General features: G+C 62.8%; 60 protein-coding genes and 1 tRNA gene (1 of these 61 cut by a window edge). 39 read left to right on the plus strand and 22 right to left on the minus strand.

Going from position 1 to position 55,039, the window contains the following annotated elements:
* The 3 genes from C9427_RS34070 to C9427_RS34075 all read left to right on the plus strand — a co-directional run.
* Window positions 1-637: hypothetical protein (locus tag C9427_RS34070; RefSeq protein ID WP_167434332.1), on the plus strand; the 637-nt coding region annotated here is incomplete at its 5' end.
* A 67-nt stretch (window positions 638-704) separates the two neighbouring features.
* Window positions 705-941 carry a hypothetical protein gene (locus tag C9427_RS12500; RefSeq protein ID WP_146172533.1) on the plus strand — a complete coding sequence of 79 codons (237 nt, stop codon included), beginning with the start codon at window positions 705-707 and terminating at the stop codon, window positions 939-941.
* Between the two features lie 411 nt (window positions 942-1,352).
* Entirely contained in the window at window positions 1,353-1,523 is a 171-nt protein-coding gene (locus C9427_RS34075; protein WP_167434333.1) for a hypothetical protein, read from the plus strand.
* Between the two features lie 196 nt (window positions 1,524-1,719).
* Here C9427_RS34075 and C9427_RS12510 read toward each other — a convergent pair whose 3' ends face one another.
* Complete coding sequence (locus tag C9427_RS12510; RefSeq protein WP_107649482.1) at window positions 1,720-1,962, minus strand: hypothetical protein; 243 nt, start codon at window positions 1,960-1,962, stop codon at window positions 1,720-1,722.
* A 46-nt stretch (window positions 1,963-2,008) separates the two neighbouring features.
* Here C9427_RS12510 and C9427_RS35230 point away from each other — a divergent pair, with 46 nt between their 5' ends.
* On the plus strand, window positions 2,009-2,134 hold the full coding sequence (locus C9427_RS35230; protein WP_280954152.1) for a hypothetical protein: 126 nt from the start codon (window positions 2,009-2,011) through the stop codon (window positions 2,132-2,134).
* A gap of 262 nt (window positions 2,135-2,396) precedes the next feature.
* On the opposite strand, the gene C9427_RS35235 is transcribed toward C9427_RS35230, so the two are convergent.
* Window positions 2,397-2,660 carry a helix-turn-helix domain-containing protein gene (locus tag C9427_RS35235; RefSeq protein WP_107649648.1) on the minus strand — a complete coding sequence of 88 codons (264 nt, stop codon included), beginning with the start codon at window positions 2,658-2,660 and terminating at the stop codon, window positions 2,397-2,399.
* 474 nt (window positions 2,661-3,134) lie between these two features.
* A tRNA-Ser gene (locus C9427_RS12525) sits at window positions 3,135-3,224 on the minus strand.
* A 405-nt stretch (window positions 3,225-3,629) separates the two neighbouring features.
* On the opposite strand from C9427_RS12525, the gene C9427_RS12530 reads away from it, so the two are divergent.
* From C9427_RS12530 to C9427_RS12540, 3 genes are all read left to right on the plus strand, one after another.
* Complete coding sequence (locus C9427_RS12530) at window positions 3,630-3,953, plus strand: hypothetical protein (RefSeq protein ID WP_107649484.1); 324 nt, start codon at window positions 3,630-3,632, stop codon at window positions 3,951-3,953.
* A 67-nt stretch (window positions 3,954-4,020) separates the two neighbouring features.
* Window positions 4,021-4,686 (plus strand): peptide-methionine (S)-S-oxide reductase MsrA, encoded by a 666-nt coding sequence (msrA, locus tag C9427_RS12535; RefSeq protein ID WP_107649485.1) that lies wholly within the window; start codon window positions 4,021-4,023, stop codon window positions 4,684-4,686.
* 282 nt (window positions 4,687-4,968) lie between these two features.
* The gene (locus C9427_RS12540) at window positions 4,969-5,958 is read left to right on the plus strand and encodes a BMP family lipoprotein (RefSeq protein ID WP_107649486.1); all 990 of its coding nucleotides are present in this window, start codon (window positions 4,969-4,971) and stop codon (window positions 5,956-5,958) included.
* An 84-nt stretch (window positions 5,959-6,042) separates the two neighbouring features.
* Here the strand turns inward: C9427_RS12540 and C9427_RS12545 are convergent, their stop codons facing one another.
* Together C9427_RS12545 and C9427_RS12550 are read right to left on the minus strand one after the other, a co-directional pair.
* Window positions 6,043-6,234 carry a hypothetical protein gene (locus tag C9427_RS12545; RefSeq protein WP_107649487.1) on the minus strand — a complete coding sequence of 64 codons (192 nt, stop codon included), beginning with the start codon at window positions 6,232-6,234 and terminating at the stop codon, window positions 6,043-6,045.
* Between the two features lie 16 nt (window positions 6,235-6,250).
* Window positions 6,251-6,457, minus strand: a complete 207-nt coding sequence (locus C9427_RS12550) for a SlyX family protein (RefSeq protein ID WP_208636366.1) — start codon at window positions 6,455-6,457, stop codon at window positions 6,251-6,253.
* Window positions 6,458-6,644: 187 nt separating this feature from the next.
* Here C9427_RS12550 and C9427_RS12555 point away from each other — a divergent pair, with 187 nt between their 5' ends.
* The 6 genes from C9427_RS12555 (at window position 6,645) to deoA (ending at window position 12,902) form a co-directional block, all read left to right on the plus strand.
* Entirely contained in the window at window positions 6,645-8,177 is a 1,533-nt protein-coding gene (locus tag C9427_RS12555) for an ABC transporter ATP-binding protein (protein ID WP_107649489.1), read from the plus strand.
* Window positions 8,174-9,313, plus strand: coding sequence for an ABC transporter permease (locus tag C9427_RS12560; protein WP_107649490.1), 1,140 nt, complete (start codon window positions 8,174-8,176; stop codon window positions 9,311-9,313). The genes C9427_RS12555 and C9427_RS12560 overlap by 4 nt, the downstream gene beginning before the upstream one ends.
* Before the next feature lies 1 nt (window position 9,314).
* Entirely contained in the window at window positions 9,315-10,286 is a 972-nt protein-coding gene (locus C9427_RS12565; protein ID WP_107649491.1) for an ABC transporter permease, read from the plus strand.
* Window positions 10,287-10,367: 81 nt separating this feature from the next.
* A complete protein-coding gene (gene cdd, locus C9427_RS12570; protein ID WP_107649492.1) occupies window positions 10,368-10,760 on the plus strand; it encodes a cytidine deaminase in 393 nt (130 codons plus the stop codon).
* 13 nt (window positions 10,761-10,773) lie between these two features.
* Window positions 10,774-11,583 carry a purine-nucleoside phosphorylase gene (locus C9427_RS12575; protein ID WP_107649493.1) on the plus strand — a complete coding sequence of 270 codons (810 nt, stop codon included), beginning with the start codon at window positions 10,774-10,776 and terminating at the stop codon, window positions 11,581-11,583.
* Window positions 11,583-12,902 (plus strand): thymidine phosphorylase, encoded by a 1,320-nt coding sequence (deoA, locus tag C9427_RS12580; RefSeq protein ID WP_107649494.1) that lies wholly within the window; start codon window positions 11,583-11,585, stop codon window positions 12,900-12,902. The genes C9427_RS12575 and deoA overlap by 1 nt, the downstream gene beginning before the upstream one ends.
* A gap of 22 nt (window positions 12,903-12,924) precedes the next feature.
* Here deoA and C9427_RS12585 read toward each other — a convergent pair whose 3' ends face one another.
* The 3 genes from C9427_RS12585 to C9427_RS12595 form a co-directional block, all read right to left on the minus strand.
* On the minus strand, window positions 12,925-13,488 hold the full coding sequence (locus C9427_RS12585) for a TIGR02281 family clan AA aspartic protease (protein WP_107649495.1): 564 nt from the start codon (window positions 13,486-13,488) through the stop codon (window positions 12,925-12,927).
* Between the two features lie 140 nt (window positions 13,489-13,628).
* On the minus strand, window positions 13,629-14,258 hold the full coding sequence (gene upp / locus C9427_RS12590) for a uracil phosphoribosyltransferase (RefSeq protein WP_097573010.1): 630 nt from the start codon (window positions 14,256-14,258) through the stop codon (window positions 13,629-13,631).
* Between the two features lie 107 nt (window positions 14,259-14,365).
* Window positions 14,366-15,340: an adenosine deaminase gene (locus C9427_RS12595; protein WP_107649496.1), complete on the minus strand. Its 975-nt coding sequence runs from the start codon at window positions 15,338-15,340 to the stop codon at window positions 14,366-14,368.
* A 135-nt stretch (window positions 15,341-15,475) separates the two neighbouring features.
* On the opposite strand from C9427_RS12595, the gene ubiE reads away from it, so the two are divergent.
* The 6 genes from ubiE (at window position 15,476) to coaBC (ending at window position 20,034) form a co-directional block, all read left to right on the plus strand.
* Window positions 15,476-16,252, plus strand: a complete 777-nt coding sequence (gene ubiE, locus C9427_RS12600) for a bifunctional demethylmenaquinone methyltransferase/2-methoxy-6-polyprenyl-1,4-benzoquinol methylase UbiE (RefSeq protein WP_107649497.1) — start codon at window positions 15,476-15,478, stop codon at window positions 16,250-16,252.
* Window positions 16,253-16,265: 13 nt separating this feature from the next.
* A complete protein-coding gene (ubiB, locus tag C9427_RS12605) occupies window positions 16,266-17,840 on the plus strand; it encodes a 2-polyprenylphenol 6-hydroxylase (RefSeq protein WP_107649498.1) in 1,575 nt (524 codons plus the stop codon).
* A 74-nt stretch (window positions 17,841-17,914) separates the two neighbouring features.
* Entirely contained in the window at window positions 17,915-18,124 is a 210-nt protein-coding gene (locus tag C9427_RS12610) for a FitA-like ribbon-helix-helix domain-containing protein (RefSeq protein WP_107649499.1), read from the plus strand.
* A gap of 2 nt (window positions 18,125-18,126) precedes the next feature.
* A complete protein-coding gene (locus tag C9427_RS12615; RefSeq protein WP_107649500.1) occupies window positions 18,127-18,375 on the plus strand; it encodes a FitA-like ribbon-helix-helix domain-containing protein in 249 nt (82 codons plus the stop codon).
* Between the two features lie 2 nt (window positions 18,376-18,377).
* Window positions 18,378-18,779 (plus strand): type II toxin-antitoxin system VapC family toxin, encoded by a 402-nt coding sequence (locus C9427_RS12620; RefSeq protein ID WP_107649501.1) that lies wholly within the window; start codon window positions 18,378-18,380, stop codon window positions 18,777-18,779.
* A 22-nt stretch (window positions 18,780-18,801) separates the two neighbouring features.
* Complete coding sequence (coaBC, locus tag C9427_RS12625) at window positions 18,802-20,034, plus strand: bifunctional phosphopantothenoylcysteine decarboxylase/phosphopantothenate--cysteine ligase CoaBC (protein WP_107649649.1); 1,233 nt, start codon at window positions 18,802-18,804, stop codon at window positions 20,032-20,034.
* A 5-nt stretch (window positions 20,035-20,039) separates the two neighbouring features.
* Here coaBC and C9427_RS12630 read toward each other — a convergent pair whose 3' ends face one another.
* From C9427_RS12630 to C9427_RS12660, 7 genes are all read right to left on the minus strand, one after another.
* Entirely contained in the window at window positions 20,040-21,473 is a 1,434-nt protein-coding gene (locus C9427_RS12630; protein WP_107649502.1) for an MFS transporter, read from the minus strand.
* Window positions 21,474-21,608: 135 nt separating this feature from the next.
* Window positions 21,609-22,091, minus strand: a complete 483-nt coding sequence (locus C9427_RS12635) for a DUF992 domain-containing protein (protein WP_107649503.1) — start codon at window positions 22,089-22,091, stop codon at window positions 21,609-21,611.
* Between the two features lie 78 nt (window positions 22,092-22,169).
* The gene (locus tag C9427_RS12640; protein ID WP_107649504.1) at window positions 22,170-22,643 is read right to left on the minus strand and encodes a DUF992 domain-containing protein; all 474 of its coding nucleotides are present in this window, start codon (window positions 22,641-22,643) and stop codon (window positions 22,170-22,172) included.
* Between the two features lie 259 nt (window positions 22,644-22,902).
* Window positions 22,903-23,748 (minus strand): tetratricopeptide repeat protein, encoded by an 846-nt coding sequence (locus tag C9427_RS12645; RefSeq protein WP_097572981.1) that lies wholly within the window; start codon window positions 23,746-23,748, stop codon window positions 22,903-22,905.
* A gap of 157 nt (window positions 23,749-23,905) precedes the next feature.
* Window positions 23,906-24,169 (minus strand): 30S ribosomal protein S21, encoded by a 264-nt coding sequence (gene rpsU, locus C9427_RS12650; protein ID WP_008874389.1) that lies wholly within the window; start codon window positions 24,167-24,169, stop codon window positions 23,906-23,908.
* A 183-nt stretch (window positions 24,170-24,352) separates the two neighbouring features.
* The gene (locus tag C9427_RS12655) at window positions 24,353-24,739 is read right to left on the minus strand and encodes an SET domain-containing protein (RefSeq protein ID WP_107649505.1); all 387 of its coding nucleotides are present in this window, start codon (window positions 24,737-24,739) and stop codon (window positions 24,353-24,355) included.
* A 106-nt stretch (window positions 24,740-24,845) separates the two neighbouring features.
* Window positions 24,846-25,604 carry an SDR family oxidoreductase gene (locus C9427_RS12660; RefSeq protein WP_107649650.1) on the minus strand — a complete coding sequence of 253 codons (759 nt, stop codon included), beginning with the start codon at window positions 25,602-25,604 and terminating at the stop codon, window positions 24,846-24,848.
* A 265-nt stretch (window positions 25,605-25,869) separates the two neighbouring features.
* On the opposite strand from C9427_RS12660, the gene C9427_RS12665 reads away from it, so the two are divergent.
* The 6 genes from C9427_RS12665 to C9427_RS12690 all read left to right on the plus strand — a co-directional run bounded on the left by C9427_RS12665 (window position 25,870) and on the right by C9427_RS12690 (window position 31,725).
* Window positions 25,870-27,123, plus strand: a complete 1,254-nt coding sequence (locus tag C9427_RS12665) for a sarcosine oxidase subunit beta (protein WP_107649506.1) — start codon at window positions 25,870-25,872, stop codon at window positions 27,121-27,123.
* On the plus strand, window positions 27,123-27,545 hold the full coding sequence (locus tag C9427_RS12670) for a hypothetical protein (RefSeq protein ID WP_107649507.1): 423 nt from the start codon (window positions 27,123-27,125) through the stop codon (window positions 27,543-27,545). Before C9427_RS12665 ends, C9427_RS12670 begins: the two co-directional genes overlap by 1 nt.
* An 8-nt stretch (window positions 27,546-27,553) precedes the next feature.
* Window positions 27,554-27,850, plus strand: a complete 297-nt coding sequence (locus tag C9427_RS12675) for a sarcosine oxidase subunit delta (RefSeq protein ID WP_107649508.1) — start codon at window positions 27,554-27,556, stop codon at window positions 27,848-27,850.
* Window positions 27,847-30,840 (plus strand): sarcosine oxidase subunit alpha, encoded by a 2,994-nt coding sequence (locus C9427_RS12680; protein WP_107649509.1) that lies wholly within the window; start codon window positions 27,847-27,849, stop codon window positions 30,838-30,840. Before C9427_RS12675 ends, C9427_RS12680 begins: the two co-directional genes overlap by 4 nt.
* Window positions 30,833-31,414 carry a sarcosine oxidase subunit gamma gene (locus C9427_RS12685; protein WP_107649510.1) on the plus strand — a complete coding sequence of 194 codons (582 nt, stop codon included), beginning with the start codon at window positions 30,833-30,835 and terminating at the stop codon, window positions 31,412-31,414. Before C9427_RS12680 ends, C9427_RS12685 begins: the two co-directional genes overlap by 8 nt.
* An 89-nt stretch (window positions 31,415-31,503) precedes the next feature.
* Window positions 31,504-31,725, plus strand: a complete 222-nt coding sequence (locus C9427_RS12690; protein ID WP_107649511.1) for a hypothetical protein — start codon at window positions 31,504-31,506, stop codon at window positions 31,723-31,725.
* 113 nt (window positions 31,726-31,838) lie between these two features.
* Here the strand turns inward: C9427_RS12690 and C9427_RS12695 are convergent, their stop codons facing one another.
* The 4 genes from C9427_RS12695 to C9427_RS12710 form a co-directional block, all read right to left on the minus strand.
* The gene (locus C9427_RS12695; RefSeq protein WP_107649512.1) at window positions 31,839-32,090 is read right to left on the minus strand and encodes a DUF680 domain-containing protein; all 252 of its coding nucleotides are present in this window, start codon (window positions 32,088-32,090) and stop codon (window positions 31,839-31,841) included.
* Between the two features lie 167 nt (window positions 32,091-32,257).
* Entirely contained in the window at window positions 32,258-32,902 is a 645-nt protein-coding gene (locus tag C9427_RS12700; protein ID WP_107649513.1) for a TetR/AcrR family transcriptional regulator, read from the minus strand.
* Between the two features lie 155 nt (window positions 32,903-33,057).
* The gene (locus tag C9427_RS12705; protein ID WP_280954153.1) at window positions 33,058-33,552 is read right to left on the minus strand and encodes a MaoC family dehydratase; all 495 of its coding nucleotides are present in this window, start codon (window positions 33,550-33,552) and stop codon (window positions 33,058-33,060) included.
* A 19-nt stretch (window positions 33,553-33,571) separates the two neighbouring features.
* The gene (locus C9427_RS12710; RefSeq protein ID WP_107649514.1) at window positions 33,572-34,387 is read right to left on the minus strand and encodes an SDR family oxidoreductase; all 816 of its coding nucleotides are present in this window, start codon (window positions 34,385-34,387) and stop codon (window positions 33,572-33,574) included.
* A 121-nt stretch (window positions 34,388-34,508) separates the two neighbouring features.
* Here C9427_RS12710 and C9427_RS12715 point away from each other — a divergent pair, with 121 nt between their 5' ends.
* Window positions 34,509-35,546: a zinc-binding dehydrogenase gene (locus tag C9427_RS12715; RefSeq protein WP_107649515.1), complete on the plus strand. Its 1,038-nt coding sequence runs from the start codon at window positions 34,509-34,511 to the stop codon at window positions 35,544-35,546.
* A gap of 145 nt (window positions 35,547-35,691) precedes the next feature.
* Here C9427_RS12715 and C9427_RS12720 read toward each other — a convergent pair whose 3' ends face one another.
* The 3 genes from C9427_RS12720 to C9427_RS12730 form a co-directional block, all read right to left on the minus strand.
* Window positions 35,692-38,823: an efflux RND transporter permease subunit gene (locus tag C9427_RS12720; protein ID WP_107649516.1), complete on the minus strand. Its 3,132-nt coding sequence runs from the start codon at window positions 38,821-38,823 to the stop codon at window positions 35,692-35,694.
* Entirely contained in the window at window positions 38,820-39,983 is a 1,164-nt protein-coding gene (locus C9427_RS12725; protein ID WP_107649517.1) for an efflux RND transporter periplasmic adaptor subunit, read from the minus strand. Before C9427_RS12725 ends, C9427_RS12720 begins: the two co-directional genes overlap by 4 nt.
* A 184-nt stretch (window positions 39,984-40,167) precedes the next feature.
* The gene (locus C9427_RS12730) at window positions 40,168-40,995 is read right to left on the minus strand and encodes a MurR/RpiR family transcriptional regulator (protein WP_107649518.1); all 828 of its coding nucleotides are present in this window, start codon (window positions 40,993-40,995) and stop codon (window positions 40,168-40,170) included.
* 136 nt (window positions 40,996-41,131) lie between these two features.
* On the opposite strand from C9427_RS12730, the gene C9427_RS12735 reads away from it, so the two are divergent.
* From C9427_RS12735 to C9427_RS12795, 13 genes are all read left to right on the plus strand, one after another.
* Window positions 41,132-41,950 (plus strand): N-formylglutamate amidohydrolase, encoded by an 819-nt coding sequence (locus tag C9427_RS12735; protein WP_107649519.1) that lies wholly within the window; start codon window positions 41,132-41,134, stop codon window positions 41,948-41,950.
* A 19-nt stretch (window positions 41,951-41,969) separates the two neighbouring features.
* Entirely contained in the window at window positions 41,970-43,532 is a 1,563-nt protein-coding gene (locus tag C9427_RS12740; RefSeq protein WP_107649520.1) for an amino acid permease, read from the plus strand.
* 86 nt (window positions 43,533-43,618) lie between these two features.
* Window positions 43,619-44,989 carry a glutamine synthetase family protein gene (locus C9427_RS12745; RefSeq protein ID WP_107649521.1) on the plus strand — a complete coding sequence of 457 codons (1,371 nt, stop codon included), beginning with the start codon at window positions 43,619-43,621 and terminating at the stop codon, window positions 44,987-44,989.
* 91 nt (window positions 44,990-45,080) lie between these two features.
* Window positions 45,081-46,469 (plus strand): aldehyde dehydrogenase family protein, encoded by a 1,389-nt coding sequence (locus C9427_RS12750; RefSeq protein ID WP_107649522.1) that lies wholly within the window; start codon window positions 45,081-45,083, stop codon window positions 46,467-46,469.
* A gap of 15 nt (window positions 46,470-46,484) precedes the next feature.
* A complete protein-coding gene (locus C9427_RS12755; protein WP_107649523.1) occupies window positions 46,485-47,657 on the plus strand; it encodes an iron-containing alcohol dehydrogenase in 1,173 nt (390 codons plus the stop codon).
* Window positions 47,658-47,898: 241 nt separating this feature from the next.
* Window positions 47,899-49,005: an ABC transporter substrate-binding protein gene (locus C9427_RS12760; protein ID WP_107649524.1), complete on the plus strand. Its 1,107-nt coding sequence runs from the start codon at window positions 47,899-47,901 to the stop codon at window positions 49,003-49,005.
* Window positions 49,006-49,069: 64 nt separating this feature from the next.
* Window positions 49,070-49,984: an ABC transporter permease gene (locus C9427_RS12765; protein WP_107649525.1), complete on the plus strand. Its 915-nt coding sequence runs from the start codon at window positions 49,070-49,072 to the stop codon at window positions 49,982-49,984.
* A complete protein-coding gene (locus C9427_RS12770) occupies window positions 49,981-50,772 on the plus strand; it encodes an ABC transporter permease (RefSeq protein ID WP_107649526.1) in 792 nt (263 codons plus the stop codon). The genes C9427_RS12765 and C9427_RS12770 overlap by 4 nt, the downstream gene beginning before the upstream one ends.
* An 11-nt stretch (window positions 50,773-50,783) precedes the next feature.
* The gene (locus C9427_RS12775) at window positions 50,784-51,848 is read left to right on the plus strand and encodes an ABC transporter ATP-binding protein (protein WP_107649527.1); all 1,065 of its coding nucleotides are present in this window, start codon (window positions 50,784-50,786) and stop codon (window positions 51,846-51,848) included.
* 396 nt (window positions 51,849-52,244) lie between these two features.
* Window positions 52,245-53,120, plus strand: coding sequence for a class I SAM-dependent methyltransferase (locus C9427_RS12780; RefSeq protein WP_245437067.1), 876 nt, complete (start codon window positions 52,245-52,247; stop codon window positions 53,118-53,120).
* A complete protein-coding gene (locus tag C9427_RS12785; protein ID WP_107649528.1) occupies window positions 53,110-53,892 on the plus strand; it encodes a methyltransferase domain-containing protein in 783 nt (260 codons plus the stop codon). Before C9427_RS12780 ends, C9427_RS12785 begins: the two co-directional genes overlap by 11 nt.
* Before the next feature lie 27 nt (window positions 53,893-53,919).
* The gene (locus C9427_RS12790; protein ID WP_107649529.1) at window positions 53,920-54,870 is read left to right on the plus strand and encodes an NAD-dependent epimerase/dehydratase family protein; all 951 of its coding nucleotides are present in this window, start codon (window positions 53,920-53,922) and stop codon (window positions 54,868-54,870) included.
* A gap of 17 nt (window positions 54,871-54,887) precedes the next feature.
* Window positions 54,888-55,039 carry the beginning of a glycosyltransferase family 4 protein gene (locus C9427_RS12795; protein ID WP_107649530.1) on the plus strand. It continues 1,021 nt past the right edge of the window, so the window shows 152 of its 1,173 coding nt (coding positions 1-152); the start codon lies at window positions 54,888-54,890; its stop codon lies off the right edge, out of view.

A 55,039-nucleotide genomic window follows, 5' to 3' on the forward strand; every position in this document is an offset into this window, starting at 1 on the left:
GATCCGGTTGGCGGGTACGACCAGCGCGGTTGTCCGCGGCAACACATTCCGCATGCGAGAACTGGCGAGCAACCTTGAATATGCGTTTTCGTTCGCAGCCGACGCCGATAGCGGCACGACCTACGATGGCGGCTCGCACAACATTGGCGACAACTCTTTCGAGTCCTGGTACCGCCACAGCATCAGCGGCACCAATGATGCGCCGTCGCTTATTGGACCGGAACGGGTGCCAGCTTCTCTAGTGTCTAACGGCTTCAACGCATCCGACGTCTGCGCTACATCGCGTTATGAGTACGCGTCGGACGACGAACCGCGAGTGCGAAAAGTAAGGCAAGGCGCATCGAACTACCGGCAAGCCGGGGCGGGATCCTTTGCCCCTGTCACGATAGATCTTACGTCGCTTGGCACGCTTGCCGCGGGCGCTACTACGTCGTTGCAGACGTCGGCAGTTACCGGCCTTGTTGCTGCCGATAGCGTGATTCTGGAGCGACTGACGTCGGCGCTATCCGGCAATCCCGATATCGCAATTAGCTTCCGTACGGCGGTCGGCGAGGTTCAGTATACGATCAAGAACAACGGCGCTTCGGGCTTTGACTTCACTGCCTCTGGCGGTCAGCAGATCCGGTTCCGGTTTTAGGACGACGCGCCATAATTAGGGCTGAATATATTCCTAGCATGCTCTCCTCATTCCAATGGAGGGCAGGATGCCGCGTTACCATCGCCACGCCGAGATTTCGACCTATTACCTCGAGCGGGTTGAACGGCAGGCCTCGCTGCTGACGTTTGAGCTGCGGAGTGCGCAGCTATCGCTAAAACCGTTTTGCGCGCATTGGGACGCGATTGACCAATTGCACCGGGATCTGAACAGGGCGCTCAACGTGTTGAACGGTCGGCCTGCTGATTATGAAAGGCCGCATGGGGCGCCGATGAGTGGCGGGTAGTAGTCACTCGGTCGTGTCGAACGAGGTTAAAAAAGTCTGAAGAAAATCCAACATCTCGCAGCGTTTTAGTGTAATCAGTATTCCGGGGTTGGGGATTGGGGAATGCCAAAGTACTTTGTCGAAGAAATAGATGGCAGCACTGTTTGCACGTCTCGTGACATTATAGCGCCGTCGCCATTTAGAGCCGCTACCAAATCAACTGGCCGCTTGGTGACGATATGGTCAGGCGAATTTTCTAGCGTGCGCGTCACTGAAGTCGGGATGGCTGATCGATCGTTCAGCTACGCTTATCGTGACGTTTCGGCTCCGAAGTCCTTGGTAGGAAATCTAATACGCTTCCCTACGGCTGGATAGCGCCAGCGGAACCATTCTTTGGCGCACCCGTTGCGTTCGCGGAAGGGACATCCACTCATGGTTGACAATGTAGGCAAGGCGCCGGAAACAGCGACCGGCCTTGCCATGCGCCGTCTGGTCAGCGAAACCGGCATCACCGAAGCACAGGCTCGCGAGCTTATCGGCTTTCTTGGGCCGTACAACTGGTCCTCGCTCATGCGAGAAGCCCGAATGCTGAAGAAGCCCTAGAGCCGCGCGATCTTATCGAGATGCAGGCGTAGGCGCTGGCCTTCGTCCCTATGGCTGGCAGCGCCCCACAGGACGTGTGACGGGCAACACATCCACTATCAACTTCGCCGGGGCGTCTATGCCTTTAGCCGCCTTGTGCAGCGCAATTGTCGCGGCTGCTAGGTGATCTTCTCGCGTGCCGTTGTCATTGGCGAGATCAGCGGGAACTGGCGGCTTCATCGGCCGAGTATGCGCCCAATCTAGCATTCTGGCTACGTCGCACGATCCATTCCACCAAGTCAGGATCGACCGTCTCAACCCCGGTAAGATCGCGGATCATCTGCGCCGCGTATTCGCGCCACTCATCCTCGGGAATATTATCTTCAAAGACGGAATTTTTGAAGGCACTGCGCAGTACGTCGCAATCGAAAGCCGATATCGAAACAGCCAGCTTGTCCATGGTGCAACCTCCCATCCAAGGGCCGGAAACAAAATGGTGATTGAGAATGATAATTCCGTCCTGTGGCAAATTCAATATAGGGATCAACGCCCAAAAAATGGGTCAGGCGCGGCTGAAAGAGATCGGCAAGACCGGCCAGATCGAGGAAATTATCCCGAAGGTGAAGCGCTAGTGCCCATCCCGGCTATGCGGACAGTGAGAGCGTCCAACCCGTTGTCGTAAATTCGGCTCAGGACGCCTTTGGCAGCCTCTGCTCGCTGTGGTGTGCAACGGAGGAGATCACCTCCTCCTAGCCTAGCCGGCTGGTTAGCTATGCGGTCCCAAACTCCCCACGTTCCGCCAGCCTCAATATGACAGTAAAATCTGTGTTGGTGATTTTCCATAATGAGGAACTCGCCAACCGCGATTCCGCTGCACGGTATCACGGGAGGTAGTTAACCGGCCTGCCGCAGCCTCACACCTGGCCCGCCGTCGACCGTCTCGCCATCGGCAAGGAATGATATCCCGGCTGACTCCAATGCCTGCCTGACTGCGATAACGTTGTTCACATAGCCAGACGCATGACCTGTCGACGCTTCCATTCTCCGAAGTGTAGGGGCTGAGATGCTAGCCTGCTCGGCAAGCTCTGTCTGACTCAGACCAAGCAGTGCCCTTGCCGCTGCTATCTGCCTACCGGTAAGTTGATTAATATCGTGCATGTTGATTAATATCGCTTGACTCTGTTCGGTTGTCAACGCACGGTATGCACGTGATCGAATCCGATCAAGGCAGCAACACCAAAAGGGGGTAAGCCAAAATGGATGTATCCACAGTATCGAAGGCACGACCGACGTTTAGGAAAGGTGATTTTGTATGGTCGGATAAGATTGCGGAGAAGAGCAAACACGGCCTTGGCTTTGGGCACATTGTTCACGTCGATCGAAGGTACACCCTTGTCCAGCCCCAAACAGTCGGCTCTCACGTTCTGGTGCTGCATAAGAAGGATATGCGGCCGGCCGAGGTGCGGACCCATTTCGGACACACCAAAAAAGTCTGCCGAAACGTGATCGACGGCTACATCCCCGCCTGATCGCACAGCACCGCAAAACGACAAGAGCCCGCCTCGCGCGGGCTTTATCTTGGTTATGGCAACAGGATAATTCGGCCAAAAAACTCAATGAATTCAAGCATGATGGCGGAGAGAGCGGGATTCGAACCCGCGTTACGGTCTCCCGTAAACACACTTTCCAGGCGTGCGCCTTCAACCACTCGGCCACCTCTCCGTCTTGGCATGTCGCACCGGCCGGTTTCGCCGCGCGGGTTGGGGGACATGCAACTCCCCTTGAAATCCGGCCCGGAATGTCCGCACCGCGGGCGCCGTCAACCAGCGGCGTGCCCTTGGCGCCCAAGCCGTCAAAGCAACAGGCGCGGGGCTCATCTAGTCGATCCGGCGTCGAATGCCAAGCCATAACGGCGCTCTATTCGCTTTGCCGGGCAAAGGTGGTTTTGCCGCGCTGCCGAGGTCGCGCCCGCGATGTGTCGCTCCATGAACGCTGATTGACCAGAAGCTTCAATTTCGCGTGTCGCGATTGCGAACAAGGGGCGCGCGCACTATCTCTTAGCCCGAAACAGACAAATCTGGCCGAAACAGACAAGTCTGGCAAAGTCCCTGGGGAGGGAAGGTCTGGATGCTGCGCTTTCTTTTCCGTCTCGCGGCGATGGCGGCGCTTTCGGTTTCCGTCATCATGGCAGTGCTCGACACGACACGGTCGGTGGCGGCCTCCGCGCTGGTGCTGACCCCGCTCAATACCAGCTGGCTCGCCGTCTCGCCCGATACGCGAAGCGCCTTCGAAAGCTTCGTCCGCGACAAGGCCGGGTCGCTGCTGTGGGACGGCGTCATCGCCTTTGTGCTCAACCAGCCAGGTTTTGCGGTGTTCGCGGTGCTTGCGCTCATTCTCTACATGATCGGCTACAGGCGGGAGCGGCCGAATGGGCGGTTTGCCCCGACATGAACGTTGATGACCTTCTGGCGTCCCTAAACGAAGAGAAATCCCAAATCAGAGAAAGGGAGACTGCTTAATGTTTTTTCTCAGCGACGTGCTGAACAAGAAGCTCAATCTGCCGAAGGCTGCCGAAGCGTTGCCGGGTCGCGCCAAGGCGATCCCGACGGCATCCAGGCACTTTGTCTCGAAAAGGCCGCTCAAGGGGCCTTATCCCGAGGGGCTGGAGACGGCGCTGTTCGGGCTGGGCTGCTTCTGGGGCGCCGAGCGCCTGTTCTGGCAGGTCGAGGGCGTATGGGTCACGGCGGTCGGCTATGCCGGCGGCGTCACCCCCAACCCCAGCTATCAGGAAACCTGCACCGGCCTCACCGGCCATGCCGAAGTCGTGCTGGTCGTTTACGACCCGAAGATCGTTTCCTATGCGGAACTGCTGAAGCTGTTCTGGGAGAGCCATGACCCGACGCAAGGCATGCGCCAGGGCAACGATGTAGGCACCACCTATCGTTCGGCGATCTACACTTTTGGCGACGCGCAATACCAGGCGGCGATCGCCTCGCGCGACGCCTACGAGGCTTCGCTGCATGGCGCAAATCACGGCAAGATCACCACCGAGATTGCGGCAGCACCCGAATTCTACTTCGCCGAGGAAGACCATCAGCAATATCTGGCGAAGAACCCCTATGGTTATTGCAATCTGCAAGGCACCGGCGTCGCCTGCGCCATTCCGGCTTCCGTCTCCGCCTGAGTTGACGAGCAAACTTTTGCTTGGATGCATGTCGTTATCCCAAAACCGCAGCGCAGTTTTGGGATAACGACATGCATTTGGTGAAACGAACAAGCGGTGGCGCCGATGCGCGGCGCCACGCTTTTCCAAAAGGTCAAAATTCCACGTGAATTTTGTTTCGGGCCGTGCCAGATTGGCCCCAAGCGGGAGGAAGACACTCCTGCCTGATGCCGCATGCGTGCCGGAGAACCGGGCAGGCAGACGGTGCGTAACGGAAAAAATAACCGACAGGGTGTGGATCACATGAAACGTATCGTTCTCGGCCTCCTGGCCGCAGCTGCAATGGTTCTTCCGGCCTTCGCCGCGGACATCCAGCCCGCGATTCTCTATGATCTGGGCGGCAAGTTCGACAAGTCGTTCAACGAAGCGTCCTACAATGGCGCCGAAAAGTTCAAGACCGAGACCGGCATCCCCTATGTGGAATTCGAGGTCTCCAACGCCACCCAGCGCGAGCAGGCGCTGCGCCGCTTCGCCGAGGATGGCCGCAATCCGATCGTCATGGCGGGCTTTTCCTGGTCGGATGCGCTGGACAAGATCGCCACCGAGTTTCCCGACACCAAATTCGCCATCATCGACATGGTCGTCGACAAGCCCAATGTCCGCTCCCTCGTCTACAAGGAGCAGGAAGGGTCCTACCTCGTCGGCGTGATGGCGGCGATGGCCTCCAAGTCGAAGAAGGTTGGCTTCATCGGCGGCATGGACATTCCGCTGATCCGCAGGTTCGGCTGCGGCTTTGTCGGCGGCGCCAAGGCGGCCGGTGCTACCGAAGTCCTCCAGAACATGACCGGCGACACGCCGGCGGCATGGAACGATCCGGCCAAGGGCGGCGAAATCGCCAAGACGCAGATCGACCAGGGTGCCGACGTGGTCTATGCGGCAGCGGGCGGCACCGGTGTCGGCGTGCTGCAGGCAGCGGCAGACGCCGGCAAGCTCGGCATCGGCGTCGATTCCAACCAGAACGGCCTGCAGCCGGGCAAGGTGCTGACCTCGATGGTCAAGCGCGTCGACGTTGCCGTCTACAACACCTTCATGGACGCCAAGAACGACAAGTTCACCGCCGGCATCAACGATCTCGGCCTCAAGGAAGGCGGCGTCGACTACGCCATGGACGACAACAACAAGGCGCTGGTCGACGACGCGATGAAGGCAGCGGTCGAGAAGGCCAAGGCCGACATCATCGCCGGCACCGTCAAAGTGCACGACTACATGTCGGACAACGCCTGCCCCTATTGATCGCGCCACTGCAGATATGATCGAAGCCGCCGGGTGAAAACCCGGCGGTTTTGCTTTATGGCAGCCTTCGAATATTGCTGCCTGTCAGGGCAGTGCCTCCGACCATACCCCCGCCAGATAGCCCAGCGCCAAGGCTGCAATCAGCCCCATGGCGACGACAAATCCACGCCGGCCGCCGAGTGCATGCAGGCCGATGCCATGGGGCGGCTGCCGCAAGCTGTCGATCGGCGGCGGTTTTGCCTTGTCGTGGGCGATGCGGCCGTTTTCGTCGGTCATGGCCGTTGTTGCCCCTCTACCAATGCGGCGGCTTGGTCACCGGCACGTCGGGGGCAGCCTGTTCCTCAAGCGCCAGGAAGCGGTTGGTCAACGCATCGAGTTTGCGCTGCATGCGCTCAATCACCTTCCATTGCTCGGCGATCTGGCCGGACAGTTCCTCGATGGTCTTCTCTTGCTCGGCGGCGCGGATTTCCAGCGTCGTCAGCCGGTCGGCGGGCATGATCATGTGAAAATCCTCAGGGTCTTGTGCCGTGCTACATTAGCGAATGTGAAGGCCGTGGCCACGTTCGAAATTGACAAGCGCGCAGGGATTTGTCGAGAGTGGTGCCGTTCCGGCCAATTGGCACGGGCGGGGCGTCATGCTAGGCGTTTTGACCAAGCGATAAAAAAATAACAGTGGGACTGGCTGCATGGCGCAAGCCGCAATCGAGCTGATCGGCATCAACAAGAGTTTTGGCGCCGTTCGCGCCAACCGCGACATCAACCTGGAGATCGCGCGCGGCACCATCCACGGCATTGTCGGCGAGAACGGCGCCGGCAAGTCGACGCTGATGTCGATCCTCTATGGCTTTTACCAGGCCGACAGCGGTGAGATCCGCGTCGGTGGCAAGCCTGCCTCGATCAAGACGCCCAACGATGCCATCGGGCTCGGCATCGGCATGGTGCATCAGCATTTTATGCTCGTCGACAATTTCTCGGTGCTGGAAAACGTCATCCTCGGCGCCGAAAGCGATGCGCTCTTGAAGAAGAGCATTGCCAAGGCGCGCTCCGAACTGGAGCGGCTCGAGCGCGAATATGGGCTTGAGGTCGATCCAGACGCGATCATCGAGGAGTTGCCGGTCGGCCTGCAGCAGCGCGTCGAGATACTGAAGGCACTCTATCGCGGCGCCGAAATCCTGATCCTCGACGAGCCTACGGGCGTGCTGACGCCGGCCGAGGCCGACCATCTGTTCCGCATCCTCAAGCAGTTGAAGGAGCAGGGCAAGACGGTGGTGCTGATCACCCACAAGCTGCGCGAGATCATGGCGATCACCGACAAGGTCTCGGTCATGCGCCAGGGCACGATGGTGGCGACCAGGGTGACAAAGGAGACCACGGTCGGGGAGCTGGCCGAGCTGATGGTCGGGCGGCGCGTTCTGCTCAGGGTCGAGAAGGGCGAGGCGGAGGCCGGCGCCGTCAAGCTCGCGGTCAAGAACCTGACGGTGAAGGACCAGCGCGGCGTCACCATGGTCGACGATATCTCCTTCGACCTGCGTGCCGGCGAGATCGTCGGTATCGCGGGTGTGGCCGGCAACGGTCAGTCCGAACTGCTCGAGGCGATCTCCGGCATCAGGCGCGCCGTCTCCGGTTCCGTCATGCTCGATGGCAAGCCGATCGACCTCACCGGGGCCGCCGATCCCGGCGAGCTGCGCGACCGCGGGCTCGCCCATGTGCCGGAGGACCGCCATCATGTCGGCCTGGTGCTGGCCTTCGAGGAGAACGAGAATTCGATCCTCGGCTATCACGACGACGAGCGCTATCTCCGGGGGCCTTTCCTCGATATCGACGCCATCCGCAACGATGCCAAGGACAAGATCACCAAATACGACATCCGCCCGGCGGACTGCCGGCTCAAAACCGCCAATTTCTCCGGCGGCAACCAGCAGAAGATCGTGCTGGCGCGGGAGATGGAACAGGATCCGGGCGTGCTGATCGTCGGCCAGCCGACGCGCGGCGTCGATGTCGGCGCCATTGAATTCATCCACAAGCGCCTGATCGCCATGCGTGACCAGGGCAAGGCGGTGCTGGTGGTCTCGGTCGAGCTCGACGAGATACGTTCGCTGTCCGACCGCATCCTGGTGATGTTTGCCGGCCGTATCGTCGGCGAGCGCGGCCCCGAGGCAACAGAAGGCGAACTCGGCCTGCTGATGGCTGGCGTCGAGCAGCGGGAGGCGGCGGAATGAGCACGCCTTACGCCAAGCTGCCGGCCTGGGCCGATTACGGATTGATCCCGGTGATCAATCTCGCTGTCGCCTTCATTGTCGCCGGTTTCGTCGTCATGCTGGTCGGCGAGAACCCGTTCCGCGCGGCCGTCATCCTGGTCGAAGGCGCCTTCGGCAGAGGATCGGGAATCGCGTTCACGCTTTTCTACGCCACCACCTTCATCTTCAGCGGGCTTTCGGTGGCGGTCGCGGCGCATTGCGGCCTGTTCAACATCGGTGGCGAGGGGCAGGGCTATATTGCCGGCCTCGGCATCGGCATCGTCTGCTTGGCGTTCGACAGCGTGCTGCCGTGGTGGCTCACCTTTCCAATCGCCATCGTCGCCTCGGCGGCGATGGGCGCGCTGTGGGCGCTGATCCCGGCCTATCTGCAGGCCAAGCGCGGCTCGCACATCGTCATCACCACCATCATGTTCAATTTCATCGCCGCCAGCGTCATGGTCTATGCGCTGGTCGGGTTCCTGAAACCGCCCAGTTCGATGGCGCCGCAGACGCGAACCTTTCTCGACGGCGCGCAATTGCCGAAACTCAACTGGGTGATCGAGCTGTTCGGCGCCAAGATCCGCTCGGCGCCGCTCAACATCTGCTTCCTGCTGGCGCTGGTGATGGCGTTCCTGGTCTGGCTGCTGATCTGGCGCACCAGGCTCGGCTATGAGATGCGCACCTATGGCCACAGTCCGAAAGCGGCGCGCTATGCCGGCATTTCGGAAACCCGCATCATCATCATCGCCATGATGATCTCGGGCGCGCTGGCCGGCATGATGGCGCTCAACCCGACGATGGGCGACCAGCACAATGTCGCACTCGATTTCGTCTCGGGCGCCGGCTTCGTCGGCATCGCGGTGGCGCTGATGGGGCGCCTGCATCCGGTCGGCATCGTGCTCGCTGCGATCCTGTTCGGCATGCTCTACCAGGGCGGCGCCGAGCTCGCCTTCGAGATGCCGGCGATTTCCCGCGACATGATCGTCATCATCCAGGGTCTGGTCATCCTGTTTGCGGGCGCGCTCGAACACATGTTCCGCCCTTATGTCCAGGCGCTGTTTGCCTCGTTCAGTCCGCGATCGGTCGGCATCGAAGCGGCCAAGGGGAAGGGTGCCTGAGATGGATCTGTTCAACGCCATCATCCAGGTACTGGATTCGACCATCCGCCTGTCGGTGCCGCTGCTGCTGGCCTGCCTCGCCGGCCTCTATTCGGAGCGCGCCGGCGTCTTCGATATCGGGCTCGAGGGCAAGATGCTGGTCGGCGCCTTCGCCGGCGCTGCGGCCGCCTCGGTCTTCCACTCGGCCTTAATCGGCCTCGGCATGGCCATCCTGATCTCGGTCGCCTTCGCCATGATCCACGGCTTTGCCTCGATCACCCATCGCGGCAATCAGATCGTCTCCGGCGTGGCAATCAATTTCATCGCCGCCGGCTCCACCATCATGCTCGGCCAGGCCTGGTTCAGCCAAGGCGGTCGCACGCCGGCGCTGGCGCCTGGCGAGCGCTTCGAGGCGATCAACTGGCCCGGCGCCGAGGCACTGAGGGCTGTACCGATCCTCGGACCGATCTATGCGGAACTGATCTCCGGCCACTCCATACTGGTCTATCTCGCCTTCCTGATAGTGCCGTTCACATGGTGGGTGCTGTTTCGCACCCGCTTCGGCCTCAGGTTGCGCGCGGTCGGCGAGAACCCGGCGGCCGTCGACACCGCAGGCATTTCCGTCGCCTGGTTGCGCTACCGGGCGCTGATCTGCACCGGCGTGCTGACCGGCATCGCCGGCGCTTATCTGTCCATGGTGCAGAATGGCGGCTTCGTGAAGGACATGACCGCCGGCAAGGGCTATATCGCGCTTGCGGCGCTGATCTTCGCCAAGTGGAAGCCGGTCAACGCCATGTTCGCCTGCCTGTTGTTCGGTTTCCTCGACGCGCTGTCGATCCGCCTGCAGGGCACGCCGCTGCCTGTCATAGGCAAGGTGCCGGTGCAGTTCATGCAGGCGCTGCCCTATGTGCTGACCGTGATCCTGCTCGCCGGCTTCATCGGCAAGGCGATCCCGCCACGCGCCGGCGGCGTGCCCTATGTCAAGGAACGCTGAACTGATCCTGAAAATGCGGATAGGCATCGCGGGGAAAGGAAGCGCCGGGATTTGAACAAGATCATCGGAGAGAAGAATTGAATGTCGCATGATCTGTTCGAAGCGGCCAAGGCTGCCATGGCCAAGGCCTATGCGCCCTATTCGAAGTTCCCGGTGGGGGCGGCACTGCGCACCGAGGACGGCCGTGTCTTTACCGGCGCCAATGTCGAGATCGCGTCCTATCCGGAAGGCTGGTGCGCCGAGACCACCGCGCTCGGCCATTACATCATGGGCGGCGGCGGCAAGATCACCGAGATCGCCGTGGTTGCCGAGCGCACGGCCAAATGTTCGCCCTGCGGCGGCTGCCGCCAGCGGCTGGCCGAATTCTGCCAGCCCGAAACCAAACTTTATCTCTGCGACAATAGCGGTGTGGTCGAGGCCGTGACGATGGGCGAGATGCTGCCCTACGGCTTCAAGGGCGACGTCTTGAAATGAAGAACTGGATGAAATGACGGAAAAAGCACTCGATCATCTCGTCGAAAGGCTGGACGGGCTGGCGCCGACAACAGCGCTGGTGCTCGGTTCGGGCCTCGGCGGGCTTGTCGATCAGGTCGAGGGTGCCGTGCGCATTTCCTACGCCGACTTGCCGGGCTTTCCCAGGAGCGGCGTCAGCGGCCATGCCGGCGAGGTCGTGGCGGGGCTGTTCGCCGGAACGCCGGTGCTGATGCTGTCCGGCCGCGCACATTATTACGAGCATGGCAATGCGGCCGCGATGCGCCCGGCGCTCGAGGTGCTTTCCGGCATCGGTATATCGAAGCTGATCCTCACCAACGCCGCTGGCTCGGTCGATCCGGCGATGGGGCCGGGTTCGGTGATGCTGATCACCGACCACATCAATTTCTCGGGCTCCAATCCGCTGATCGGTGAACCGAGCGACCGCCGTTTCGTCGGCCTGACCGAGGCTTATGATGCCGGCATTCGCAAGGCGATCGAGAAGGCAGCAGCAGTGACGGCCACCGCGCTGCACCAGGGCGTCTACATGTGGTTCTCGGGGCCGTGCTTCGAAACGCCGGCCGAGATCCGCATGGCGCGCGTCATGGGTGCCAACGCCGTCGGCATGTCGACAGTGCCGGAGGTCATCCTCGCCCGTTTCCTCGGCCTGCGGGTGGCCGCCTGTTCGGTCATCACCAACCTTGCCGCAGGGATGACCGGGGCGGAGCTTTCGCACCAGGAAACCAAGGACATGGCGCCGGTCGGCGGCGCGCGGCTGGCGACCATTCTCCAGCGCGTGTTCCAGGACGGATTGCCGGAGAGCTGATGCTTCCCCAGGAAATCATCCGCCGCAAGCGTGACGGCCAGCGACTGTCGCCGCAGGAGATTGCGGGTTTCATCGAAGGCCTGACATCGGGGAGCGTTTCGGAGGGCCAGGCGGCAGCCTTCGCCATGGCGGTGTTCTTCAACGGCATGAGCCGCGACGAGACGGTGGCGCTGACGCTTGCCATGCGCGATTCGGGCGAGGTGCTCGACTGGTCGGACCTGCCCGGTCCGGTCACCGACAAGCATTCGACCGGCGGTGTCGGCGACAATGTCTCGCTGATGCTGGCGCCGATCGTTGCCGCCTGCGGCGCCTATGTGCCGATGATATCGGGCAGGGGTCTCGGCCATACCGGCGGCACGCTGGACAAGATGGATGCGATCCCCGGTTATGTCAGCCAGCCGGATGTGGCGCGCTTGCACAAGGCAGTGCTCGAAACCGGCTGCGCCATTATCGGCCAGACCGCGCATCTGGCGCCCGCCGACCGCAGGCTCTATGCGATCCGCGACGTGACGGGAACGGTCGAATCCGTACCGCTGATCACCGCCTCGATCCTGTCGAAGAAGCTGGCCGCCGGCCTGCAGTCGCTGGTGCTCGACGTCAAGGTCGGCAATGGCGCCTTCATGGAGAAGTCGCGCGATGCAACGGCACTGGCGAGCAGCCTGGTCGAAGTCGCCAACGGTGCGGGGCTGAAGGCCTCGGCGCTGGTCACCGGCATGAACGAGCCGCTGGCGTCGGCCGCGGGCAATGCGGTCGAAGTGCGCAATGCCGTCGATTTCCTCACCGGCCGCTTTCGCGACCGTCGGCTGGAAGACGTAACGCTGGCGCTGGCCGCGGACATGCTGCAGTCGGCAGGCCTTGTGCCGTCCAACCAGGACGGCATGCGCCGCGCCACCGAGACGCTTGCCAGCGGCCGCGCGGCTTCTGTCTTCGGGCGCATGGTGGCGGCGCTCGGCGGTCCGGCCGATTTCGTCGAAAAGCCGGAAAAATACCTGCCGAAGGCGGCGGTGGAACTTGCGGTCAAGGCGGCCGGAAACGGTTTTGTCATCGGTATCGCGACGCGTGATGTCGGGCTTGCGGTGGTGGGCCTCGGCGGCGGCCGCAAGCATCCGGACGACAGGATCGACCACGCGGTCGGCATCACCAGGCTGCTGCCGGTCGGCGCGGAGGTGCGGGCCGGTGAAGCGCTGTCGCTGGTCCATGCCCGCACTATCGCGGATGCCGAAGTGGCAGCGGCCACCGTGCTTTCGGCCTATGCAATCGGACCTTCGAAGCCGGCGGCGGAAAAATCCGTGATCCGGCGGATCCTGCCGCGCGGCTAGTTATTCTGTTGCACGGCCGGATCTACTGAACGAGCAGCAGTGCGCCGTTCTCGACCTGGTATTTTTCGAGCCGCTGGAGAAAATTCATACCGATCAGGTTGATGCGCAGCGCCTTGTCGTCGAGCACGACCGCCTGGACGCTTTCGACTGAGATCTTGCCGATCTGCAGGCGGTCGATCGTCACCAATGCAGCTTTGATCGTGCCATTGGCGGTGTTGATTTCGTTGCGGAAGTCGGAGGCATTCAGCGAAATGCCGATCCGGCGCGCGGTCGAGGTGTTAAGGGCGACGAACGTCGCGCCGGTGTCGATCATGCCATCGACCTGACGGCCATTGAGCCTGAATGTCGAGGTGAAATGCCCACGCGCGTCCGCCGCAACGACAACCTTGCGGCCAAGCGGCTGCGCTATCGCCGGCTTGCTGGGGACGGTGGCCAGGTTCAGGTCCGTTGGTGCTTCGGCATTCGGCTTGGACCCGGCCGCCGATTTCAGCAGGCCGTCCAGCATGTGCGGGTTCGATTGATAGAGCATCGGGATGGACGCCGATGTTCCGGCAAAAACGCCAAGAATGAGAAGCTTGCGCAGCATGGACCGGCCTTCGTGAACGCCGATCCTTAATCGGGTATGGTGTTTACCGCTTTAATTGGCGCTGAAACCGCGCCTTTGCGTAAACAAGAGGTAAACGGCCGGCGGATAACTCCACAGCGGGCGCCAGAACCATGCTTCGATCATTTGGTCCCGTACATGCGGTCGCCGGCGTCGCCGAGGCCGGGCATGATGTAGCCCTTTTCGTTGAGCTGGCGGTCGATCGAGGCGGTGAAAACCGGAACATCCGGATGCGCCTTGGTGAAGCGCTCGATGCCCTCGGGCGCCGCCAGAAGGCACAGGAAACGGATGTTGGTGGCGCCTCGCCCTTTCAGCTTGTCGATGGCAGCGATCGCCGAATTGGCGGTGGCCAGCATCGGATCGACGACGATCACCAGCCGGTCGGCGAGATCGCCCGGCGCCTTGAAGAAATATTCAATCGCCTCCAGCGTCTCGTGGTCGCGGTAGAGGCCGATATGGGCGACGCGCGCCGCCGGCACCAGGTCGAGCAGGCCTTCGAGCAAGCCGTTGCCGGCGCGCAGCACCGAGGCGAAGACCAGCTTCTTGCCCTCCAGAGTCGGCGCTTCCATCGTCTCGATCGGCGTTTCGATGGTGGTCGTCGTCAGTTCGAGGTTGCGGGTGACCTCGTAACCCAGCAACAGCGAGATCTCGCGCAGCAGCCGCCGGAAGCCGGCCGTCGAGGTTTCCTTCTTGCGCATGATGGTCAGCTTGTGCTGGACAAGCGGATGGTCGACGACGGTGACGCCCTGCATGGTGCTCTCCTGAAATTCCGGCTGCTTGCGCAAACCCTATCGGCAATACGCCAGCCAAGGAACTGGTTGCTGGCGCCGACCACAGCTTTTGCCGGAAAAAAAGAGCCTTAACGCCCCGCACCGTTGAGGCGGGCTAGCAAGGTCGCCTTGGTCTTCCTGTCGACGAACGCGGCCTCTATTGCCGTTCTGGTGACGGCGGTGAGCGCCTTGTCGTTCATCGAGAAATGCTCGGCGGCAAGGTCGTATTCGCGCTTCAGCGACGTCCAGAAATAGGGCGGGTCGTCGGAGTTGAGCGTCACCTTGCAGCCCGCTGCCTTGAGTGCCGGAAAAGGGTGGTCGGCAAAGCTGTCGAAAACCTTCAGCGCGATGTTGGAACCGGGGCAGCATTCGAGCACGACGCCCTCGTCGGCAATGCGCCTGACAAGGTCGGGGTTTTCGATGGCCCGCACGCCATGGCCGATGCGGGAGGGGCGGATATGGTCGAGTGCTGCCGCCACACTCTCCCAGCCCATCAGTTCGCCGGCATGGACGGTGATGCCGAGGCCGGCCTCGCGGGCGATCTCGAAGGCCCGGACATAATCCTCCAGGTCGCCGATCCGCTCGTCGCCGGCGACGCCGAAGCCGGTCACCAGCGGATGGCCGCAGCGCGCCGCGAAACGCGCCGCCTGCTCGATCGCCTCGACGCCGATATGGCGCACGCCGGTGACGATCATGCGGCCCTCTATGCCGGTCTTGGCCTTGGCGCGAGACATGCCTTCGCCAAGCGCATCCGTATAGGCCTTGGGCGACAGTCCGGCCTTTGTCGCGTGATCGGGCGACGTGAAGATCTCGGAATAGATGGCGCCGTCGCGGGCGAGACTGGTCAGATAGTGGTCAGCCAGCCGCGCATAGTCCTCTTCGGTGCGGAACAGGTCGGAGGAGAAATCATAGGCGGCGAGGAAAGAGCTGAAATCGTGCCAGACGAATGCGCCGTCCCGTATGTAGGGCGAGGTGTCCTTGCCATATTTCTGTGCCTGGCGGATGACGAGTTCGGGCGCCGCTGCCCCTTCGATATGGCAGTGCAGTTCCGCTTTCAATGGCATGCAGTCATCCCGTCAGATCCGTCCGGTGTGGATATAAAGCCGCACCAGAAGCGCGGCCGAACACCGCGCCTTAAACAATAGCGCCCGCACCATCGATCGGCTATGGTCCCGCCGGTTTTATGACGGATCAAAATAATGTCAGTTGAGAGAACCACGGCTGCGGGCGGCATGGAAACCTCCTATGGTTTCAAGCGCGTAGGGGCAGGCGACAAGCAGTCGCTGGTGAACGACGTTTTCCACAAGGTCGCCAACCGCTACGACCTGATGAACGATCTGATGTCGGCCGGGCTGCACCGGTTGTGGAAGGACGCCATGGTGACGTGGCTCAATCCGCCGAAACGCCCAGGTTGGAAGGTTCTCGACGTTGCCGGTGGCACCGGCGACATCGCCTTCCGTATCGTCGAGGCGAGCCACGGTCATGCCCATGCCACGGTTCTCGATATCAACGGCTCGATGCTTGCCGTCGGCCGCGACCGGGCCGAGAAAAAAGGGCTGGCCGACAATACCGATTTCGTCGAGGCCAATGCCGAAGAACTGCCTTTCCCCGATGCCACATTCGATGCCTACACGATCGCTTTCGGCATCCGCAACGTGCCGCGCATCGATGTCGCGCTTGCCGAAGCCTATCGCGTCCTAAAGCCCGGCGGGCGCTTTCTCTGTCTGGAATTTTCCGAGGTCGAGATGCCGCTGCTCGACAAGGCCTATGAGGCCTGGTCGTTCAACGCCATCCCCAGGATCGGCAAGGCGGTCACCGGCGACGGCGAACCTTATTCCTATCTGGTGGAATCGATCCGCAAATTTCCCAATCAGCAGAATTTTGCTGACATGATCACCCGCGCGGGCTTCGACCGCGTCTCGTTCCGCAACTATTCCGGCGGCATCGCCGCGCTGCATTCGGGCTGGAAGCTTTGAGGCTGGCCCGATCATGAGTTCCGTCGGCGCTGCTTTCAGGCTCGTACGGGCCGGCTGGGTGCTGGTCCGCGAAGGCGTCGTCGCCGCTCTGCCGGGCGAAGAGCTTTCCGGCCTGCCGAAGTTCGGCTGGCGCCTGGCGCGGCTGTTCACCCGCCGCCGCGCGCTTGCCTATGAACGCGGCGATCGGCTGGCCAAGGCGGTGGTGCGGCTCGGGCCATCCTACGTCAAGCTTGGCCAGTTCCTGGCGACAAGGCCCGACGTCGTCGGCAACGACATGGCGCTCGATCTCGCCATGCTGCAGGACAAGATGCATACCTTTCCGCAGGCCGCGGCCGTCGCTGCGATAGAGGCCTCGCTCGGGCGCAAGATCGGCGATCTCTACGTCAGTTTCGGCGATGCCGTCGCTGCCGCCTCGATCGCCCAGGTTCATTCCGCTGAAACCGTTCATGACGGCGTTGCTACAAGAGTAGCGGTGAAGGTCATCCGGCCCGGCGTGCGCCGCCGCTTCTTCCATGATCTCGAAAGCTATTTCCTGGCTGCCCGCCTGCAGGAGAAATACATACCGTCGTCACGCCGGCTGCGGCCGGTCGAGGTGACCGAGACCCTGGCGCAGACCACCAAGATCGAGATGGATCTGAGGCTTGAGGCGGCGGCCCTTTCCGAACTCGGCGAGAACACTAAGGACGATCCCGGTTTTCGCGTGCCGTCCGTCGACTGGGAGCGGACCGGCCGCGACGTGCTGACCATGGAGTGGGTCGATGGCGTCAAGATGAACGACATCGCCGGCCTCATCGATGCCGGTCACGATCTCAAGGCGATCGCCGTCAACCTCATCCAGTCGTTTCTGCGCCATACGCTGCGCGACGGCTTCTTCCATGCCGACATGCATCCGGGAAACCTGTTCGTCGAGGCCAACGGCACCATCGTCGCCGTTGATCTTGGCATTGCCGGCCGGCTCGGCAAGAAGGAGCGCCGGTTCCTCGCCGAAATCCTCTATGGCTTCATCACCCGCGACTATCTGCGCGTCGCCGAAGTGCATTTCGAGGCCGGCTATGTGCCGCGCCAGCACAATGTCGCCGCCTTTGCGCAGGCGATCCGCGCCATCGGCGAACCGATCCATGGCCAGCCGGCCGAGACCATCTCGATGGCCAAGCTGTTGACGCTGCTGTTCGAGGTGACCGAACTGTTCGACATGGCGACACGGCCGGAGCTGATCCTGCTGCAGAAGACGATGGTGGTGGTCGAAGGTGTAGCCCGCACGCTCGATCCGGCCTTCAACATGTGGAAGACGTCCGAACCGGTGGTCGGCGACTGGATCGCTGGCAATCTCGGCCCGCGCGGCCTGCTCACCGATGCGCGCGATGGCGCCAAGGCGATGCTGGCGCTGGCCCGCCAGGCGCCCGACCTCGCCGCCCGCACCGAGCGGCTGTCGCGCGAGATCGACCTGATGGCCGAACATGGCCTGCGCTTCGACGAGACGACCGCCCGCGCCATAGGCAAGGCCGAGGCGCGCTATACAAGGTCCGGCCGGCTGGCGCTGTGGGTGATCGCGCTGACGCTGCTTTATATCGCCTGGAAACTGCTCTGAGTGCATGCAATGACAGCAGTGCTGTCATTGCGGTCGGAAAATAGGATCGCTATATTGCACCCAGGAGTGCAACTATGGCTAGGATTACTGTCCGCAATCTGGAAGACCATGTCATGCAGCGGCTGCGTGAGCGCGGCGCTGCGCGCGGCGTCTCCATGGAACAGGAGGCACGGGACGTACTCGCTGCCTCCGTTGGTCTTCCGACCACGAAGGGCTTCGACCGCCGAGGCCTGGTACTCAAGGACGAGTCCACGGTTCAACCGACAGTAGGGACGCAAAGGTAATCATGGGCACCCTTACCATTCGCAATCTCGACGAAGATCTGAAGCAAAGGCTGCGCGAGCGGGCCGCCAGTCATGGCGTGTCGATGGAGCAGGAGGCAAGAAGCCTGCTGCTCAAAGCGCCGGCCCGCGACCGTGATGAGAATGTCGTTACGGCGGAGGAAATCCTTGAATTCGGCCGACGGCTGCCAAGGGTGGATTTCGACCAGAAGAAACTCACCGATGATCTCTGGTCCTTCATCGAGGAGGACTGAGAGTGGTGGTCGACACCTCAGCGATCGTGGCTATCCTGAAGCAGGAACCTGACGCACCAGTGATCGCCCAGCGCCTCGCCGGAAACCAACAGATATTGATGAGCGCCGCGACTCTGATGGAATGCGGCACGGTTATTGTCGGACGCTATGGCGTGGCCGGCACCGTCGAGTTGACGGGTCTTCTGGCAAGACTGAAAGTCACGATTGTCGCTCTCTCTGCCGAACATGCACAGGCCGGAATTGAAGCCTACGCACTCTATGGTCGCGGCACCGGCCATCCGGCCAAACTCAATATGGGCGATTGTTTTGCCTACGCCTTGGCCAAGACGCGGAACCTGCCACTTCTTTTCAAGGGCAATGATTTCATCCATACCGATATCGAACCGGCGCTGAAGCCGGCATGACACTGGACAAGAAGTCATGGGCATGACCCTCTCCGGCAAGCGTATCCTGCTCATCATCGGCGGCGGCATTGCCGCCTACAAGGCGCTCGACCTGATCCGCCGGCTGCGCGAGCGCGGTGCGTCGGTGCGCACGGTGATGACATCAGCGGCGCAGGAATTCGTCACCACGCTGTCGGTCGGGGCACTGTCGGCCGACCACGTCTTCACCGAGCTGTTCGATCGCAATGATGAGCATGATGTCGGGCATATAAGGCTGTCGCGCGAGGCCGACCTTCTGGTCGTGGCGCCGGCCACCGCCGACCTGATGGCAAAACTCGCCAATGGCCATGCCAACGACCTGGCCTCGACCGTGCTTCTCGCGACCGACAAGCCGGTGCTGCTGGCGCCGGCCATGAATCCGAAAATGTGGTCGCATCCGGCGACCCGGCGCAATCGCGCGACGCTCGCCAAGGACGGCATCGTCTTCATCGGCCCGGCAAGGGGCGAGATGGCCGAGAGCAGCGAGGCCGGCGAGGGCCGCATGGCCGAACCGCTGGAGATCGTCGCCGCCATTGAGGCGTTGCTCGATACCAGGCCGAAGCCGCTTTCGGGCCGACGGATCATCGTCACCTCGGGGCCGACACATGAACCGATCGATCCGGTGCGCTACATCGCCAACCGTTCGTCCGGCAAGCAGGGCCATGCCATCGCGTCGGCACTTGCCAGGCTGGGCGCCGATGTCCGCCTCGTCTCCGGTCCGGTGTCGATTGCCGATCCAGCCGGCGTCACCACACTGCATGTCGAAACCGCGGCCGAGATGAAGGATGCGGTCGAAAGCTTGTTGCCAGCGGATGCGGCGGTGTTTGTCGCGGCGGTCGCCGACTGGCGCACCGCCGGTACGGCCGGTGAGAAGATCAAGAAGGTGGCGGGTGAGGGGCCGCCAGCGCTGCAGATGATCGAGAATCCGGACATCCTGGCCGGAGTCGGCCACCACAAGCTGCGGCCGGGGCTGGTCGTGGGCTTTGCCGCCGAAACGCAGGATCTCATCCGCAACGCCGAGGCCAAGCTGAGGAAGAAAGGCACCGATTTCATCGTCGCCAACGATGTGTCACATGAAAGCGGCGTCGGTTCATCGGGCGTGATGGGCGGCGACCGCAACAAGGTGCGGATCGTCTCCAAGACCGGCGTCGAGGAGTGGCCGGAGATGACCAAGGACGAAGTGGCGGCGCGGCTCGCCGCCCTGATCGCGGAACGGCTGAAGACGATTGTGGTCTAATTAGGCTATCCCGCCGCTTCCTGCGGCCTGCCTGTCACTGTCGCCAGCTTGAGCGCGGCAAGGGATCCCAAGATGCCGAGCGGCACGAAGGCGAGGAACAGCCAGCTTGCGACGTTCGCCGCCGCCTCGCGGTTGAGGCCGTCGGAAAAGCCGCTCGCATTGGCGATGATCCCGGCAAGCGCCGCGCCCACAGCATAACCGATACGCTGCATGGTCGGCACCGCGGCCGCGGCGATGGTCTGTTCACTTGCAGATGCCGATGCAACGACAACGCGTGTCATGAATGGCCAGGCGATGCCGAAGCCGCCCCCTTGCAGCAGGGCGCAAAGCAGGATCAGCGGAATGGAGCCCGACGGCACCGTGTAGGCGAAGCCGGCGACGCCCGCCGCGATCATCAGTGCGCCGCAGACGATGATCGGCCGTTCGCGCTCCTGCGGCGCGTTGGCGACAAGGATCGACAGGATCGACCAGGCGATCGATTCGGTGGCGATGATGTAGCCTGTGGTCAGCAGCGGGATGTCGTGCAGGCTGGTCAGCAGCAAAGGCCCGTAGACGCCGAAGGAGCAGGTCGCCACCGAGAAGGCGGCGACCATGGTCATGCCAGCGCCGACCGGCGAGCGCCAGGAAAACAGCGATGACGGGAAAAGCCGGGAGCCGGGCTTCAGGGCATCGATGCGAAAGAAGGCTGCAAGACCGGCCAGGCCAAGGATCATCAGAAGCGACGAACGCAGCACGGCAATGTCGACGCCGGCCGCGGCGACCAGAACCACGCTGATGGCGAGACAGAAGAGTGCCGCGTAGGGGAAAGGCGGCGCCTTGCCCGACGTTGCGGGGCTTGCCGCCCCGGGCGTGTCGAGCACGATGAAACTCGCCAATGCCATGGCGCCGCCGCCAGCCGCGAAGATGCCGACGGCCCAGCGCCAGGACGAGATTTCGGTGACGATCGCGCCAAGCATCGGTCCACTGAAGGCGGCGACGCCCCAGATCGCCGACATGACGCCGAAGAGCTGCGGCCAGATGGCGCGCGGAAACAGCCGCTCGACCGAGATGAAGGCCAGAGACACCAATGCGCCGCCGCCAAGCCCCTCGACGACGCGGCCGCCGAGAAAGACAAGCATTGACGGCGCCAGTGCGCTGATCAGCGCGCCTGAGGCATAGAGCAGCGAGGCAACTATCATATTGGTGCGCAGAGGGACGTAGCTCACCAGCCGGCCGGCAGCCGCTCCGGCAACGATGGCGCCGAGCTCGTAGACCGCCAGCGACCAGCCGACCAACTGCACGCCGGCCAGCTCGCTGACCATCGCCGGCGTCACTGTGGCCAGCATCGTCTCGTTGGTGGCGTAGAGAAAAATGCCGAGATTGATGAAACAGAAGCGCGCCAAATCGCCGCCTGCCCACAGCGCCCGCCAGTCCACCTTGTTGCTGCCGCCTGCGACCAATTCGACCTCCCGACTCTGCCAAAAAGCGCCGGAGCGTCAGCGTCTGGGACGGCGCTCGGCTCTGGCCGGGAGGCTTGTAGAACCTCAACCGCTGTTGAGCTCAAGCGTTTTTTTCGCGTGGGCGATCCGCCTCGATCAGTCGGCCATGCTGCGCAACTGGAACTGGCTGACGCCGATGGCGATGTTGGCGCCGGTCTGTGTCTGCAGGCTGAGCGGCTGCAATGTGAAGGCCTGCGAGGAGCCGCCGACCAGCAGGTTGGCGCCGGCGCCGACCGCGGCCGTCAGCTCGGCACTGGCGCCGACATAATCGCCGGCCAGCGCGCCCGGCGCGTAGATGTTTTTCAGCGGCGTCAGCACCAGCCACTGCATCACGCTCTGTCTGGTGGTGCCGATGTCCAGCCCGTATCTGTTGACGACGCCGAAATAGGCTTCCGGCGCAAACGTCTTGTCGGCGGGCGTGAAGGTGCAGCTCAGATCCTTGCTCGAGCCGAAAATGAAACCGGTGCCGCCGCCGATGGCGCAATCCAGAACGCCAAGCTCGACACCCTGGTCTCGCGCATGAGCCCGTCCTGCAAACACGGCGGCGATCATGGCAGCGGCGATGATAGTCTTCTGCATGGCGGTCCCCCAAAAAGCATACGGCGCGAAACAGTATCCTGTTCCGCGCCGTACGTAGAGGGGGGCAAATGTGCCCGCTTACTTGAAGGAGTGGATCAGCTCCAACGAGGCGACCGCCACCGCCAGGTTCACGCCAGTCTGCGCCTGGACGCTGAGCGGCTCCAGCATGAAGGCGCCGTCCAGTCCACCGACCAGGAGATTGGCGCCGCCGCCGGTCACGACACTCGCCTCGGCGTTGACGCCATAATATCTGCCGGCAAGGTCGCCCTCGTCACGGCTGCGGGTGGCGGCCAGAACCGCCCATGCCAGTTGCCCCTGATGGGTCTGGCCGATATCGACGCCGAGCTTGGAGATCATCCCGGTGTACTTCTCGGACGGCCCGTGATCATAGGGGCGGAAGGTGCAGGACACGCCCTTGTTTGACGTGATGACATAGCCGGTGCCACCGTCGATGGTGCAATCAAGCGTGCCAAGCCTGAGCGTTCCGGCGTTGACGGGAACGGCAAGCAGGGTCGTGGCGAGCGCTGCGGCGCAGCCGATTTTCTTGATCATGGGAGAATCCTTTCGCAATTGCCTGGATTAAACGGTCGAATGCGTCGAGCGTTCCGCCGAAAACTTGGCGCGATCAAGGCAGGAGTTCGGGCATGATCCCAAAAAATGGATCGATTTTCGGAAAAGGATCATGCGCAAAATCAAAGTGTTACAGCGCCTTTGCGCCTCCAAGGACGCGCGGCGCTGTAATCGGCGTTATTGATCCGTTTCGAAGCCAAACGGGCAGGTCTGCCACACATGGCGGCAACGCCGTTTTCGATCAGCCGGCGTTGGTGCGCGCCAGGCCATCCTTGGCCGGCTGGTAGGTCGGGTCGAGATGGACCGCTTCGCGGTAGGATTTCGCCGCCCTGGCCTTGTCGCCGCGCCGCTCGTAGATAAGCGCCTGATTGGACCAGGCTTCGGCGTTCTTGCCGTCGAGCTTGATGGCCATGTTGAAGTCGGCGAAGGCGTTGTCCTCGTCGTTCATGGCGAGGTAGGACAGGCCGCGACCATTGTAGGGCTCGGCCGCGTCCGGCGACAGTGAGATCGCGGTCGAGAAATCCTCGATGGCGAAAGCGTGCTGGCCCTGGCTCTGATAGATCAGGCCGCGATTGTGATAGGCGCGCGCATCGGTCGTGTCGAGCTGGATCGCCTTCTGGAAATCGTTGAAGGCTTCCTGAGTGCGGCCGGCCTTGCGATAGAGGTTGCCGCGGCCGATATAGGCGGCGTCGTAGCTCGAATTGATCTGGATCGCGCGGTTGTAATCGGCAAGGGCGGCTTCCTGGTTGCCGAGGAAGCGCTGGATGAGGGCGCGGTTCGAATAGGCCTGGTAGAAATTCGGATTGAGCTGGATGGCGGTGTTGAAATCCTTCAGCGCCGCCTGATACTGGCCGCCGCGGCCATAGGCGGAGCCGCGCACATTGTAGCCTTCAGGATCCTGGGGATTGCGTTGGATCACGGCCGAGAGCGAGGAGATATTCTCGGTCGAGCCTTGCGCCTTGTCGATGTTGTTGAATTCGCCAGTCGGGGCCGTCTGGCAGCCGGCCAGCGCCAGGCCGGAAAGCAGGGCTGCCGTCAGTGCAAAGCCGCGCAGTGCGGTTCTGCGCTCCACGGTAATTGCGTTCATGTCTGCTCTGTCCTTAACTGCCGCCGCGCCGTCAGGTCCGTTCCCCCCTCCGAACCGGCCTTCTCCGAACTGGGTCGCATTCAAAACAAAAAGGTGGCGGCGATTCCGCATCGCGCCACCTTGGGTATCCTTCGAAAAGGACGAAAAATTGGCGGTATCAGCGCGGCGGACGCGCTGCACCGGCCGCACCGGCCGCGACCGGGCGCGGCGTCATCGGCAGCAGGCCTTCGCGCTGGGCGCGCTTGCGGGCCAGCTTGCGGGCGCGGCGAACGGCTTCCGCCTTTTCGCGAGCGCGCTTCTCGGAGGGCTTCTCGTAATGTCCGCGCATCTTCATTTCGCGGAAGATGCCTTCGCGCTGCATCTTTTTCTTGAGCGCGCGAAGCGCCTGATCAACATTGTTGTCGCGAACGAGTACCTGCACGGGCAATCCTGTCTTTCGGGTTTGATATCAATAGGCAAGCGGCCATAGCCGAAAGCCTCCGCGGCGAATTACACCACGAATTGTGGCGGCTGATAGCAGAATCAGGGCGCTGTGTCCACAGCCAATGAAGGCCGGCTGCCAAAACCACCATCGATCGTCGTTAGACGACTTCTTGGCTGAGCTCTATGCCGTCGCCAAATGAAGCTGGGCGAAATTCTCGAAGAATTCGCCATAGTCGCAGGTTATTTCCTCGCCTGCCGCGATATCGCGGGTAGCGGTCGCGCCGCCATACTGCGAAAAGTCCGTGTTCGGCCGCTCGGCATGGTTCATGAAGCGTCCATTGTCGACTTCATAGACCATGAAGCCCGGCCTGTCTGGGCTCGGATAGGCGTATCTGTCGAGCAATTCCCTGAGGTGTGGCGGTGCCGCCTCGTATTTTTCCATCGGGATCAGCCGGTCGAAGTCCGGATCGAGGCGCCAGATCGACGCTCCCTTCCGGATCGGCTCGGCGGCGAACACGCCGACGCCTTCGATTGCGCTCTGGGCTATATAGGTTCTGATCAGCAGCATGTTTTCCAGGACCGTTCTCGACGAGAAACGAAATCGTCAAATCGCACTGAAAATCAAGGGCGGTCTTGCGACATTTCGGCTGATATGCGCCGCGCCGCCGAACAGTTCACGTCCGGTTGATCGAGACGCCGCCGTCGGCAAACAGCGCGGTTCCGGTGGTGAAGCTCGACGCGTCGGAGGCGAGATAGAGTGCCGAGCGGGCGATCTCTTGCGGCTGCGCCATGCGCTTCAGGGCATGAATGCCTTCGACGAAAGCCCTGGCCTCCGGCGTGGTCGTGGTGGCGCCCGGCGTGTCGGTGCCGCCCGGGAGCAGCGCGTTAACGCGCAACCCTTGTGCTCCGTATTCGGCGGCCAGAACCTGCGTCAAACCGATCAGGCCGGCCTTGGCCGCGGCATAGGCCGCCATGCCCGGTATCCCGGCGGTGCGGCCGACAAAACTGGAGGTGAAGATCAGCGAGCCGCCGCCGCGCTCCAGCAGCGCCGGCACCTGGTATTTCGCACCGATAAAGGCGCCGGTCAGGTTTGTATCGATGGTCTCATGCCACGTCTCCAGCGACATGTCGGGAACCGGCCCCATCTGACCGACGGAGCCGGCATTGTTGAAGGCGATGTCGAGCCCGCCGAAGCTTTCGACAGCCAGGTCGACCAGGGCTTTCGCGTAGGCTTCATCCCTGACATCGCCGGCGAGGGCGATTGCCGCGCCGTCGGCGTCCTCGATTTCAGCGACGAGTACGTCAAGCTCCGCCTGGCGACGGGCAGCGACGACCACCTTGGCGCCTTCCTCGGCGAAGAGTTTTGCTGTGGCGCGGCCGATGCCGGAACTGGCGCCGGTGACGATGGCGACCTTGTTGGTCAGTGCGAGCATCTTCTGCATCCTTTTATTCGCGCCAGCTTTGCCGGCAATCGGGATGTTGATCGCAGCTTAGGGCGGCACGAGCCACCCGATACCTGCGAAGGCCTCATGACAGGGTTTGATAGTTCATTGCTTCCGATGCGTCTTTTTCGTCGCGGCGCAAAACGGCAAGCGCCGTCGCAAACAGCGCAAGGGTGGCAGCGCTGTTTCGCTAGTGATACACCTCGCGCGCCGGCGCTCGATTGGATGCCCGGCCGGTATCTGCGAGGCTTGAGCGTTGAAAAAATATTCGGTATTCGCCATCGCCCGCGAGGCCATGCGCGGCCATAAGGGCTGGGAAGAGCAATGGTCCTCGCCGGAGCCGAAGAAGGAATACGACGTCATCATCGTCGGCGCCGGCGGGCATGGCCTGGCCACCGCCTATTATCTGGCCTCGGTGCACGGCATCACCAATGTCGCGGTGCTGGAAAAGGGTTGGCTCGGCGGCGGCAACACCGGCCGCAACACCACCATCATCCGCTCCAACTATCTCTATGACGAGAGCGCCGGCATCTACGACCATGCGCTGAAACTGTGGGATGGGCTGAGCCAGGAGCTCAACTACAACGTCATGTACTCGGCGCGCGGCGTCATGATGCTCGCCCACAATGTGCACGACATCCAGGTGCTGAAGCGCCACGTCCACGCCAACCGGCTGAACGGCATCGACAATGAGTGGCTGACGCCCGAACAGGCGAAGGAATTCTGCCCGCCGCTGAACATCTCGAAGCAGGCGCGTTATCCCGTAGTGGGGGCTGCCTTGCAGCGCCGTGGCGGCACTGCTCGCCACGATGCGGTTGCCTGGGGCTATGCGCGCGGCGCTTCGGCGCGCGGTGTCCACATCATCCAGAATTGCGAGGTCACCGGTGTCAAGCGGGCGGCCAACGGCGCGGTCACCGGCGTCGAGACGACGCGCGGCTTCATCGGCGCCAAGAAGGTCGGCGTCGTGGCGGCCGGCCATTCCTCCGTCATCATGAACATGGCCGGCGTGCGCATGCCGCTGGAAAGCTATCCACTGCAGGCGCTGGTGTCGGAGCCGGTCAAGCCGGTGGTGCCGTGCGTGGTGATGTCGAACACGGTGCATGCCTATATCTCGCAGTCCGACAAGGGCGAACTGGTGATCGGCGCCGGCACCGACCAGTATGTCTCCTATTCGCAGACCGGCGGCCTGCACATATTGCAGCATACGCTCGACGCCATCTGCGAGATGTTCCCGATCTTCACGCGCATGAAGATGTTGCGCTCCTGGGGCGGCATCGTCGACGTGACGCCCGACCGCTCGCCGATCCTGGCGAAGACGCCGGTGCCCGGCCTCTATGTCAATTGCGGCTGGGGCACGGGTGGCTTCAAGGCGACGCCGGGCTCCGGCCATGTCTTTGCCCACACCATCGCCAGGGACGATCCGCATCCGATCAACGCGCCCTTCACCATCGAGCGCTTCCGCACAGGCCGCTTGATCGACGAGGCGGCGGCGGCGGCGGTGGCGCACTGATGATGGCCGAGGTCGCCGTGGCGATGCCGTTGCTGCTCGCGGGCGAGCAGGGCCTGTTTCATTTTCCCTCGGTGGAAGAGGTGCGCCTGCAACCGATCAGCCGCACTGAGAACGAGACCGGATGGCCGTTTTCCGTCGACGCGGGCGTGCTCGCCTGTGTCTGGAGCGGTGGCCAGAAGGTGGTCACCTTCCTGGAAAATCGGCCGGCCGACCTTGAGGACGACCAGACGTTCCAGCCGCGCCACGTCATTGTGACCACCGACCCGTTGCAACTCACGATCGGCAACATGGCTGATCGCGACCTTTTCCGCCCGGCAGCGAGTGTCGAGGAACGCATCCGGCTGGTCGCGCCCTTCGCGGTGCTCGGCCAGCGGCTTTGCGACCAACCGGCCGGCGCCCATGTCGGCCACGGCGAATTGTAGGAAACACCATGCTTCTCATCCGCTGCCCCTATTGCGAGGAAGAGCGTCCGGAACTCGAATTCCGCAATGCCGGCGAAGCGCATATCGCGCGTTCGGCTGATATTGCCGGCGAGAGCGACGACGACTTCGAAAAGTTCTTCTTCATTCGCTCCAACCCCAAGGGGATCATCTATGAGCGCTGGCGGCACATGCATGGCTGTGCGCGCTTCTTCAACGCCGTGCGCGACACCGTCAGTGACAAGTTCCTGATGACCTACAAGGCTGGCGAACCGAAGCCCGCGAAGCTGCCGGGAGCATCCAAATGAGCGGCGCGTTGCGCATTCCAGGCGCCGGGCGCCTCAGCCAGGCAAAGACGGCGCGCTTCAGCTTCGACGGCCAGTCCTATTCCGGCATTGAGGGCGACACGCTGGCCTCGGCACTGCTCGCCAACGGTGTCCATCTGGTCGGCCGTTCGTTCAAATACCACCGGCCGCGCGGCTTCCTGTCGGCCGGCGCCGAGGAGCCCAACGCGCTGGTCGAGATCAAGCGCGACGCGGCGCGCAAGACGCCGAATGTGCGGGCGACCGTGCAAGAGCTCTATGACGGGCTCGCCGCGCAGTCGCAGAACCGCTGGCCGTCGCTCGCCTTCGACGTCGGCGCGGTCAATGACATCGCCTCGCCGCTGTTTTCGGCCGGCTTCTACTACAAGACCTTCATGTGGCCGAAGGCCGCGTGGAAAAGCCTCTACGAACCCAAGATCCGTGCCGCGGCCGGCCTTGGCGTCGCTCCCGACCAGCCGGACCCCGACCACTACTCAGCGCGGTTCGCGCATTGCGATGTGCTGGTGCTGGGCGGCGGTGCTGCCGGCATTGCGGCCGCACTTGCCGCGGCCGAGACCGGCGTGCGCGTCATCCTTGCCGACGAGCAGGCGGAGTTCGGCGGCAGCTTGCGTTTCGAATCCGGCGCGAAGATCGACGGCCAGGACGGCTTTGCCTGGGCGCAAGCGGCGATCGCCAGGCTCAAGGCGTTGGACAATGTCCGCGTTCTCTCTCGCGCGACGGCCTTCGGCTATTACGCGCAGAATTTCGTCGCGCTGGTCGAGCGGGTCAGCGATCATCTGCAAAATCCGGGCCGCGACCTGCCGCGCGAGCGGCTGTGGCAGGTCCGCGCCAAGCGCGTGGTGCTGGCGACCGGCGCCATCGAGCGCCACATGGTGTTTGCCGACAACGACCGGCCGGGCATCATGCTGGCGTCGGCGGCGCGCACCTATCTCAACCATTATGGCGTCGCCGTCGGCAGGAATGTTGGCGTCTACACGGCCAATGATTCCGCCTATGCGGCGGCGATCGACCTGAAGAAGGCCGGCGTCGACGTGGCAGCCATCGTCGACCTGCGCGACAATCCGACCGGACCAGTGATCGACGAGGCGAGGGCGCTCGGCATCGAGATCAATTTCGGCCGTGCGGTGATCAGCGCCGGCGGCAAATTGCGGGTGACCTCGATGACCGTGCAACCGAAGAATGGTGGTGGTGAGCGCACCATCCCCGTCGACGCGATCCTGATGTCGGCCGGCTGGACGCCTTCGGTGCACCTGTTCTCGCAATCGCGCGGCAAGGTCGCCTTCAACGACGAAACCAAGCGTTTCGTGCCCGGCACCTATGCGCAGGACTGTGTCTCGGTCGGCGCCTGCAACGGCACCGACGGGCTGTCGGCGACGATCGACGAGGCCTATGCGGCAGGCGCCAAGGCGGCGAAGGACACCGGTGCCAAGGCCGCCAGGGGCACGAAGCCGAAGGTCGACGCCAGCGAAAGCTGGTCGCGCGGCATGCTGGGTGCGGCACCCGGCGCCGGGCCGGACACGACGGTCAAGGCCTTTGTCGATTTCCAGAACGACGTCACCGCCAAGGATATCCGCCAGGCCGTGCATGAGGGCATGCGCTCGATCGAGCATGTCAAGCGCTTCACCACCAATGGCATGGCGACCGACCAGGGCAAGACTTCCAATATGCATGGTCTGGCCATTGCCGCCGAGACGCTGGGCAAGCCGATCCCGCAAGTCGGGCTGACGACGTTCCGGGCACCCTATACGCCCGTCACCTTCGGTTCGATCGTCGGGCATGCGCGCGGTCCGCTCTTCGATCCGACGCGCAAGACGGCGATCCACCCGTGGGCCGAGGCCCAAGGCGCGGTGTTCGAGGATGTCGGCCAATGGAAGCGCGCCTGGTATTTCCCGAAGGGCGGCGAGGACATGCACGCCGCCGTGGATCGCGAATGTGTCACGGTGCGCAAGACGGCCGGCCTGTTCGATGCCTCGACGCTGGGCAAGATCGAGGTGGTCGGGCCGGATGCGGCGAAGTTCATGGAGTTGCTCTACACCAACCCCTGGGAGAAGCTCGAGCCCGGCCGTTGCCGCTATGGCATCATGCTGCGCGAGGATGGCTTCATCTATGATGACGGCGTTGTCGGCAGGCTGGCGCCGGACCGCTTCCATGTGACGACGACGACGGGCGGCGCGCCGCGCGTCATGAACCATATGGAGGACTATCTCCAGACCGAGTTCCCGCATCTCAATGTCTGGCTGACCTCGACCACCGAACAATGGGCCGTCATTGCGGTGCAGGGGCCGAAGTCGCGCGATATTATCGCGCCGCTGGTCGAAGGCATCGACATGTCGGACGAGGCGCTGCCGCATATGTCGGTGCGCGAAGGCAGGATATGCGGCGTGCCGACCAGGCTGTTCCGCATGTCGTTCAGCGGCGAGCGCGGCTTCGAGGTCAATGTGCCGGCCGATTACGGCCAGGCGGTCTGGGAGGCGCTGTGGGCCGAAGGCCAGAAGCATGGCGCGACCGCCTACGGCACCGAGGCGATGCACGTGCTGCGCGCCGAAAAGGGCTACATCATCGTCGGTCAGGACACTGACGGCACAGTTACGCCGAACGATGCCGGTCTCGACTGGGCGGTGGGCAAGAAGAAGACCGACTTTGTCGGCATCAGGGGCATGGCGCGGCCGGATCTCGTCGCCAAGGGCCGCAAGCAGCTTGTCGGCCTGAAGACCAAGGATCCGAAAGTGGTGCTGGAAGAGGGCGCGCAGGTCGTCGCGGATCCGAAGCAGGCGGTCCCGATGAAAATGATCGGCCATGTCACATCCAGCTATTGGTCGGAAAACTGTGGCCGTTCGATCGCGCTGGCGCTGGTCGCCGGCGGTCGCGACCGCATGGGCGAGACATTGTACGTGCCGATGCCGGACGGAGTGATCGAGGTCGAGGTCGCCGGCATGGTGTTCTTCGACGAGAAGGGGGAGCGCCTCAATGGCTAAGACCGCCACCAGGAAAACCGTCGCCGCCGCGCCCTCAGCCGAACGCCGTGCCGCGCTCGCTGGTCAGGAACTTTCAGCCACCGGCGTCAGGCTTGCCGTGCTGCCGCCGGCGGAGCGCATCTCGCTGCGCGCGCCTGAGGCATCCGTGGCGGCGCTTGCGAAGGCGCTTGGCGTGACCTTGCCACGCAAGCCGAAGACCTCGGCGTCCAAGGCCGGCCGCACGGCGCTGTGGCTTGGACCGGACGAATGGCTGATCATCGACGAGGCCGGAAAGGATCCGCTGGCCGATTGCGCTGAGGTAACTGCGTTGCATTCGGCGGTCGGCATCTCGCATCGCAACATCGCCATTTCCGTCACCGGCCCGGCGGCTGCCGCGGCGGTCAATTCAGGCTGTCCGCAGGACCTGTCGCTCGACGCCTTTCCGATGGGGGCGGCGTCGCGCACCATTCTGGGCAAGGTCGAGATCGTGCTGTTGCGCACCGCCGAGGATGCGTTCCGGGTCGAATGCTGGCGTTCCTTCTCCGATTATGTCTTTACTTTCCTGTCGGAGGCGACGCGCGACGCGGCGGCCTGAAGCCGAAAGCGACAGTCTCCTGCGGACTGGATATCAGGAACCATCGCCGCGCTGGCTCGTTTGCCAGAGCAAGTCGAGGGAGAGTGCCGATGCCGCAGAAATCAGCGCCGAGGCCAGCCGGGAAAAGCTCGGCTGTCCGCTCGCTCGAACAGGAAAGAAATCGCGAGGTCGCGGAGGAGGAACTCGAGGAAGGTCTCGAGGATACGTTTCCGGCCAGCGATCCGGTTTCGATCACCGGGACTTCCATTTCCGGCGCTCCCGCAAGACCCGGCAAAGCCAAGACGGTGGCGGGAAGAAAGAAGCGTAGGTAGCTCAATGCACTGGGGCTGCGCGCTTGGCAGCCTGAAAACGGGGTAGTCCCGAAACGGGCGGTCAGGACTTCCTGCCGCCCTTTGTCTTCATATCGTGCTGAGGTGGTCGAACCTCAGAACGTGCTGGGCACGATCCACGGATTGACGTCGATACCGAGCTTCTGGCCCTTGCCGTCGACCGAGCCGGTCTTGGTTGCGGCGCCAGTCTTTTCGACCGAGCCGGTCGCGACGCAATCGAGCTTCACATTGGCGTTGGTATGGATGCAGGCCGCTGCTGGCGCCTGCTTGGCCGGCTGGCTGCTGCCGGCGAAGGCGGCGCCCGAGAAAACAAGCAGGGCCGCGAGGGTGAGGATTGGCTTTTTCATAATCTGTCTCCGGTCAATCCATTTCGTACGTGTACGATACAGCGTACATATACGCCCGAAGACACGGGACTTCAAGTCAGAAATCGTACACGTACGATCAAATTTTCATAAAAAGCCAAAATGCCGCACTGCAAAAGCATCGGCGGATCAAACCACAGGAATGCCGATCAGCAGTTGGGCGGCGTTTCGGTCAGCGGCGGCATATCTTGCGTCATCAGGCCGGCAAGCGCGAAATCGCACATGCGCTTCACGAAAGCCTGCGGGTCGCCGAACGGATAGAAGGGGAAGGTGATCAGCAGCGAGATCGTGCCATGGCCGACCGCCCACAGCGTGGTGGCGATGGCGCGTGGATCGCCCTTGAGCTTGCCAGCGGCGACGCAGGCCTCGACCCTTTTGATCAACACCTTCATCGCCGGGTTGCCTTCCTCCATCTCGGCGTAGCTCCTGCCCTCCGGCGGCTTGGTCTTTTCGGTCATGAACACGGTGCGGTATTCGTTGGGATTGCCAAGCCCGAAGGCGGCATATTCGGTCATGACCGCTTGCAATGCCTCGATCGGATCGTCGGACGGATGCTCCTCGATGCGCCGGGCAAGCGTCTCGAAGGCGTCCTCGGCCAGCGCGAACAAAATGTCCTGCTTGTCGGCGAAATAGGAATAGACCGACATCGGCGCATAGCCGACGCGCTTGGCCAGCTTGCGGATGGTGAGGCCCTCATAGCCTTCTTCCTGGACAAGCTTGTGCGCCGCCGCGACAAGTTCGGCGCGCAGTTCGGCCTTTTGTTTCTCGCGGCGTGTCTGGACGCTCAGCGGCAATTTTTTCTGCCTTCGGTTGTTGGTGGCTGGCTAAATTATATACGCTGTACGGAATCGGACAACCCGGTATCAAACCGGGTTTGCGGCACAGCGATTGGCCATGGCGCTTCGGGGGCCATTTTTCCCGGACATCGATTGCTGCACTATCGAGACGTTCAAGCCGCCTCCGGCTGGCGTTCGATCAGCGTCAACGTCAGCCAGCGCGCGGTCAGCGCCGGCTTTTTCGAGCCTTCGATCTCGATGGTCACGTCATGCGCCGTCTGCACCCAGCCCGACGGCCTGACCTTGACGTCGGCAAGCACGAAACGGGTGCGGATGCGCGAGCCGGTCTTCACCGGGGCGAGGAAGCGCAATGAATCGAAGCCGTGATTGACGCCCATCTTGCTGTTTTCGAGCGGCGGCATGGTCTCGAAGGTCATCGCCGACAACAGCGACAGCGACAGGAAACCGTGCGCGATGGTGCCGCCGAACGGCGTCTCGCGCTTGGCGCGCTCCGGATCGCAGTGGATGAACTGGTGATCGTCCGTGGCGTCGGCGAACTGGTCGATCATGCGCTGCGAAACCACCCGCCACGGCGACACGCCGACTTCCTTGCCGACGCTGGCCAGAAGCACATCGAGACTGATCGGTTCCACGCTGATGTCCTCCATTTCAGCCGCCCGGGCGGTTTCATTCCTTGAACAGTGTCAGCCCATGCTGCACCGACTGCCCGCCGTCGATCGGCAGGATGGCGCCGGTGACATAACTGCCAGCACGGCTGCACAAATAGAGCGTTGCGCCGGCAATGTCATCCGGTGTGCCGATGCGCCCGATCGGAACATGGTCGCCTACATGCTTCGCCTGTTCCTCGGTCGCGGTGGCGAAGGCGGTCATGCGGCTCTGGAAGGGACCGGGGGCAAAGGCGTTGACGGTGATGCGGCGCGCGGCGAATTCAATCCCCAGCGTACGCGTCAGATGGTGAACCGCGGCCTTCGAGGCCGCGTAGGAATAGGCGTCGTCGGCAAGCGGCTGGGTGCCCATCACCGAGCCCAGATTGATTACCCTGGCCGGATCGGCATCGCTGGCGGCGGCATCGAGCAGCGGCAGAAGCTCGCGCGTCAGATGGAAAACGGCGGTGACGTTGACGCCGAACACCTTGGCCCAGGCGTGGTACGGGAAGTCCTCCAGCGGCGCGCCCCAGGAAACGCCGGCATTGTTGACCAGTATGTGCAGGCGCTCGGTCCGCGCCTTCACTTCGGCGACGAGCGCGGCGATGCCGGCCTCGCTGGAAACATCGCCGGCAAAGCCCTCGGCCCGGCCGGTGGCGCCGAGGCCGTTCAATTCGCCGGCGACCCTGACGCAGTCCTCACCCTTGCGCGAGGCGATCATCACGCTGGCGCCGCCCTGGACCAGGGCGGTTGCCACCATGCGGCCGATGCCGGTCGCGGCGCCTGTCACCAGCGCGGTCTTGCCGGCGACCGAAAACAGTTCGTCCAGATAGCTCATCGCAACTCCTCCGCGCCTTCTCGCCATCCGGCTGAGGGGCTCGCGTTGACAAGGCTATCCGAAGTACGGTCATCCTTGCCACGGGTAAAGTGCCCATGCGTTCAAGGGAGGGTGAAGGGCGATGGACGTTCCATCAGAGATGAAAGCGCTCATGCTCGTTGGCGACGGCTACAGCAGGACACCTTCCGGTAGCGCGCTGGAGGCGATGGGGCCCTATGTGCAGCTGGGCGTGATCACGGTGCCGGCACCCGGCCAAAGCCAGGCACTGATCAAGGTCGACCTCGCCTCGATCAACCCGTCCGACGTCGCCTTCATCAGGGGCCAGTATGGCCAGCCGCGCGTCAAGGGCCAGCCGGCCGGTTTCGAGGGCGTCGGCATCGTCGTCGCCAGTGGCGAGGAGCCTTATCCCAAAAGCCTGGTCGGCAAGCGCGTTGCCTTTGCCACCGGCGTCAGCAATTGGGGCTCCTGGGCCGAATACGCCGTCGCCGAGGCGGTCGCCTGCATCCCGCTGCTCGATACGGTCCGCGACGAGGATGGCGCGGCGATGATCGTCAACCCGCTCACCGCGCTCGCCATGTTCGACATCGTCAAACAGGAAGGTGAGAAGGCCTTCATCATGACCGCCGGCGCCAGCCAGCTCTGCAAGCTGATATCGGGCCTGGCCAGGGAGGAAGGGTTCCGGCCGATCGTCACCGTGCGCCGCGACGAGCAGATCGCGCTTTTGAAGGAGATCGGCGCGGCCCATGTGCTCAACGAGAAAGCACCGGATTTCAAGGCGACGCTGCGCGAGGTGATCAAGGCCGAGCAACCGCGCATCTTTCTCGACGCGGTGACCGGGCCGCTGGCCTCGGCCATCTTCGACGCCATGCCAAAGCGCTCACGCTGGATCGTCTATGGGCGGCTCGACCCGGACACCACGGTGATCCGCGAGCCTGGGCAACTGATCTTCCAGCACAAGCGTATCGAGGGTTTCTGGCTGAGCGAATGGATGCGCCAGTTCCGCGACCGCCGCGGACCGGCGATCATGGAGGCGCAGAAGCGCTTTTCCGACGGGCGCTGGTCGACCGATGTGACGGCGATCGTGCCGCTGGCCGAGGCGATAGGGCGCGTGCCTGCCGAACTGACCAAGCCGAATGGCAAGGTGTTCATACGGCCGTAGATGCGGACTTCCCTTCGCCCCGTTTACGGGAAGAAGGTGGCCCGAAGGGCCGGATGAAGGGCGGCATTTTCGCTTGCAAGGTTGGCGCTGCCCCTCACCTGCCTGCCGGCATCCTCTCCCCGTAAACGGGGCGAGGAGGGCTAATTTACTCCGCCGGCTCGATGTTGGCATAGGCGGCTTCCTCGAGTTCGCGCTTCAGCCGGCTCTCTTCTTCCACCTTTGGCGTGACGAAGCGGCCGAGCAGGAGATAGGCGACAGGCGTCAAGAACAGCGTCGAGACGGTGGCGAGCCCCAACCCGCCGACGATCACCCAGCCGAGCGCGATGCGCGCCTCGGCGCCAGCGCCGCTGGCCAGCACCAGCGGCACGCCACCGAGCACGGTGCAGATCATCGTCATCATCACCGGGCGCAGCCGGATTATGGAGGCCTGCTCGATCGCCTCGCGCACGCCGAGCCCGCGGTCGCGCAACTGGTTGGCGAATTCGACGATCAGGATGCCGTTCTTGGCCATGACGCCGACCAGCAGCACCAGGCCGATCTGGCTGTAGGCGTTGAGACTGGTGCCGCTGAGCAAGAGGGCGAAGATCGCGCAGGCAAGGCCAAGCGGCACCGTCGCCATGATGATGATTGCGCTGACGAAGCTCTCGAACTGGGCGGCGAGCACCAGAAGGATGATGACCAGCGCGAAGCCGAAGATGGTGATCATGGCGCTGTTGGTTTCGCCGAGCGTCGCGGCCTCGGCCAGCGGCAGGATGCGGCTGCCCGGCGGCAGCAGCGGCGTGGCGATCTCCTCGGCGCGCGAGAGCGCCGAGCCAAGCGCGAAATCGCCGCCAAGGTTGGAGGTGATCGCCACCGAGGGCTGCTGCTGCTCGCGCGTCAGCGATGGCGGCACGGCGCGCTCGGTCAGCGTGGCGATGGTCGACATCGGCACGAAGCGGCCGTCACCCGTCTTCAGGAAGACGTTCTCCAGGTCGGTCGGATCATTGATCGGGTTGGTGGTCGAGACCAGCTTCACCCCGTAGCTGCGATCGGCGATGTAGACGTCGACGACGTCATTGCCGTCGAGCATGGCCTGCATGGTGTCGGCAAGCCCGTTGATGTCGACGCCGAGATCGGAGGCGCGTTCGCGGTCGATGGCGACGGCCAGTTGCGGCTGCGTCGGATCGACGGAGAGACGCGGAGACTGGAAGCGCGGGTCCTTCTGCATCTCGGCGATGATCTTGACCGCGGCGTCGCCAAGCGCCTGGCGATTGTTGCCGACCAGCGCGAATTGCAGGCCGTTGCCGGCGCCACGGATGCCGAGGCTGTTGGGCTGCATCGGGAAGACGCGCACGCTCGGCACCTGTCTGGCGAGCCGGCTGATGTCGGCCATGATCTCTTGCTGGCTGCGCGTGCGCTCTTCCCACGGGGCCAGCGTCATCACCATGAAGCCGCTATTGTATTCGCCGCTCCAGCCGGCGCGCTCGAAGGTGCTGCGGATTTCGCCGGAATCGCGCAGCGGCTGGATCAGTTTCTCGATCTTCTGCATCTGCTGCGTCGTGTAGTCGAGGCTGACGCCTTGCGGGGCATTGATGCGCAGCAGCACGACGGCGCGGTCCTCTGTCGGCGTCAGTTCCTGGCGGATGGTGCCGAACAGCGTGAAGGCAGTGGCGGCGAAAAGCACCGCAACCAGAAGCACGATCCACGGCGCGTCGAGGCAGGCGTGCAGGCAGCGCCGGTATAGCGTGTTGAGCGCAGCGCCGATGCGGGCGCCGACGCCGCTGCCGCCCTCATGATGGAGCGAGGCCTTGGACAGCATGCGCGAGGCGAGCATTGGGCACAGCGTCAGCGCCACCACGCAGGACAAAAGCACCGAGATGGCAAGCACGAAGCCGAATTCGCGGAATAGTCCGCCGGTCTGTCCGGGCAGGAAGGAGATCGGCACGAAAACGGCGACCAGCGTCAGCGTCGTGGCGATGACGGCGAAGAACACTTCCTGGGCGCCGAGCACGGCGGCGGCGCGCGGGCCCATGCCTTCGTTGCGTCGTCGTACGATGTTTTCGAGCACGACGATGGCGTCGTCGACGACGAGGCCGGTGGCCAGAACCAGGGCGAGCAGCGTCAATATGTTGACCGAGAAGCCGGCGAGGTAGATCGCGGCGATCGTCCCGATCATGGCGACCGGCATCGACAGGCCTGGAATGAGCGTGGCGCGCCAATCGAGGAGAAAGACGTAGATGACGATCAGCACGATGGAGACGGACAGGCCGAGCGCGATCTCGACCTCGTGCACGGCGCCGTTGATGAAGACGGCATCGTCGCTGGTGACCTTGATCGACATGCCCTCGGGCAGGTTCTCCTGCATCTGGGCGATAGCAGCCTTCACGCCGGTCGAAATATCCAGCGTGTTGGATTCCGCCTGGCGGATGATGCCGAGGCCGATGCCGGTCTTGCCGTCGGAACGCAATGTGGTCTGGCCGATATCGGGGCCGAGCGTGACGGTAGCGACGTCGCGGATACGCGTGGTGCCACCGATGATGATGTTCTCGAACTCTTCCGGCGTGGTCACGTCCGCCGTCGTGCGAACAATCAGATCCTGGTTGGTCGTGGTGATCGAACCGGCCGGCGAATCGAAGGCAACCGAGGCAAGTGCGGTCCTCAGATCGGCGACCGTGAAGCCGAGGCTCGCCAGCTTGGTCTGGTCGACGTCGATGCGGAAGATCTTGTCGCGGTCGCCATAGACCTGGACGTCGGCAACGCCGGGCACGGCGGCAAGCTCATCCTCGATCTGGTCCTGGACCACCACCGTCATGTCCTGCACCGACATGGTGTCGGAGGTGATGGCCAGCCGCATCACGGGCTCGGAATTGGCGTCGGCCTTGACGATGCGCGGCGGATCCGCGGTGTCCGGCATCTGGTTGGCGACGCGGCCGACGGCATCGCGCACATCGGAGGCGGCGACGTTCAAGTCGACACCGTCGTTGAACTCGATGGTGACGCGGCTCGAGCCGAACGACGAGGTGGACGAGATCGACTTGACGCCGGAGACACGGCCGACCGCGCCCTCGATCACGTCGGTCAATTCGCGGTCGACGGTTTCGGACGCGGCACCTTCGAAGGTGGTGTTGACGGTGATGACGGGGCGGTCGACATCCGGCAATTCGCGGATCTCGACGCCATAGAAGGCGGCAAGACCGGCAACCGCGATCAATGTGTTCAGCACGAAGGCCATCACCGGCCTGCGGATGAACAGGGCGGTGAAGCCGGTCTCGCTGCCGGTATTGACGGCTCCGGTCATAGGCCTTCAGCGTCGGCGGCGCGCTGTTGCTCGCCGGCGATGCGGACCTCGCCGCCTTCGCTGACGCTCTGGGTACCCTCGGTCACCACCATGTCGCCGCTGACGATCGGGGCGTCGATGAGCACGGTCTCGGTGTTGCGCTGGATGACGCGCACGGCAACACGCCTGGCCTTCCCGTCCTCGACCGCCCAGACATAGGCGCCGTCGGAGCCCCACTGGATCGCCAGAGGACTGACCGCGGGGTAGCTGTCGCCGGGGAATTTCATGGTGATCTGGAAGGACATGCCGGCACGCAGCGAGTCGGCTGGATTGGCGATCGTCGCCTTGACCAGAAGGGTGCGGCTGGTCTCGTCGATATGGTTGTCGATTGCCGAGACCGTACCGGTATAGGCCTTGTTGGGATTGGCGATCGGCGTCGCCGACAATTGCGCCCCGACCTTGACGGCGGCGGCGAAGCGCTCCGGCACCCAGAAATCGACGAGTATGCTGGAGCGGTCGTCAAGGGTGGCGATCGCCGACTGGCTGGTCACGTAGTTGCCTGCCGATATCGGCAGGATCCCGACAGTGCCTGATATCGGCGCGACGATAGAACGGCGCTGCAAGGCCAGTTCCGCATCGCTGAGCACCAGTTTGGCATTGGCCAGCACCACCTCGGCATCGGCGACGGCGACCCCTGTCGCGGCATTGGACGCCCTGAGCGACTTGACCCGATTGAGCTTGGCCTGGGCGTCCTGCACGGCAAGCTTGGCGCGGTTCTGGGCGATCACCTCGGTGTCGGAATCGAGGGTGGCGATGATCTCGCCCCTCTCGATATGGACGCCGGACTTGACCAGGAACTCGACGAGACGGCCGGAACTGTAGGGATTGACCGTCACCGACGCGTTGGCGCGGCCGGTGCCGATCGCCTGCAGGCGGTCGTTGATCACAGCCTTCGACGCCGGCAAGGCGACGATGGTTGCCAACTGACGGGCGCCATCTCGGCCTCCTGCCTGCCTGCCATTGGCGATTGCGCCCGTCTCGGCCGGGGGCGTCGCGGCATAAGCCCAGTCGATGCCCCAACGCGCCAGCACATCCGGCGCGCCGGGAAAGAAGCGAACCCAGGCGGCAGCCGCCGCCACGAGGATCACAAGCGCGAAGATTAACTGTTTCCAGGCGGCCATCGGCACTCCGGTTGGCAAAAAAACGTCTACCGGTTTTCCCCAAGCATAAAAACGCAGCGACGCACCCGGTACGTGCGAAGTCGCGCTGATATCATGGCTTTATGGCAATTCTGCCGCTGCCAAACATTAAATATGTGTAACGTTTGGATTGGCTAAATATAGCGGCAACTACAAATCAACAGCATCAGCGCAGGCTTTCCAGCTCGCGGATACGTTTGGCGCTGTCGGCCTCGAGCTGTCTCGTGACGGCGCCGATCAGCGTTTCGGCGACGACGAAAAGCGCCGCCGAGGAATCCCAGGCCGAAGGCACGGCGGTGCGACCTGCAATAACGTGGCGGGCGAAGCGGGCGATCGGTGACAGCCACTGGTCGGTGAAAAGCACGATCTGCACGCCGCGCTGATGCGCGGTCTCGGCAAAGCGGACCAGGCTGTCCTGGTAGCGTCTGATGTCGAAAATGATCAGCACGTCGCGCTTGCCCATGTCGATCAGCCGGTCGCGCCAGACGCTCTCCTGCCCCGCCAGATGGAACACGTTGGGCTGAATGATGGCGAGGTGGGCGGCCATGTAGCGCGCCAGTGGATCGGTGAAGCGGCCGCCGATCAGGAACGTCTTGCCGCGCCGGTCGGCGAGTTTTGCGACGATGTCGGCAAGCTGCTTGTCGGACAGGTGCCTGAAGGTTTCGCGCATATTGTCGAGCGTCGCCTCCAGCATCGGCGACACCGCGCCGCCACCGGGCGACGATGGACTGAGCGTGCGCGATGCAGGCGACTGCAATTGCGCCGCCAGCTCGTCCTGCAGCGAAGACTGGAATTCCGGATAGTTCTGGAAGCCGAGGCGGGCGACGAAACGCAGGATCGTCGGCGACGACACGCCGGCTGCCGCGGAGAATTCCGCGACCGTCTTCAAGCCGATCAGCGGATAGTTGGCGATCAGCGTCTGCGCGGCGCGCCGTTCGCCGGCCGGCATCGCGCCGATGCGGTCCGAGATCAGTTCGGCAATGCTGGAAATCATGTTTTCCCCCGCCCTTGGTCCGGCCAACCGAAATCGCGTTTGACAAAGCCGGGCAAACTGTATGAAATCATCCACAGGGACGCAATGAGGCAAAATACGTAACATACGATACAGCGCTCCCCGGGGACGGCAGACAATGGTGACAGCGCGGCCCGCCAGCCTTGCATCGTCAGGGTCCGTAAGGGTGACCAACCCCGGCGGATCGAGCCCTTTCGTGCTCACCTGCGACCACGCTTCCAACTTCCTGCCGGCCGAATTCGGAACGCTCGGCCTTGCCTCCGAAGAGCTGTCCCGCCATATCGCCTGGGATCCCGGCGCGCTGCCTGTCGCCCGCCGCATGGCCGAGGCGCTCGATGCAACGCTGGTCGAGTCCTGCATTTCGCGCCTCGTCGTTGATTGCAACCGGCCGCTCGACGCGCCGGACCTGGTGCCGCCGGTTAGCGAGAGCACGATCATTCCCGGCAATGCCGGCCTGTCGGACAAGCAGCGCACGGCGCGCGTCGCCTTGTCATGGCAGCCCTTCCATGACGCGGTCGGGCACGTCATCTACAAAAGGTTGGCACGTGGGCAGGAAACGCGGCTGGTGTCCGTCCACTCCTTCACCCCGGTCTACAAGGGCAAGAGGCGGCCATGGCATATCGGTATCATTCATGACGAGGATTGCCGGCTCGCGGCTCCGCTCATTGGTGCCCTGAGGCGCCTCGCCGGCGTCACGGTCGGCGTCAACGAACCCTATTCGCCGGCCGACCGCGTTTACTTCACGCTGGAGCGGCATGCGCGCTCGCGCGGACTGCCCTGCGCGATGATCGAAATCCGCAACGACGAAATCTCCGGCGCAGCCGGGCAGCGGAAATGGGCGGATCTGCTTACAGGCATTTTTCTAGATCTGGAGCCCGAGGAGGCCAGGGGCTCCCGACCAAGCGCAGTGGGAAAGTCAGTACAATCGGCCAGCTAAGAACCAAAAGGGGACAAAAATGTCAGCGCAAGACTATACCGAAGTCGACAAGAAGGAGGACCTGAAGGTTCTCCACGGCATGGGCTATGCCCAGGAACTGTCGCGAAGCATGAGCCGCTTCTCGAATTTCGCGATCTCGTTTTCGATCATCTGCATCCTTTCAGGCGGCATCAATTCCTTCGCTCAGGCGACATCGTCGATCGGCGGCGCGGGCGCCGGCATCGGCTGGATCGTCGGCTGCTGCGTTTCGGGGTTTTTCGCACTTGCCATGGCGCAGATCGCCTCGGCATTCCCGACCGCCGGCGGCCTCTATCACTGGGCGTCGATCCTCGGCAACCGCTTTACGGGCTGGCTCACCGCCTGGCTCAACCTGCTTGGGCTGATCACGGTGCTCGGCGCCATCAACATCGGCACCGCCTTCTTCTTCGTCGGCACTTTCGGCGGAGCTTTCGGCATTACGGGCACGCCGGGCGAAATCGTCGGGTTCGTTGCGTTCATCACCGTCCTTCAGGCGCTGCTCAATCACTTCGGCATCAAGCTTACGGCCATGCTGACGGACGCCTCCGGCTTCCTGATCCTCGGCGCGACGGCGGTGCTGATCGTGGCATGCTTGGTGTTTGCACCGGCGATCGACATCACGCGGCTGTGGACGTTCACCAACTATTCGGGTGAAGCGGGCGGCAACGTCTTCCCGCAAACCGACTCCATGATGTACCTCTTCCTGCTCTGCCTGCTGCTGCCGGTCTACACCATCACCGGTTATGACGCGTCGGCGCATACTTCGGAAGAAACGCTTAAGGCAGCGCATTCCGTGCCGAGGGCGATCGTTTCGTCCGTGCTCTGGTCGTCGCTGATCGGCTGGGTAATGCTTTGCGCCATCGTGCTGGCAATTCCGGATCTGGCTGTCGGCGCCAAGCAGGGCTGGGGTGTTTTCTTTGCCACCATGGACGCGATCCTGCCAGGCTGGCTGAAGCAATTGCTCTATCTGGCCATCCTGATCGCGCAGTTCCTCTGTGGTCTCGCCACGGTCACCTCGGCTTCGCGCATGCTGTTCGCCTTCTCGCGCGACGGCGGCATGCCAGTCGGCTCGGCCGCGCTCGCCAAGGTCAGCCCGACCTGGCGCACGCCGGTCAACGCCATCTGGACGGCTGCGATCCTTGAAATCATCTATGTCTTTCTTGCCCAGTTCATCTCGATCGGCGGCACCAACATCTACACCATCGTCGTCAATTCGACGCTGGTGTTCCTGTTCCTGTCCTTCATTATCCCGATCGTGCTTGGCATGATGGCTTTCGGAACCGCGAAATGGCCAAATCCCGGCCCCTGGAATCTCGGCGCCGGCCTGTTCAAGCTGTTTTGCATCCTGTCGGTCATTGGCATGGTGATCATCTTCTACATTGCCATCCAGCCGCCGAACGACAAGGTGTTCTACATCACGCTGGGCTTCATCGTGCTGACCGCCGTGCTTTGGTTCGGTTTCGAGAATCGGCGCTTCCGGGGCCCGCCGATCGGCGACCAGATCGCCAAGCGCCAGGCAGCAATCAGGGCGGCTGAGCAGGCCGTCGGCGAAACCGGCCACTAACCCCACCATCACTGCCATGGCCGGCCTCGCGCCGGCCATGGTTCGTTTACCCCGTTTCAATCGACCAGCGCTGGAGTGCCTCAGGAATGGCCGGAAATTTCTCGTTCGATCAGTTGAAGAAAGCGGTCTCCAACGGCGAGATCGACACGGTTCTGGCCTGCATCGTCGACATGCAGGGGCGGCTCGCGGGAAAGCGGTTCCTGGCGCAGTATTTCGTTGATTCCGCGCATGACGAGACGCATGGCTGCAACTATCTGCTTGCCGCCGACATCGATATGGAGCCGGTGCCGGGCTACAAGGCGGCGAGCTGGTCGAAGGGCTATGGCGATTTCGTCATGAAGCCGGACCTGTCGACGGTGCGGCGCGTTCCGTGGCTGGAAAAGACGGCGCTGGTGATCTGCGACGTGCTCGACCACCATACCCATGACGACTTGCCGCATTCGCCGCGCGCCATGCTGAAGAAGCAGGTCAAGCGGCTGAGCGAACGCGGCTATATCGGCTATTTCGCTTCCGAACTCGAATTCTATCTGTTCAGCGAAACCTACGATTCGGCGCGCAAGAAGCACTGGCAAGGGCTAGACACTGCCTCGCCCTATATTGGCGACTACCAGATCGGCATCACCACCAAGGAAGAAGGCGTCATGCGCCGGCTGCGCAACGAGATGGAAGCGGCCGGCATCCCGATCGAGAACTCAAAGGGCGAGTGGGGTCCCGGCCAGGAAGAGATCAATGTGCGCTATGCCGAGGCGCTCGACATGGCCGACCGACACGTCATCCTGAAGAACGGCGCCAAGGAAATCGCCGAGTCCGAAGGCAAGGCGATTTCCTTCATGGCCAAGTACAATTACGGGCTCGCCGGCAACTCCAGCCACATCCACAATTCGCTGTGGAGCGCCGATGGCAAGACGCCGCTGTTCTACGACAAAAAGGCCGATTGGATGCTGTCGACGCTCGGCCAGCAATGGGCCGCCGGCCAGCTCAAATATGCCAAGGAATTCACCTGGTTCCTGGCGCCCTACATCAATTCCTACAAGCGCTTCCAGGCCGGCACCTTCGCGCCGACCAAGATCATGTGGAGCGAGGACAACCGCACCGCCGGCTTCCGCCTGTGCGGCGAGGGCACCAAGGGCATCCGCATGGAGTGCCGCATCGGCGGCGCCGACTTGAACCCGTATCTTGCGTTCGCGGCACTCATCGCCGCCGGCCTTGCCGGCATCGACGAGAAGCTGGAACTGCAAAAACCTTTCGTCGGCGATGCCTACCAGGCCTCGCGTCTGCCGGAGATCCCGAAGACGCTGCGCGACGCGACGGAGACGCTGGCCAAGTCGAAGATGCTGAAGCAGGCGTTCGGTGAGGACGTGCTCGAACATTATGTCCACACGGCCCGCTGGGAGCAGTTCGAATACGACCGCCGGATCACGGACTGGGAACTGCACAGGGGGTTCGAGCGGTATTGAACTACATCAATCGCCCTTCAGCCTTTGGCGCCGTCACCTGGATGGAGGGCGGCATCAAACCAGCATTTCACAAACTGCAAGGACTGAAAGAATGACCGAAACGGTCAAGATAAAATCTCCTGTCGATGGTTCGATCTACGCCGAGCGGCCTCTGGCCACCGACCAGGCGATCAATGCCGCGGTCGAGCGTGCCCGGGCGGCCCAAGAGAAATGGGCCGAGACGCCGGTCGTCGAGCGCGGCAAATGCATGCTGGCGATGCTCGAAGCGCTGGTTGCGATGACCGATGAGATCGTGCCGGAGATCGCCTGGCAGATGGGGCGTCCGGTGCGCTATGGCGGCGAATTCGGCGGCGTGAGGGAACGCACCAGCTACATGGTCGAGATCGCGGAAGCCGCACTCAAGCCGGTTCCGGCCTCCAATCCGAAGGACGGGTTCCGTCGCTATGTAAAGAAGGTGCCGCTCGGCGTCGTCATGGTGATCGCGCCGTGGAATTATCCCTATCTCACCGCTGTCAACACCATCGTGCCGGCGCTGATGGCCGGCAACGCCGTCATCCTCAAGCATGCGGCGCAGACGCTGCTGGTCGGCGAGCGGTTCCAGCAGGCCTTCGACAGAGCTGGCCTGCCAAAGGGCCTGTTCCAGAACCTCGTCATGAACCATGCCCAGACCGAGAAGTTGCTCGGCTCGGGCAAGATCGACCATGTTAATTTCACCGGCTCGGTCGGCGGCGGCCGCGCCATCGAAAAGGCTGCCGCGGGCACGTTCATGACGCTCGGCCTCGAGCTCGGCGGCAAGGACCCGGCCTATGTGCTGCCCGACGCCAAGATGGATCACGCGGTGGCCAACCTGGTCGACGGCGCCTTCTACAATTCCGGCCAGTGCTGCTGCGGCATCGAGCGCGTCTATGTGCACGAGACGGTCTATGACGAATTCGTCGAGGGCTTCATCGCCGAGACGAAGAACTATGTCGTCGGCAATCCGCTGGAACAGGCGACGACGATGGGGCCGATGGCGCAGGCGCGCTTCGCCGACTTGATCCGCGAGCAAGAGGCCGAAGCGCTGCGCAAGGGCGCCAAGGCCCATATCAACATGAAGGTCGCCAACGACATGGCTGGTTCGCCCTATCTGGCGCCGGAGGTGCTGACCGGGGTCGACCACCAGATGAGCGTCATGCGCGAAGAGAGCTTCGGCCCGATCGTCGGCATCATGAAGGTGCGCAACGACGAGGAGGCGATCGCGCTGATGAACGACAGCCCCTACGGGCTGACCGCCTCGATCTGGACCGGTGACGTCGAACACGCGGTGGCGATCGGCGACCGCGTCGAGACCGGCACCGTATTCATGAACCGCTGCGACTATCTCGATCCGGCGCTGGTCTGGACCGGCGTCAAGGACACCGGCAAGGGCGCGGCGCTATCGGCCATCGGCTACGACAATTTGACCCGGCCGAAATCATATCACCTGCGCGAAGCCATCTGATCTCGAAAGAAAAAAATGTCCAAGCTCATTTCCAAATGGAACTACCCGACCACCGTCCGCTTCGGCGCCGGGCGCATCAAGGAATTGCCGGACGTGCTGGCGGCTGCCGGCATCAAGCGGCCGCTCTTCGTCACCGATCCGGGGCTGGCCAAGCTGCCGGTCGTCGCCTCGACGCTGAAGATCCTCGACGATGCCAAGGTGCCTTACGGCGTGTTTTCCGAGGTCAAGCCGAACCCGGTGGATTCCAACCTGACCGCCGGCATCGCTGTGTTCAAAAAGGGCAAGCATGACGGCGTCATCGCCTTCGGCGGCGGCTCGGCGCTCGACCTCGGCAAGCTGATCGCCTTCCAGGCCGGGCAGACGCGCCCGGTCTGGGATTTCGAGGATGTCGGCGACTGGTGGACGCGCGCCAATTCCGACGTGATCGCGCCGATCATCGCCGTGCCGACCACGGCTGGCACCGGTTCGGAGGTCGGCCGCGCCGGCGTCATCACCAATGAGGCCACCCACACCAAAAAGGTCATCTTCCATCCGAAACTCTTGCCGACCATCGTCATCGCCGACCCGGAACTGTCAGTCGGCATGCCGGGCTTCATCACCGCCGGCACCGGCATGGATGCGCTCGCGCATTGCCTCGAGGCCTATTGCGCGCCGGGCTATCATCCGATGGCCGACGGCATCGCGGTGGAAGGCGTGCGGCTGGTTTTCGAGAACCTGCCGAAGGCCTATGCCAACGGCAAGGACCTCGTCGCCCGCGCCCACATGATGAGTGCGGCCGCCATGGGTGCCGCCGCCTTCCAGAAGGGGCTGGGGGCCATCCATTCGCTGTCGCACCCTATCGGCGCGCTCTACGACACCCATCACGGCATGACCAACGCCGTGTTCATGCCCTATGTGCTGGCCTTCAACCGTGACGCCATTGAGGTGCGTATCGCCAGGCTCGCCGCCTATTGCGGCATCAAGGGCGGCTTCGACGGCTTCGCCAAGGCCATCATCAAGCTGCGCAAGGAGCTGAAGGTGCCGCATGCGCTGCCGGGCCTGATCAAAGGGCTCGACATGGACAAGAAGCGCAAGGGGCTGATCGCCGACATGGCGGTGGTCGATCCGACCGCCGGCGGCAATCCGGTCAAGCTGACCAAGAAGGCGGCGCTGACACTGCTGGAAAATGCCATCGCTGGCACGGTGTAAGGCGGATTTCGTGCCGGACGTGATTTGGAAAACGAGGGGAAAGGAAAGGGGGAAGGGCTAAAGGCAGGGCAGAAACTAGTTAGCCGGAAAAAGAATCGCGAAGCGATTGCTACGTCAGGTTAAAAAGAGTTTACTTTTTGGTCTGCAGCGCATCGCTTTCACACAGCTTTCATCTGGCTGTCACACGAAAACGATACCGCATCGCAGGCGTCCAATGGCGTCAGTTCAACGGAGAGAACAAATGTTCAATTTCACGGGGAGACTGCTTTCCCTTTCGGCCGCGGCGCTGCTTGCGTCGACGGTGATTTCGTCCGCCGATGCGATGGACGATCTCGTCAAGGCCGCGAAAGCAGAGGGTCAGCTTACCACGATCGCGCTGCCGCATGACTGGTGCGGCTATGGCGCTGTCATCGACGGCTTCAAGGCGAAGTATCCGGAAATCACCATCAACGAGCTCAATCCCGATGCCGGCTCCGGCGACGAGATCGAGGCGATCAAGGCCAACAAGGACAACAAGGGCCCACAGGCGCCCGACGTCATCGATGTCGGCCTGTCCTTCGGTCCGACCGCCAAGGCCGATGGCCTGCTGATGCCCTACAAGGTGTCGACCTGGGACTCGATCCCCGACAGCGCCAAGGATGCCGATGGCGCCTGGTACGGCGACTATTACGGCGTGCTGGCGATGATGGTGAACAAGGATCTGGTCAAGGAAGCGCCGGCCGACTGGGCTGACCTTTTGAAGCCAGAATTCGCCAATGCCGTCGCCCTCGCCGGCGATCCGCGTGCTTCGAACCAGGCGATCCAGGCTGTCTACGCAGCCGGCCTTTCGTCCGGTGCGGCCGCTGGCGAAGCCGCTGGCACCGCCGGTCTCGACTTCTTCAAGAAGCTCAATGCCGCCGGCAATTTCGTGCCGGTCATCGGCAAGCCGGCAACGCTGGCTCAGGGCCAGACTCCGATCCTGATCAACTGGGACTACAATGCGCTTGCCGGTCGCGACACGCTGAAAGGCAACCCGCCGGTCGACGTCGTCGTGCCGAAGACCGGTGTCGTCGCCGGCGTCTACGTGCAGGCGATCAGCGCCTATGCGCCGCATCCGAACGCTGCCAAGCTCTGGATGGAATATCTCTATTCCGACGAAGGCCAGATCGGTTGGCTGAAGGGCTATTGCCACCCGATCCGCTTCAACGATCTCGCCAAGAACGGCAAGATCCCGGCCGACGTGCTGGCCAAGCTGCCGCCGGCGGAATCCTATGCCTCGGCTGTCTTCCCGTCGCTCGACGAGCAGGGCAAGGCCAAGGAAGCCATCACCAAGAACTGGGATGCCGTCGTCGGCGCCAACGTCAAGTAAGTTTTGAAATCGATCCGGGCGGCTGCATGGCCGCCCGGTATCCCTCCAGGACGGTAGCCGGCGCATGACCGATCTCTCGCTTTCCGATCAGGCAATTGCCGGGAAGACCGCGCCCTCAGGCGAGGCGCGCGCCTTGCGGTTGCCGACGCAATGGCTCGGTGTCGCGCCATTCTTCATCTTCGCCATCATGTTCCTGATCCTGCCGACGCTCTATCTGATGCTTGGCGCATTCCAGAACGATGCCGGCGAATTCACGCTCGAGAACATCGCGGCATTGGCGCAGCCCTCCATCGTTGCCGCCTACTGGATCTCGATCAAGGTCAGCCTTGCCTCGGCGCTGATCGGCGCCTTTGCCGGCCTGGCGATCGCCATTGCCATCGTGCGCGGCGGCCTGCCGGACTGGATACGCTCGGCGACGCTGACCTTCTCCGGCGTGGCCTCCAATTTCGCCGGCGTGCCGCTGGCCTTCGCCTTCCTCGCCACGCTCGGCCGCCTCGGCCTGGCGACTGTGATCCTGAACACCGTGTTCGGCCTCAACATCTACGCTCACGGCTTCAACATCCTGTCGTTCTGGGGCCTGACGCTGACCTATATCTATTTCCAGATCCCGCTGATGGTGGTCATCATTGTGCCGGCGATAGACGGGCTGAAGAAGGAATGGGGCGAAGCCGCCGCCACGCTCGGAGCAACCACGGCGCAATACTGGCGCATGGTCGTCATTCCGGTGATCTGGCCGAGTTTTCTCGGCACCGTCATCCTGCTGTTTGCCAATGCGTTCGGCGCCATCGCCACCGCTTATGCGCTGACCGGCTCATCGCTCAATATCGTGCCGATCCTGCTCTACGCGCAGATCCGCGGCGACGTGCTGCACAACGCGCATCTCGGCTATGCGATCGCTTTTGGCATGATCGTCATCACCGGCCTCGCCAACGTCTTCTACATCTGGTTCCGGACCCGTTCCGAAAGGTGGCTTAAATGAAGGGCGGCAGATTCTGGGCCTGGGTCGTCTTCATCCTTGGCGCGGCCTATTTCTTCATTCCGCTGATCGCGACGGTGGAATTCTCCATGCGCATGCGGCGTGGCGCTTATTCCTTCGACGCCTACCAGATCGTGCTTGGCGATGCCCGCTTCCAGGCAACGTTCCTGTATTCGGTGGTCGCCGCCATCTTCACCATCATCCTTGGCGTGCTGATCGTGGTGCCCGCCGCCTACTGGATCCGGCTGCGGCTGCCGCAGATCAGGCCGATCGTCGAGTTCATCACGCTTCTGCCATTGGTCATCCCGGCCATTGTCATCGTCTTCGGCTACATCAGAATGTATGGCTCGAACTCGCCGCTGCCGTTCCTGGCCAGCGATATGGGCACCAATGCCTTACTGGTCGTTGGCTATGCGACCTTGGCGCTGCCCTATATGTATCGCGCGGTTGACACCGGCCTTCGCACCATCGACGTGCGCACGCTGACGGAAGCAGCACAGATCCTCGGTGCCGGCTGGGGTACAATCATCACCCGCGTCATCCTGCCCAATGTGCTGATCGCGGTGCTGTCAGGCGCTTTCCTGACCTTCGCCATCGTCATCGGCGAGTTCACCATGGCGAGCCTGCTCAACCGACCGGCCTTTGGTCCGTACCTGCAGAACATAGGCGCCAACCGCGCCTATGAGCCGGCGGCGCTCGCCATCATCGCCTTCGTCATCACCTGGGGCTGCATGTCGCTTATCCAGATCCTATCGCGCTTCGCGCCGCGATCGTCGAACCGTCCGAACTGAAAGTCAAAGCCATGGCCGAACCGTTCCTTTCCATCCAGCATGTGCGAAAATCCTTCGGCGCCACCACGGTGGTGCAGGACTTCAACCTCGATGTGGAGCCCGGAGAATTCGTCTCCTTTCTAGGACCGTCGGGCTGCGGCAAGACGACGGTGCTGCGCATGGTCGCCGGCTTCGAGGAGCCATCAGCCGGCAAGATCGTCGTGGCCGGCAAGGACATCACCCGGCTGAAGCCGAACCAGCGCAATGTCGGCATGGTGTTCCAGGCCTATGCGCTGTTTCCGAACCTGACCGTGGCGCAGAACATCGCCTTCGGGCTGAAGGTCGCCGGCATGCCCAAGGCCGATGCCGACAGGCGTGTCGCCGAGATGCTCGACATCATCAAGCTGCCGCAGATGGGCGACCGCTACCCCTACCAGCTCTCCGGCGGCCAGCAGCAGCGCATCGCGCTGGCGCGGGCGATCGCGCCGAAGCCGAAATTGCTTTTGCTCGACGAGCCTCTGTCGGCGCTCGACGCCAAGGTGCGTGTGTCGCTGCGCGAGGAAATCCGCTCGATCCAGAAGAAGCTCGGCATCACCACCATCTTCGTGACGCACGACCAGGAAGAGGCGCTGTCGATCTCGGATCGTATTGCCGTCATGTATGGCGGCAAGGCCGAGCAGGTCGGCACGCCGTTCGAGATCTACAACCGGCCAGCGACGAAATTCGTCGCCAATTTCGTCGGCACGCTCAACGTGCTTGAAGGCACCGTCACCGATGCCGCGTCCGGCAAGGTGCAAGTCAACACGCAGGAAGTCTCGCTCAAGGGCAAGCTCAACGGTTCGAAATCCGGCGACACGCTCTCGCTGGCGCTGCGGCCGGAAGCAATTTCGCTCGGCCGCCAGCCCGGCCGCGATTCCAGCCTTTCGGGCGAAATCTCGGAAGTGCATTTCCTCGGCTCGGTGATCAGGGTGCGCGTCGGCATCGGCGGCAGCACCGTATCGCTCGACACGTTCAACAGCCCGGCCACCCCGCCGCCAGCCGTCGGCGAAAAGGCCGAGATTTCGTTCTCGTCAGGCGACATGCTGGTGCTGCACTAGCTCTGAGTTTCAACAGTTTGTTCATCCGATCCGGACGGCGAGATCGAGGCCATCGAGGCTTTGCATCAGGGCGGTTCAAAGAGCGTTTATGGCAGGTATCAAACTGGAGGCGACGATCTGCCATGGACAGGCAAACCCGGGCGAGAGGTGCAGAAGGGGCAAGGAGCGTCGGCTTGACCAGATACCGTGACAATCGTCGATCGGGCGGTTATAGAGCGCGCTCGATGGTATGGGATTCCAGGCATAGCATGTGTCGTCACGGACAGAGCGCCGCTGCGGTCGGCAATCGTTGTTCATGAGCAGAAGATGCAAGCAGATCAACCGGTGCAACCGACAGGAGCAAGATATCATCGTCGACTTGCCCAGTATTGAGGTCACGGCTATTCGTTGCGCGAGGTGCTTTGGCTGATGGCCGGTAACAAATTGCTCGATTGGGAAGGTGCCGTAAACTGGTTGCTCGATCAGCCCGACCAGGCGGAACTCGCCCGCGCGGCTTACTTCGATCAGCCGACTTCCGTGCCGGCCCGCCGATATCATGGAAGCGCCGAGTTTGCCGAACTGCGCCGCTACTTGCCGAAACAGCCTGGGCGGGCCCTTGATCTCGGCGCGGGTAATGGAATCCTGTCTTTTGCGCTGGCAGTCGATGGATGGCAGGTCACTGCGGTTGAGCCGGATCCCAGCGCCTTGATCGGAGCTGGCGCGATTCGGGCGCTTGCCAAAGACACCGGCACTGCCATCGATGTCGTCGAGGCGTTCGGCGAAGCCATTCCGCTTGAAGCCGCAAATTATGATTTGGTGATCGCGCGTCAGGTCTTGCACCATGCCAACGATCTTGGGCAGTTCTGTCGCGAGATGGCGCGTCTGGCGCGACCCGGCGGACTTGTCATAACACTTCGCGACCACGTGATTTCCAGCCCGAAGCAATTGCCGGCCTTTCTCGCAAAGCATCCCCTGCATCATCTCTATGGCGGAGAGAATGCGTTTGAAGCGGGACAGTACAGGGATGCCCTGACGGGCGCGGGCCTGCGGATAAGCAAAGAACTCGGATCGTTTGCGTCCGTCATCAACTACGATCCGATGCGTCCGGATCAGGTTCGGGCTGCAATCGCCGACCGCGTTGGCAGCAAACTCTCTTTCCTGGGGCCCCCGCTGCGCGCGGGCCTGTCATTGCTGCCTTTGCAGGCGATCGGCGCTGTTGCAACTCTGTTAGACAAACGCCCCGGTCGCCTGGTGTCATTCATTTGTGAAAAGGAAGTTCGTGATGCCGGCTAAAGGAGTTGAGGACGCGCGGCCGATAGCCGTCACTGATGCCGCCGCCGATGTCTATTCGGACAGTCAATATCTTGCCAACAATCCCGACTGGCATCTGGCCGATACGGCCTGGAAGGCGCGTGAGATCGCCAGTATCCTGGAACGCAACAAGGTTGTCTGGCGCGACGCGGTCGAAGTCGGCTGCGGCAGTGGCGGCATAGTCGGCAAACTGGCCGCGAGATATCCGGGGCGACCTATTCACGGATACGATATTTCTGACGACGCCGCAAAACTCTGGCCGATGCAAAAGGCTTCCGGCGCGATCTTCCACCACGAGGATTTTCTGGCGACCAAGTCGGTGCATGACCTTGTCATGCTGATCGACGTGTTCGAGCATGTCGAAGACTATATGGGCTTTTTGCGGGCACTGCGCCCGCATGGCCGCTACCATGTTTTTCATATCCCCTTAGACCTTCACGTCCAGGGACTGGTTCGGGGAGCATACATGCATGCACGTCAGAAGGTCGGGCACCTCCACTATTTCACGCGTGAGTCAGCGCTCGCGACGCTTGAGGACACAGGCTACACGGTGGTCGACTGGCATTTTACGGATGTGGCGGGCGAGGCCAATGTCTCCACGCGGGCGCTGCGCACCAAATTGCTCAACCCGGTGCGTAAACTGATAGGCAGCGTTGCCCCCGGTGCCGGAGCGCTTTTGCTGGGCGGGTTTTCCCTCATGGTGCTTTGTCGACCGCGCGACGATGCACCCGCCCCGACAGCCAGGTCCACCTGAACTCAGACAGCCGGAGAGAAAATCCTGATGACGAACCCTCAACGCGTGCTCGTTACGGGCGGAGCCGGATTCATAGGCTGGCGGTGCTCGCGAAATCTCGCCAGCGCCGGCGCTCGGGTGTTGATCGCCGATAATCTTTCGGTCGGCATGCCGATGCCAAATATCGAGGCATGCGAGACGCGGGAGATCGACATCCGCGACAAGGACGGGATGATGGAACTGGTTGGTGATTTCAAGCCCGACACCATTGTCCATCTGGCGGCCATTCATCACATCCCGACATGCGAGCGACAGCGCGCCTATGCGCTGGACGTCAACATCGTCGGCACCGAAAATATTCTGGATGCCGCGGAAAAAGCTGGTGTCGGAACGGTCGTGCTGGCGTCCAGCGGTGCGGTGTATGATTGGGTCGATGCCCCGCTAGACGAGAATGCAACCAAGACCTGGCCCTGCGACAACTACGCACTGTCCAAGCTGACCAATGAAAGCCAGCTTCGCTTCTGGGCGGAGAGGACCGGTGGGAGAGGGCGCGTCGCCCGCATATTCAACACCATCGGCCATGACGACCCCAATGCGCATTTGATTCCGGATATCCTGAACCAGCTCTACAACGCCAAGGGCCAGGCCAGGATCGCATTGGGCAATCTGAAGCCGCGTCGCGACTATATCCACGCGGAGGATACCGCTTCCGGGGTGGCGGCCTTGGCCGGCGACATTGGCGAGGCGAATTTCGACGTCATGAATGTCGGTTCAGGCAAGGATGCATCGGTGGAGGAGCTTGTTCGCCTGATCGGAGCGGCGATGAAGGTCGATATCGAGATCGTCGAGGACAAGGAGCGCGTGCGCAGGGTCGACCGCGCAACGCAACTGGCCAAGGTGGACAAGATCGGAAATCGACTTGGCTGGTCCGCGAAGATCGGACTGCCTGCCGCTGTGACCGATATCGTTGCGCGGTTTCCTTTCAAAAAGGCAGGCTGAGGCATCGAGGGCTGAAGATGATTACCGCAGGCTTCACGCTCATCGGCCGAGGCAACTGGTCGGGTGGGGAAACTTATCTGCGCAATATGCTCGGGGTGATCTCGCATGAACTGGCGGGCAAGGTTAAGGCCAAGCTGTTCCTGACGCCGGCGCAGGCGGAAAAAATCGG

The organism is Mesorhizobium helmanticense, from assembly GCF_003034915.1.
GTDB lineage: Bacteria > Pseudomonadota > Alphaproteobacteria > Rhizobiales > Rhizobiaceae > Mesorhizobium > Mesorhizobium helmanticense.

What these genes read in the sequence shown, in the direction of transcription:
- C9427_RS12685 (WP_107649510.1), top strand. Translation starts at nt 30,833, where the DNA reads ATGGCTAAGACCGCCACCAGGAAAACCGTCGCCGCCGCGCCCTCAGCC.
- C9427_RS12720 (WP_107649516.1), bottom strand. Translation starts at nt 38,823, where the DNA reads ATGACCGGAGCCGTCAATACCGGCAGCGAGACCGGCTTCACCGCCCTG.
- C9427_RS12755 (WP_107649523.1), top strand. Translation starts at nt 46,485, where the DNA reads ATGTCCAAGCTCATTTCCAAATGGAACTACCCGACCACCGTCCGCTTC.
- upp (WP_097573010.1), bottom strand. Translation starts at nt 14,258, where the DNA reads ATGCAGGGCGTCACCGTCGTCGACCATCCGCTTGTCCAGCACAAGCTG.
- ubiE (WP_107649497.1), top strand. Translation starts at nt 15,476, where the DNA reads ATGTCAGTTGAGAGAACCACGGCTGCGGGCGGCATGGAAACCTCCTAT.
- C9427_RS12740 (WP_107649520.1), top strand. Translation starts at nt 41,970, where the DNA reads ATGTCAGCGCAAGACTATACCGAAGTCGACAAGAAGGAGGACCTGAAG.
- C9427_RS12690 (WP_107649511.1), top strand. Translation starts at nt 31,504, where the DNA reads ATGCCGCAGAAATCAGCGCCGAGGCCAGCCGGGAAAAGCTCGGCTGTC.
- C9427_RS34075 (WP_167434333.1), top strand. Translation starts at nt 1,353, where the DNA reads ATGGTTGACAATGTAGGCAAGGCGCCGGAAACAGCGACCGGCCTTGCC.
- coaBC (WP_107649649.1), top strand. Translation starts at nt 18,802, where the DNA reads ATGACCCTCTCCGGCAAGCGTATCCTGCTCATCATCGGCGGCGGCATT.
- C9427_RS12775 (WP_107649527.1), top strand. Translation starts at nt 50,784, where the DNA reads ATGGCCGAACCGTTCCTTTCCATCCAGCATGTGCGAAAATCCTTCGGC.
- C9427_RS12705 (WP_280954153.1), bottom strand. Translation starts at nt 33,552, where the DNA reads ATGGAGGACATCAGCGTGGAACCGATCAGTCTCGATGTGCTTCTGGCC.
- C9427_RS12695 (WP_107649512.1), bottom strand. Translation starts at nt 32,090, where the DNA reads ATGAAAAAGCCAATCCTCACCCTCGCGGCCCTGCTTGTTTTCTCGGGC.
- cdd (WP_107649492.1), top strand. Translation starts at nt 10,368, where the DNA reads ATGTCGCATGATCTGTTCGAAGCGGCCAAGGCTGCCATGGCCAAGGCC.
- C9427_RS12540 (WP_107649486.1), top strand. Translation starts at nt 4,969, where the DNA reads ATGAAACGTATCGTTCTCGGCCTCCTGGCCGCAGCTGCAATGGTTCTT.
- C9427_RS12500 (WP_146172533.1), top strand. Translation starts at nt 705, where the DNA reads ATGCCGCGTTACCATCGCCACGCCGAGATTTCGACCTATTACCTCGAG.
- C9427_RS35235 (WP_107649648.1), bottom strand. Translation starts at nt 2,660, where the DNA reads ATGCACGATATTAATCAACTTACCGGTAGGCAGATAGCAGCGGCAAGG.
- C9427_RS12595 (WP_107649496.1), bottom strand. Translation starts at nt 15,340, where the DNA reads ATGCCATTGAAAGCGGAACTGCACTGCCATATCGAAGGGGCAGCGGCG.
- C9427_RS12545 (WP_107649487.1), bottom strand. Translation starts at nt 6,234, where the DNA reads ATGACCGACGAAAACGGCCGCATCGCCCACGACAAGGCAAAACCGCCG.
- C9427_RS12585 (WP_107649495.1), bottom strand. Translation starts at nt 13,488, where the DNA reads ATGCTGCGCAAGCTTCTCATTCTTGGCGTTTTTGCCGGAACATCGGCG.
- C9427_RS12560 (WP_107649490.1), top strand. Translation starts at nt 8,174, where the DNA reads ATGAGCACGCCTTACGCCAAGCTGCCGGCCTGGGCCGATTACGGATTG.
- C9427_RS35230 (WP_280954152.1), top strand. Translation starts at nt 2,009, where the DNA reads ATGATAATTCCGTCCTGTGGCAAATTCAATATAGGGATCAACGCCCAA.
- C9427_RS12765 (WP_107649525.1), top strand. Translation starts at nt 49,070, where the DNA reads ATGACCGATCTCTCGCTTTCCGATCAGGCAATTGCCGGGAAGACCGCG.
- C9427_RS12635 (WP_107649503.1), bottom strand. Translation starts at nt 22,091, where the DNA reads ATGCAGAAGACTATCATCGCCGCTGCCATGATCGCCGCCGTGTTTGCA.
- C9427_RS12675 (WP_107649508.1), top strand. Translation starts at nt 27,554, where the DNA reads ATGCTTCTCATCCGCTGCCCCTATTGCGAGGAAGAGCGTCCGGAACTC.
- msrA (WP_107649485.1), top strand. Translation starts at nt 4,021, where the DNA reads ATGTTTTTTCTCAGCGACGTGCTGAACAAGAAGCTCAATCTGCCGAAG.
- C9427_RS12655 (WP_107649505.1), bottom strand. Translation starts at nt 24,739, where the DNA reads ATGCTGCTGATCAGAACCTATATAGCCCAGAGCGCAATCGAAGGCGTC.
- C9427_RS12790 (WP_107649529.1), top strand. Translation starts at nt 53,920, where the DNA reads ATGACGAACCCTCAACGCGTGCTCGTTACGGGCGGAGCCGGATTCATA.
- C9427_RS12730 (WP_107649518.1), bottom strand. Translation starts at nt 40,995, where the DNA reads ATGATTTCCAGCATTGCCGAACTGATCTCGGACCGCATCGGCGCGATG.
- C9427_RS12575 (WP_107649493.1), top strand. Translation starts at nt 10,774, where the DNA reads ATGACGGAAAAAGCACTCGATCATCTCGTCGAAAGGCTGGACGGGCTG.
- C9427_RS12660 (WP_107649650.1), bottom strand. Translation starts at nt 25,604, where the DNA reads ATGCTCGCACTGACCAACAAGGTCGCCATCGTCACCGGCGCCAGTTCC.
- C9427_RS12670 (WP_107649507.1), top strand. Translation starts at nt 27,123, where the DNA reads ATGATGGCCGAGGTCGCCGTGGCGATGCCGTTGCTGCTCGCGGGCGAG.
- C9427_RS12680 (WP_107649509.1), top strand. Translation starts at nt 27,847, where the DNA reads ATGAGCGGCGCGTTGCGCATTCCAGGCGCCGGGCGCCTCAGCCAGGCA.
- C9427_RS12785 (WP_107649528.1), top strand. Translation starts at nt 53,110, where the DNA reads ATGCCGGCTAAAGGAGTTGAGGACGCGCGGCCGATAGCCGTCACTGAT.
- C9427_RS12555 (WP_107649489.1), top strand. Translation starts at nt 6,645, where the DNA reads ATGGCGCAAGCCGCAATCGAGCTGATCGGCATCAACAAGAGTTTTGGC.
- deoA (WP_107649494.1), top strand. Translation starts at nt 11,583, where the DNA reads ATGCTTCCCCAGGAAATCATCCGCCGCAAGCGTGACGGCCAGCGACTG.
- C9427_RS12710 (WP_107649514.1), bottom strand. Translation starts at nt 34,387, where the DNA reads ATGAGCTATCTGGACGAACTGTTTTCGGTCGCCGGCAAGACCGCGCTG.
- C9427_RS12615 (WP_107649500.1), top strand. Translation starts at nt 18,127, where the DNA reads ATGGGCACCCTTACCATTCGCAATCTCGACGAAGATCTGAAGCAAAGG.
- C9427_RS12565 (WP_107649491.1), top strand. Translation starts at nt 9,315, where the DNA reads ATGGATCTGTTCAACGCCATCATCCAGGTACTGGATTCGACCATCCGC.
- C9427_RS12745 (WP_107649521.1), top strand. Translation starts at nt 43,619, where the DNA reads ATGGCCGGAAATTTCTCGTTCGATCAGTTGAAGAAAGCGGTCTCCAAC.
- C9427_RS12610 (WP_107649499.1), top strand. Translation starts at nt 17,915, where the DNA reads ATGGCTAGGATTACTGTCCGCAATCTGGAAGACCATGTCATGCAGCGG.
- C9427_RS12530 (WP_107649484.1), top strand. Translation starts at nt 3,630, where the DNA reads ATGCTGCGCTTTCTTTTCCGTCTCGCGGCGATGGCGGCGCTTTCGGTT.
- C9427_RS12510 (WP_107649482.1), bottom strand. Translation starts at nt 1,962, where the DNA reads ATGGACAAGCTGGCTGTTTCGATATCGGCTTTCGATTGCGACGTACTG.
- C9427_RS12640 (WP_107649504.1), bottom strand. Translation starts at nt 22,643, where the DNA reads ATGATCAAGAAAATCGGCTGCGCCGCAGCGCTCGCCACGACCCTGCTT.
- C9427_RS12760 (WP_107649524.1), top strand. Translation starts at nt 47,899, where the DNA reads ATGTTCAATTTCACGGGGAGACTGCTTTCCCTTTCGGCCGCGGCGCTG.
- C9427_RS12750 (WP_107649522.1), top strand. Translation starts at nt 45,081, where the DNA reads ATGACCGAAACGGTCAAGATAAAATCTCCTGTCGATGGTTCGATCTAC.
- C9427_RS12725 (WP_107649517.1), bottom strand. Translation starts at nt 39,983, where the DNA reads ATGGCCGCCTGGAAACAGTTAATCTTCGCGCTTGTGATCCTCGTGGCG.
- C9427_RS12715 (WP_107649515.1), top strand. Translation starts at nt 34,509, where the DNA reads ATGGACGTTCCATCAGAGATGAAAGCGCTCATGCTCGTTGGCGACGGC.
- ubiB (WP_107649498.1), top strand. Translation starts at nt 16,266, where the DNA reads ATGAGTTCCGTCGGCGCTGCTTTCAGGCTCGTACGGGCCGGCTGGGTG.
- C9427_RS12735 (WP_107649519.1), top strand. Translation starts at nt 41,132, where the DNA reads ATGGTGACAGCGCGGCCCGCCAGCCTTGCATCGTCAGGGTCCGTAAGG.
- C9427_RS12645 (WP_097572981.1), bottom strand. Translation starts at nt 23,748, where the DNA reads ATGAACGCAATTACCGTGGAGCGCAGAACCGCACTGCGCGGCTTTGCA.
- C9427_RS12770 (WP_107649526.1), top strand. Translation starts at nt 49,981, where the DNA reads ATGAAGGGCGGCAGATTCTGGGCCTGGGTCGTCTTCATCCTTGGCGCG.